Below are 57,249 nucleotides of genomic sequence, written 5' to 3'. Positions count from 1 at the left end.
CAAACCCACCGCGCGGGTCTGGTCGCCCGGCGGGAAGGACGGACGCTCCTTCACCGCCGGCATGACCATCGACGGCGAGGGACGGCTCTACGTCAACGGGGGCGGCACGGGCACGCTGCGCGTCTACGACACGTCGAACGGCTCCCTGCTGACCACACTGCACGGAACGAAGGGCGGTTTCGTCAACGATGTCACGGTGGCCGCGGACGGCACCGCCTACGTCACCGACTCCTTCAAGCCGGTCGTCTACCGACTGACCGAGGACGAGCGCGGCCGGTGGGAGCTGGAGCACTGGCTCGACGTCGACGCCTCGGGCATCGACTGGATCGACGGACAGCACAACCTCAACGGCATCGTCGCGGTCGGCACCGACCACTTGCTCGCCGTCCAGAGCAACACCGGAAAGCTGTGGCGCGTCGACCGCTCCACCGGCCGTACCGCCGAGGTCGACCTCGGCGGCCACACACTTGTCAACGGCGACGCCCTGGCATGGAGGGACGGCCGCCTCTACGTGACGCAGGGCAACCTGTACGCCGATCCCGGCACCCAGCCGCAGGTCACCGTCGTCGAGATGAACGACGACCTCACCCACGGCCGCCTCGTCGACCGTCTGGTGCCGCCGGAAGGACTCCTGCACCCCTCCGCCGCGGCCCTCACCGACCACGACCGCCTTCTCGTCGTGAACAGCCAGTACAACCGCTGGGTCGCCGGACTCCCGCCGGAGAGCCTCCCCTTCACGGTCTCCAGCCTGCCGCTCGGGTAGCGGACGACCGACCGGCACGGCACCGCACGGACGTGCGTCCCGGGTGCCGCTCCCCAGGGGCCGGCGGCTACTGCCGGTACCCGCTGAGGAACCGCCCGATCCGCCCGATCGCCGCCTCCAGGTCCTCCGCGTGCGGCAGCGTCAGGATGCGGAAGTGGTCCGGGCTCGGCCAGTTGAAGCCGGTGCCCTGGACCACCTGGATCTTCTCCCTCAGCAGCAGGTCCAGCACGAACCGTTCGTCGTCGTGGATCTTGTGCACGGCCGGGTCGATGCGCGGGAAGGCGTACAGCGCGCCCTTGGGCTTCACGCAGGAGACGCCCGGGATCTCGTTCAGTTTCTCCCAGGCCACGTCCCGCTGTTCGCGCAGTCGTCCGCCCGGGGCCGTCAGCTCGCGGATGGACTGGCGGCCGCCGAGCGCGGCCTGGATGGCGTACTGGGCGGGCGCGTTGGCGCACAGGCGCATGGAGGCCAGCATGGTCAGGCCCTCCAGGTAGTCCTTCGCGTGCTGCTTCGGCCCCGTCACCACCAGCCAGCCGGAGCGGAAACCCGCCACCCGGTACGTCTTGGACAGGCCGCAGAAGGTCAGCACCACCAGGTCGGGGGCGAGGGACGCGGCCGAGTGGTGCACGGCGTCGTCGTAGAGGATCTGGTCGTAGATCTCGTCGGCGAGGACCATCAGGCCGTGCCGGCGGGCGAGGTCGAGGATGCCCTCGACGATCTCCTTGGGGTAGACGGCGCCGGTGGGGTTGTTGGGGTTGATGATGACGACCGCCTTGGTGCGGTCGGTGATCTTCGCTTCCATGTCGGCCAGGTCGGGGTACCACTCCGCCTGTTCATCGCAGAGGTAGTGCACCGCCTTGCCGCCCGCGAGGGTCGTCACCGCCGTCCAGAGGGGGAAGTCGGGGGCGGGGATCAGGACCTCGTCGCCGTCCTCCAGCAGGGCCTGCACGGCCATGGAGATCAGCTCGGACACGCCGTTGCCCAGGAAGACGTCGTCCACGTCCACCTCCAGGCCGAGCGCCTGGTAGCGCTGGGCGACGGCCCGGCGGGCGGAGAGGATGCCGCGGGAGTCCGTGTAGCCGTGCGCCCGCGGCAGCATGCGGATCATGTCCTGGACGATCTCCTCGGGCGCCTCGAACCCGAAGAGGGCGGGGTTGCCGGTGTTCAGGCGCAACACGCTGTGCCCCGCCTCCTCCAGCGCGTTGGCGTGCTCGATGACCGGGCCGCGGATCTCGTAACAGACCTCGCTGAGCTTGTTCGACTGCCGGAACTCCATGCGCGGCTTCCCCTCCGGAATCTGGTGTTGCTTGGTTTTACCAAGTAGCCGCTTGGAAAGTCCAACAACTTGTCTACACTGCGTCGCATGTCACCTCGCCGAAGCTACGACCAGTACTGTTCCGCCGCCCGCGCGCTCGACGCCGTCGGCGACCGCTGGACCCTGCTGATCGTCCGGGAGCTGCTCGCCGGTCCGCGGCGCTACACCGACCTGCACGCCGACCTGCCCGGCGTCAGCACGGACGTGCTCGCCTCGCGGCTGAAGGACATGGAACGCGACGGGCTGACGACCCGGCGCCGGCTGCCGCCGCCCGGAGCGGCGTACGTCTACGAACTCACCGCGCGCGGCCGCGAGTTGCTGCCGGTACTGGAGGCGCTGGGCGCGTGGGGCGCCGGCGAGCTGGGAGAGCGGCGGCCGACGGACGCCGTACGGGCGCACTGGTTCGCGCTGCCCCTGCTGCGGGCGGTGCGGGAGGCCGGGGTGGGGGAGGGCGTCGTCGAGGTCCGGCTGGACGAGGGGGACTTCCACCTGTACGCGGGCGCCGACGAGCGGGGTCCCGTGTACGGCGACGGGCCCGCGCCGGGGGAGCCCGACGCCCTGCTGGCGCTGGATGCCGGGACCTGCGTGGCGCTCAGCCGCGGGGAGACCGGTCTGCGGGACGCGGTACGGGACGGGCGCGTCGAGGTGACCGGCGACGGCACGGTCGCCAAGTCGCTCCGGGAGGAGTGAGAGGGGAGCGAAAGGGGGGTGAGAGGGAGGGACGAGAGGGAGGCGTGAGACGACGGAAGGCCCGCCGGGGGCGGGCCTTCCGAGGTCGCGTCAGACGGTCGGCGGTACTCGGGACGGCCGTCCCGAGCCGCGGGTCAGCGCGTATCCGCCGATGCCCGCCAGCGCGGCCAGCACGCCGCCGATCCCGGTCCACACCCACCGGTCGGACCACCAGCCGGAGGACCAGCCGTCCTCGGGCTCGATGGCGGACAGTACGGCCCCGCCGTCCGAGTCCTCCTCGTCGGCCGGGGACTTCACCGCCACGCCCGGCACCAGCGGCTCGGCCAGCGAACCGTCCACCGCCGCCGCCCCGCCGATGTCCTTGGAGTCCACCCGGACCTCGGTGGAGACCGGGACACCCAGGTCGGACGTCGGCACGTTCACCGCCGTCAGCCGGATGTAGTACGTGCCCGGCAGCGGGTCGTTGGCCCACGGCTCGGACCAGGCGCGGACCGTGCGCAGCACGCAGGCCAGCTCCACGGTGGGGGCGTTCGCCGCCGCGGTGCGGGTCTGCGCGCCGTACTGGCAGGCCTGGCGGCGGCGCAGACCGTCGTACACGTCGATCCGCCAGGTCTCCGCGGCGTGTGTCTCCGGCAGCTTCACCGTGGCCTTCACGGTGGGACGCTGACCGGCGTCCGCCGGGAACGACCAGTACAGGTAGTCGCCCGCGGAACCGCTCGCCGTGGCCTGCTGCTCCTGCTCGATCTCGGTCGCCGTGCGGAAGGAGGTGCCCGCCGTCGTCGGCGCACCGCCATCCTCCGAGGGGCTCGCCGAGGGCGAGGAGTCGGCCGCCGCGGGGGTCGCGGCGAGGCCGAGCAGCAACGCCGCGGTGCCCCATGCCCGGGTGATACGCATCAGTTGGTCCTCCAGACCGCGAGCCGCCAGCGTGACAGCCAGCCCCACAGCAGACCGGCGGCGAAGCCGATGAGCACCAGCACACCGAGCAGCCACCAGCCGCGCCCGAGGCCGAAGGAGGCCACGTCGTCGGCGTCGCTCGGACCGTCCACGACGTCGACGGTCAGCTCCAGCGGCAGCCCGGGAGTGGTCTTCACTCCGGAGGCTACGGAGAAGGAGTTGGTGACCTGGAGGCACACGGTCTCGGCCGGGGCGTCCTCCTCGTCGCTCTCCGCCTTGGGGTAGCGCAGCCCCGTGGAGATCACATCCGTACGGCCGTTGCCCGCCGCCTCACCGCGCACGATCTCCCGGCCGTGCACCGTCACGGCGCGCAGCAGCACCCCGTAGGACGGGTTCACGGCCCGGTCCGCGCCCACGCTCACCGAGGCGCGCAGCTCCTGGCCGGGCAGCACGTCCACCCGGTACCAGCGCTGCTTCCCGAACTCCTCGCGGTCGGTGTACAGCCCCGACTTCAGCGTCGGCGCCTCGGCGCACGTGTCCGCGCCCTCGGTGGCGACCGGCGTCACCACGGGGTCGGCCGCGCGGTCCACCAACTGGTTGACCTTGTCGGTGAGTTCGTCGGTGTGCTCGACCGAGGTGTACGTCCCGCCGGTGGCCTCGGCGATGCAGCTGAGCTGCTGCCGCATCTTGGTGTTGGGGACCAGGCCCAGTGTGTCGATGGTCAGCCCGATGCCCTTGGCGGCGATCTCGCGGGCCACCTCGCACGGGTCGAGCGGGGCGCAGGTGTCCTCGCCGTCGCTGATCAGCACGATGCGCTTGGAGCCGTCGCCGCCGTCGAGGTCGTCGGCCGCCGCGAGGAGCGCGGGGCCGATCGGCGTCCAGCCGGTGGGCGCCAGCGTCGCCACCGCCGTCTTGGCCTCGGTGCGGTCCAGCGGGCCGACCGGGTAGAGCTGCGCGGTGTCCTTGCAGCCGGTCTTGCGGTCGTCGCCCGGGTAGTCGGCGCCCAGGGTCCGGATCCCGAGGCGCACCTCCTCGGGCGTCGCGTCGAGCACCTCGTTGAACGCCTGCTTCGCCGCGGCCATCCGCGTACCGCCGTCGATGTCCCGCGTCCGCATCGAACCGCTGACGTCGAGCACCAGGTTGACCTTCGGCGCGTCCTCGCCCGTGGGTTCACCGGCGGCCGCTCCGGCCGGGAAGGCGATCCCGGCCGTCAGCGCGGCGAGCAGGGCACAGGCACCCGCCGCCAGCCGTGTTCTTGTGATCATCGGCGGATCCTATTGATCAGTGGCGCCGGGCTCCAAAACGAGACCGCGACGACGCCCCGACTTCACCTCCAGTGCAGCGGATTGGGCAGCCCCGCCCACAGGTCCCCGGCGTTTCCCGGCGAAGTGCGCATCAGCGTCAGCGCCTTCACCGGCAGCGGCTCCTCGCACAGCGCCACGACGTCGGGTGTGCGCGGCAGTTCGCGTACGGCCGCCTCCAGCGCGTCCCGCAGCGCCGCGCCCGAGCCCGCCGTCGCCGCCAGCGCGCCTCCCACCAGCGAGCCGAACAGCTTGCGGCGCAGCACCACCGGGTCGTCGGTGACCATCCGGGCGGGCAGGTCCGGGGCGTCGACGCCGTGGCGGGCCAGGCGCGCCGGGCTGACCCGGATGTCGGCCAGGTCGCGGTAGACCAGGCGCAGCGGATCGCCCGCCGGGGACAGCACCACGAGGAGGTTCTGGCCGTGCGCCTCCAGGGCCACGCCCAGCTCCAGCAGGCGCAGCCCCACGGTGAGGGTGAGGCGGGCGAAGTCCGCCCGCCACGCGGGGGAGCCGGGCAGCCCGGTGCTCGCCAGCGCGGCCACCGGGACGACGTGCTCGCCGGGCGCCGCGTACACCCGGGGCGGCTCGCGCAGTACGGCCGCCAGGTCGGGGGAGCCGGCGGCCACCGCGCCCAGGGTGCGGGTGACGTGCAGCAGCCCGTCCGCGCGCGCCGCCAGCGCCTGCCCGAAGTCCGACACGTGGGCCGACGCGGCGATCGAGGCGACCGAGATGTCCCGCACCGACGACGTCAGCCGGGCGCTCAGCGCGGTCTTGACGTGCGGCCCGCCGGGCACGGCCAGTGTCCGCAGGGACATCAGCGGATGCGCGGCGAGCCCCTCCTCGCACGGCCGTTTGAGCACGTGCGCCGCCTGCCACGGATGCACCGGGACCAGCACCGTCGCCCCGTCCCGGAACTCCCCCGGCCACACCCCCGTCACCAGGCAATCGGCCGCAGGGACCGGCACCAGCCCCAGCCCCACCACGGGCCCGTGCTCCGGCCCGTACGCGAGCTGCTCCGCCACCGAGAAGCCCGGCCGGGAACGGCAGTTCGGGTGGTACGGGTGCCCGTCGACCACCCGCCGCTCCCAGCCCCAGTCACTGCCCGGCCACTCGTCCGGGTGAATCTCCTGACCCGCCCGCGAGAGCGCCAACGACGCGGCACTGTGCCCCAGTTCCGCGGCGAACCCGGCGGAGTGCGGCACGCCGAGGTCCGTCACCAGCCGCGCCGGATCGTCGTACGCGGCGTCGTCGAGCCGTACGACGGAGACGTACGCGTCCGTGCGGTACGGGTCGGCCGCCGGACCGGCCAGCCGGCGGCCGTCCCGCAGCCGCAGGACGAGCCCGTCCCGGGCGGGCTCCCGGCCCGCGATCCACGGCAGCGGTTCATGGGCGAACGCACGCCACAGCCGGGTCAGCACGGCCGCGCGGGCACCGGCCAGCGAGGCCGTGTACCGGGCGACCAGACCGGGGCGGACGGCCGCCAGCTCGTCGGCCACCTCGGTCTCTGCGCTGGGGGGACGATGCACGGGCGGGCTCCTCGGGTACGAGTAGGACGTCACGGCGGAGGGACGGCGACGGACATACTGATCGTCTCCGGCAACTCCGCCACCTCCGCCATGGACAGCATGGACAGACCGTAGGGAACGAGTGGAACGCGTGGATCTCCTGCCCCCGCCCACCGGCGCCGACTCCGCCTCCCAGGGTGACGTCGTGGAACGCGCCGACGCCTACGCGGCGGTGCCACTGCTGAACTGCCTGCTGCGCGAGGTGGCCGAACCCCTGCCGGGGCCCGGCACCCGGCCGGTGTACCGGCTGCCCGGCGGCAGACTGCTGCGGGTGCGCGAGGGCCGGAGGCCCGCCGAGCCCGAGGTGCGCGCGGCGGGCGGCTGGCACCGAGTCGGCCACACCGAGCTGGTGAAACTCGTCGCGGAGGAGCTGCGCCGGCACACCGGCCTGCCCAACCACGAACTGCCCACCGAGATCACCGACAGCCGGGACACGGTGGCCGCGCTGCTGACGGCACGCGCGCGTGCGACCCCGCCCGACGACCCGTATCTCCGCTCCGAGCAGTCCCTCCTCACCGGCCACACCCACCACCCCGCCCCCAAGGCGCGCGGCGGCGGCCCGCACGCCGGCTGGCTGCCGTACGCGCCCGAGGCGCACGCCCGCTTCCCGCTGACGCTGCTCGCCGTGCGCGAGGACACGGTCGTCGACGAGGGCGACACCGCCGCCCTGGACGCCCTCGGCAAGGCCCCGCCCGGCTACCGGCTGCTGCCCGCCCACCCCTGGCAGCTGAACCTGACGGCGACCGCCCTCGCCCCCGCCTTCGCCGACGGCCGCCTCCTCCGGCTGGGCACGACGGACTTCCCCACCTGGCCCACGGCCGCCGTCCGCACGGTGTACGCCCCCGAGTACCTCCCCGGGCTCCCCGGGCACGACCTGTTCCTCAAATTCAGCCTCGACGTGCGCATCACCAACGACATCCGCCGCCTCTGGCGCCACGACCTGCTGAGACTGCGCCGCACCGACACGGCGGCCACCGAGGCCTTGGACGCCGTCGGACCCCCGGCGGCCTGGCTCGGCGACCGCGGCTACCGCACCGCGGACTTCGCCTTCGAGGAACTGGCCGTCGTCGTCCGCGACGGACTGCGCGACCGCGTCCTGCCCGGCGCGACCCCGCTCCTCGCCGCCGCGCTCGTGGAGGGCTTCCCGGACAACCCCCTGGAGCACGCCACGGACCCGGCGGCCTGGTGGGAGGCCTACCTCGCCACCGTCGTCCCGCCGGTCCTGACCGCCTTCGCCGACGACGGCGTCGTCCTGGAGGCGCACCTGCAGAACACCCTGGTCGCCGTGGACGCCTCCAACACACCGGTGCAGGCCCTCTTCCGGGACGCCGAGGGCGTCAAACTCCTGCCGGACACCTCCCGGCAGGACGGCTGGGAGCGCCTCGTCTACTGCCTCGTCGTCAACCACCTGTGCGAGATCGCCGCCGCCCTGGCCGAACACCACCCCGGCCTCGACCCCTGGCCCGCCGCCCGCCGCGCCCTGGCCCGCCACGACCTCCCCGAGATCCCCGCCCTCCTCTCCTCTCCGACGCTCCCCGGCAAGACCAACCTCCTGCTCCGCTGGACGGGCGCGGACGGCGCCGCCGCCCGCTACCGCCCGCTGGCCAACCCGCTGCTGGACGCCTGAGCGGAGCCGGTCGAGGAGAGCGGCCGGTCGGCCGGTCACGGTCCGGTGGCCGGCCTGCCCGGGGGCCGATGACCCGTCAAGTCCGGCCGGACGGCACAATGGTCAGTCGCTCGGCGGGGGAGAGGACGGCGGACCACGACATGCGACGGCGACAGAGGCGCACGGCCCTGGCGTGCCTCGTCACAGCGGCACTGCTGACGGCGACGGCCTGCGCGCCCCCGGACCTCGGCCCCCTGCCCCCGCGCTACTCGGGCCCGCCCCTGTCCGCGGACACGGCGGTGTCGGAGATGCGGTCGGCACTGGCGGCGGAGGGCGTCGTGGTGGAGAGGGAGCCCTCGGGCGGCCTGGGGAGATGCCTGGAACGGCTCTCGGGACGGCATGCTCCGGAGACGGTGGACGCCGCACTGAAGTCGGCCTTCGGGCGGGCCCGTTCCGAGTACGGCTGGCAGACCGGTCCCGACATGGGCAGCCGGACGCTCACCCTCACGAAGGGCAACTGGACGGTCACGGCCGGCCTTCCCGTCAAGCCGGCGCAAGGCATCCAGGCACCCGTGATCATGTCGCTGATATGCCTGGACGGCAGCAGTACGCCCGCTGCCGCCGACCCCGCACCGCCGAACGCCGCGTGAACGCCGCAAGCGGAGTGCCCCGCCCCGGGGACGACTCCGGGCCGGGGCACTCGGCTGTGCGGCGGCGTCAGCCGTTGGCCGCGTACGTGAGGAAGCGGGTCCACGCGGCCGGAGTGACGGCGAGCTGGGAACCCTGCCGCACCTTCGAGTCCCGGACGTGGATCGTCTCAGGGCACGACGCCACCTCGACGCAGTCCCCTTCACTACCGCTGCTGTAGCTGGACTTGTGCCACGACAGGGCCACTTCGACGCAGTCGTCGCCCTCGGAGCCGCTGTAACTGCTCTTGAACCAGGCCAGGTCGGACGTGTTCATAGCGCTCCTCGCATTCGCTTCAACAGGCCCAGGGAGTCCTCGGGGGTCAGGGCCTGTGAACGCATCTTGGCATAGCGCTGGTGAAGCACGCTGATCTCTTTCGAGTCAGTGATGAGCCGCCCGTTCTTCTGCCCCTCCGAGTACCCGAACCACCGGTTGTCCGGTGTCTCGGCCAACTGCATCGGTCCGTCCAGCCCCGCGTGCACCGGCTGCCGCAGGGGCATCAGCTGGAACTCGACGTTCCAGTGCCGCTCGATGACGTCCAGCAGATGGTCGTACAGCTCGCGCGTCACCTCCTCGCCGCCCGTGCACCGTTCCAGCACCGCCTGCTCCACGATGAAGCTGAACGCCGTCGGGGGCTTCCGGCTCGTCGCCAGCAGCTCGTGTCGGGCCATGCGCGCCGTGATCCGGTCGTTCATCTCCTCCTCGGCGGGCAGCGGCGGCACGCTGAACGACACCGCCCGCGCATACCCCTCCGTCTGCAACAACCCCGGAATCACCCGGCATTCGTACGTGTACAGGCTCACCGCCTCCGCCTCGAAGCGCGCCCACTGCCGGAACCAACTCGCCAGCCCCGGTTGCCGCGACAGGTGCCGTGCCGCGCCGCGCAGCGCCCCGAAGGCGTCCAGGATCTCCTCCGCGCGCTCCACGAAGTCCGACGGCGGAAACCGCCGCCCCTGCTCGATGGACGCCACCGTCGGCACCGAGTACCGCACCTGTGGCGCGAACTCCTCCTGCGTCAGCCCCGCCCGTTTCCGGAACGCCTTGACGACCTCGCCGAACGTCTTGAGGCTGTCCGACCTCTCCGGTTCACCGCCTCCGCAGAGCACACCGACGCCGCCCGTACCGTCCGTCATCCAGGACACCTCCCGCACGTACACCCACTCGGGCAAACCCGCCCAACGGGGCCATGGTCACGGACGGTTACCCACACTGTCCACTGTGCGTACCCGTACGCTGACCCTGCGTACCGGCCGCCGATCTGGTGAAGGGCCATAGCCGCAGGTGGGATGTGCGGCATGAGGCCAGCTTCCACACCCCGATCCCCGGTCACCGCGCGTGTGTTCGTGCAGCGGTTCAGTTCCACCCCGCGCGGGGCACGCCTGGCGCGGCACCTGGCCGTGCAGCGCCTGCACGCCTGGGGCGTCCCGTACGGCTCGGCCGTCTCCGACACGGCCGCGCTGCTCGTCGCGGAGCTGACGGCGAACGCCGTGACGCACGGGCGGGTGCCCGGACGGGACATCGAGGTGCTGCTGCGGCTCGACGCGTACACGCTGCGGATCGACGTGTCCGACAGCCGGGGTGAGTGCCGCCCGGCCGGTCCGGAGGGGACGGCCGTGGCCGCGCCGGACGCCGAGGGCGGCCGGGGCCTGCTGCTCGTGGACGCGCTGGCCGACCGGTGGGGCGTACTGGACCGCGTACCCGTCGGCAAGACGGTCCGCGCCGAACTGGACCTGCGGGGCCGGTGAACAGAACCGGCACTCGATACAGCGCGCGTTGGAGAAGTCGGGGTTCACCCGCGAGGGCGTGCTGCGCAGGACCGTGTTCAGAAACGGGCAGTGGCGGGATGTCGTGCGCCTGGGCTCGCCGGACGGTCGGCGGGTGAGTCTGAGATCCTTCTCCTCATGAGCACACCACCAGACGGACTGCCTGTCTACCGAGTTCTGACCGGCCCGGACGACGCCGCGTTCTGCCGACGTGTGAGCGAAGCGATCGCTCTTGGCTACGAACTGCACGAAGGCCCCGCCGTCACTTTCAACGGTGAGAACGTCATCATCGCTCAGGCCCTGGTCTGGCCGACGCTGTCGTAGGGAGTACGTGGTGCCCATGACGGGCGGCTCAGGAACACCTCGTCGGCGAATCACCCTCGGTTAATATGCTCGCTCCATGCCAGAGGCCGGTAGCTTTCCTGGGTTGAGGATTCGGGAGGTTGGTCATGGATTGCAAGGCTGAAGGCGTGGACGGGCTGGGGAAATGCTGAGAAAAGTCACCGCGACCCGCTACGTCGAGCCCTTGCGCACCGGCGGTTCCGTCCCCGGCGTCGTCGAGGCCGACGACCTGGGCACGTACGTCGTGAAGTTCACCGGCTCCGCGCAGGGCCGCAAGGCGCTGGTCGCCGAGGTGATCGTCGGGGAGCTCGCGCGTGAGCTGGGGCTTCGGGTGCCTGAGTTGGTCCTGGCCCACTTCGACCCGGCGATCGCCGCCGGTGAACCGCACCAGGAGGTGCGGGACCTGCTGGACGCCAGCGCGGGACTCAACCTCGGTATGGACTACCTGTCTCGCGGCGCCGACTTCACGCCCGACGTCGCGGACATGTTCCCCGTCGGCTCCGAGGAGGCCGGGCGCGTCGTCTGGCTGGACGCCCTCACCGTGAACGTCGACCGGACGGTGCACAGCTCCAACCTGATGGTCTGGCCCACCTCCGGCGTCGCGGTGCCGCGCCTGTGGCTGATCGACCACGGGGCGGCCCTCGTCTTCCACCACCGCTGGGGTGCCTCCCCGCCCGAGAAGGCGTACGACTTCCGCCACCACGCCCTCGGCCACTCCGCGCCCGACGTCCGGGCCGCCGACGCCGAGCTGGCGCCGAAGGTGACCCGGGAGCTGCTGTGCGACGTGGTGGCGCGGGTGCCGGAGGCCTGGCTGACCTGCGAGGCCGGCTTCGACACGCCGGACGCGGTCCGGGCCGCCTACGTCGGCTATCTGCACGCGCGCGTGCGGGCCTCGCGGGAGTGGCTGCCCACCGACTTCCCGACCCGTGAGGAACTCGCCGCCGAGAACGCCGCCCGGGCGGCACGTACCGAGCGCGGCCGTCCCGACTGGCTCAAGCGGGTCCCCGACCTGCACGGCAAGCCGCCCGCCGAGCAGGACTGGTCCGTGCACCTGGGCTGACGCGCGTCCGCGCCCCCGGTGCCGTGCGGTACCGGGGGCGCGGACGTACGCGGGGCCGAGCCGGGCGTCAGCCCTTCAGCTGCTCGTACGCCGGCAGGGTCAGGAAGTCGGCGTAGTCCGCGTCGAGGGAGACGGTCAGGAGCAGGTCGTGGGCCTGCTGCCAGTTGCCGGCCGCGAAGGCCTCGTCGCCGATCTCGGCGCGGATGTTCGCCAGCTCCTCGGCGGCGACCTTGCGGGCCAGCTCGGCGGTGACCTGCTCGCCGTTGTCGAGGACGACCTCGGCGTTGATCCACTGCCAGATCTGCGAGCGGGAGATCTCGGCGGTGGCCGCGTCCTCCATCAGGTTGAAGATGGCGACCGCGCCGAGGCCGCGCAGCCAGGCCTCGATGTAGCGGATGCCGACCTGGACGGCGTTGACCAGACCCGCGTACGTCGGCTTGGCGTCCAGGGAGTCGATCGCGATCAGGTCGGCCGCCTTGACGTCGACGTCCTCGCGGAGGCGGTCCTTCTGGTTCGGCTTGTCGCCGAGGACCTTGTCGAAGGACTCCATGGCGATCGGGACCAGGTCGGGGTGGGCGACCCAGGAGCCGTCGAAGCCGTCGCCGGCCTCGCGGTCCTTGTCGGCGCGGACCTTCTCGAAGGCGACCTTGTTGACCTCGGCGTCCCGGCGGGACGGGATGAACGCCGCCATGCCGCCGATCGCGTGCGCGCCGCGCTTGTGGCAGGTGCGGACGAGGAGTTCGGTGTACGCCCGCATGAACGGGGCGGTCATCGTCACCGCGTTGCGGTCCGGCAGGACGAACTTGGCGCCGCCGTCACGGAAGTTCTTGACGATGGAGAACAGGTAGTCCCAGCGGCCCGCGTTCAGCCCGGAGGCGTGGTCGCGCAGTTCGTAGAGGATCTCCTCCATCTCGTACGCGGCCGTGATCGTCTCGATCAGGACGGTGGCGCGGACGGTGCCCTGCGGGATGCCGAGGTGGTCCTGCGCGAAGACGAAGACCTCGTTCCAGAGGCGGGCCTCCAGGTGCGACTCCGTCTTCGGGAGGTAGAAGTACGGGCCCTTGCCGAGGTCCAGCAGGCGCTGGGCGTTGTGGAAGAAGTACAGGCCGAAGTCGACCAGGGCGCCGGGGACCGGCCGGCCGTCGACCTGGAGGTGGCGCTCGTCGAGGTGCCAGCCGCGCGGGCGCATGACGACCGTCGCCAGTTCGGCGTCCGGGCGCAGGGCGTAGGACTTGCCGGTGCGCTCGTCCGTGAAGTCGATGGTGCGGGTGTAGGCGGAAGCCAGGTTGAGCTGGCCGAGGACGACGTTCTCCCAGGTCGGGGCGGAGGCGTCCTCGAAGTCCGCGAGCCAGACCTTCGCGCCCGAGTTGAGGGCGTTGATGGTCATCTTGCGGTCGGTGGGGCCGGTGATCTCGACCCGGCGGTCCTGGAGCGCGTCCGGAGCGGGGGCCACCTTCCAGGAGTCGTCCGCGCGGATCGCGGCCGTCTCCGGGAGGAAGTCGAGCGTGGAGGTGCGGGCGATCTCGGCGCGGCGCTCCGCACGGCGGGCGAGGAGTTCGTCACGCCGGGGCGTGAACCGCCGGTGCAGCTCGGCCACGAAGGCGAGCGCCGCATCGGTGAGGACCTCCTCCTGCCGGGGCAGGGGCTCGGCGTCGACGATGGCCAGCGGGGACGGCGCTGGTGCGGACATGAGCTGTCACTTCCTTCAGCGGTGGCACCGGGTGCCAACGGGCGCGTATGGGGCGAAGCGCACCCGTTGTGCGGCCGGGTGCTTCTGGTCAGTGGATAGTAGTTTCCTCATCGTGGAACTTCAATGGTTTGTTGATATCGAGATTCTCCGGGTCGAGGGACAGTGGCGCTCGGTGCCATCTCCCTCACTCAAGGTGGACCAGGTCGGCCTCGGTGTCGATGTCGTAGGGCCGCGCCACGTCCCCGCACTCCACGAGCGCGATCTCCGCCTCGTGCGCCCTCAGGTAGGCGCGTGCCCCCCGGTCCCCGCTCGCGGTCGCGGCGACACCCGCCCAGTGGGCGGCGCCGAGGAGGACGGGATGCCCGCGCACGCCCGCGTACGCCGCCGAGACGAGTGACGTCCCGTCCCGGTACCCGGCACGCACCCTCGCCATCGCCTCCGCGCCGATGCCGGGCTGGTCCACCAGTGAGACCAGCGCCGCCCCCGCCCCCGTACCCGCCAGCGAGGCGAGCCCGGCGCGCAGCGACGACCCCATGCCGTCCTCCCAGCCCGGGTTGTCCACGAGAACGCACCCTTCGAGCGTCGCCCGCGCCCGTACGTCCTCCGCCCGTGCCCCCAGGACGACGTGCACATGGGCGCAACCGGCCGCGCGCAACGCGGCGACCGCGTGTTCGACGAGCGGATGTCCCCGGTGTTCGAGCAGCGCCTTGGGGCGTCCGCCGAGCCGCCGCCCGCCCCCGGCGGCCAGCAGCAGCCCCGCTACCTGGTCTTCGGTGTCCGTCATGCGTCCTGCATACCCGACCGCCCGCCGGACGCTCAGGCGTGCGCGGGGTTTCCGGAGGCTGAATTTCGGCCCGCGCGGTGGCGCGTGCGGTGCGGGGTGGCGTTTACTGGCCCGCGTCCCCGGCGTCGGCCGGCGCCACGGGGGCGTTCCGCATGTTCATCGCGGAGGGGCGCACAACGGGGTGCGAGGGGGAGGGGCTGTGTTGCGGAGCTTGGGGCAGAGACACGTGACCGTCGGCGACGAGGACGTGAGGGTGACCGCACTGCGGACCGCTGTGTCCCGGTTGCGCCGCCAACTCGCCCTGCTGCCCACCGACTTCCCGGACCGGGCCGTCGCCGAGGACGAACTGGCCGGCCTCGCCGCGATGACGGACCACGGTGTCCCCGAGGTGCCGCGGCTGCACCGCTCCCTGCTGCTGATAGCGGGCGCGATCGGCTCCGTCAGCGCCCTGTCGCCGGGGCTGACGGACGTCCGTCACGCGGTGGAACTCTTCGGCACCCCGCCGCGCCGGTGAGGCGTTGTCGCGCTGTCGCGCCGGTGAGGCGTTGTCGCGTTGTCGCGCTGAGGCACTGACAGGCTGACGGCGCGGGTCGGCGCGGGTCGGCGCGTGACGCCCGCAGCCCCCGGCCCCAGGGGGGCCGGGGGCGGTCCGTTCGCGGTGCGTGTCAGGAGGCCGGGGTGCCGTTCGAGGCGAGCAGGGTCTCCGACAGTTCCGCCGCCACCTGCTGGAGCAGCGGCACCATCCGGTCGGTCGCGGCCTCCGTGACCCGGCCGGCCGGACCGGAGATCGAGATGGCGGCCGCGGTGGGGGAGTCCGGCACGGAGACGGCCAGGCAGCGGACGCCGATCTCCTGCTCGTTGTCGTCGATCGCGTACCCCTGGCGCCGCACCTCCTCCAGCGCCGCGATGAAGCCGTCCGGCGTGGTGATCGTCTTCTCGGTCGCGGCCGGCATGCCGGTCCGCCCCAGCAGGGCCCGTACCTCCTCCGCCGGGAAGTTCGCGAGCAGTGCCTTGCCGACGCCCGTGGAGTGCGGCAGGACGCGCCGGCCCACCTCGGTGAACATGCGCATCGAGTGCTTGGACGGCACCTGCGCGACGTACACGATCTCGTCCCCGTCGAGCAGCGCCATGTTCGCCGTCTCGCCGGTCTCCTCGACCAGGCGGGCCAGGTGCGGGCGGGCCCAGGTGCCGAGCAGCCGGGAGGCGGACTCCCCGAGCCGGATCAGACGGGGGCCGAGAGCGTAGCGCCGGTTGGGCTGCTGGCGTACGTATCCGCAGGCCACGAGGGTGCGCATCAGGCGGTGGATGGTCGGCAGCGGCAGTCCGCTGCTCGCGGAGAGCTCGCTCAGGCCGACCTCGCCGCCCGCGTCCGCCATCCGTTCGAGCAGGTCGAAGGCGCGCTCCAGGGACTGGACGCCACCTGTGGCGGACCTGGCGGAGTCGGTGGTGCTGGCGCTGGACGTCGGCACGGCACGTTCCTTTCGGGGCTGGCGGGAGGAAAGAAGCGTACCCGGCGGCCGGTTGACTACCGGCTTGTACATAGCTACGTTCTGCTTGCTGGAATCCTAATTCCGCTTTGTGGAAACGTCTAGAGGGTGCCGTCGGGCATGTCCGCGCAAAGGGCGCCTCTTGACGTCGTGGAACGGGGAATGAAGACTCCTTCAACAGAACGTTGAAATCGGCGGCAGAGAGAGGGGTTCGGGTGTCCGAGGCTGAACTGGTACTGCGCTCGACGCGCGTCATCACTCCCGAGGGGACACGCGCCGCGTCGATCGCGGTGACCGGGGGGAAGATCGCGGCCGTTCTGCCGTACGACGCCCCCGTACCGGCCGGCGCCCGCCTGGAGGACGTCGGCGACCACGTCGTCCTGCCCGGCCTGGTCGACACCCACGTGCACGTGAACGACCCCGGCCGCACCGAGTGGGAGGGCTTCTGGACCGCCACCCGCGCCGCGGCGGCCGGCGGCATCACCACCCTCGTCGACATGCCGCTCAACTCCATCCCGCCGACCACCACGGTCGACAACCTGCGCACCAAGCGCGAGGTCGCCGCCGACAAGGCGCACATCGACGTCGGCTTCTGGGGCGGCGCGCTGCCCGACAACGTCAAGGACCTGCGCCCGCTGCACGAGGCCGGGGTCTTCGGCTTCAAGGCATTCCTGTCGCCGTCGGGCGTGGACGAGTTCCCGCACCTCGATCAGGAGCAGCTCGCCCGGTCGCTCGCGGAGATCGCCGCCTTCGACGGCCTGCTGATCGTGCACGCCGAGGACCCGCACCACCTGGCCGCCGCCCCGCAGCAGGGCGGCCCGAAGTACGCGCACTTCCTCGCCAGCCGCCCGCGCGACGCCGAGGACACCGCGATCGCGGGCCTCCTCGCGCAGGCCAAGCGGTTCAACGCCCGCGTGCACGTCCTGCACCTCTCCTCCAGCGACGCCCTGCCGCTGATAGCCGAGGCCCGCGCCGACGGCGTGAAGGTGACGGTCGAGACCTGCCCGCACTACCTCACCCTCACCGCCGAGGAAGTGCCGGACGGCGCCAGCGAGTTCAAGTGCTGCCCGCCCATCCGGGAGGCCGCCAACCAGGACCTGCTGTGGCAGGCGCTCGTCGACGGCACCATCGACTGCGTGGTCACCGACCACTCGCCGTCCACCGCCGACCTGAAGACCGACGACTTCGCCACCGCCTGGGGCGGCATCGCCGGCCTCCAGCTCAGCCTGCCGGCCATGTGGACCGCGGCCCGCGAGCGCGGCCTCGGCCTGGAGGACATCGTGCGCTGGATGTCCGCGAACACGGCCCGCCAGGTCGGCCTCGACGGGCACAAGGGCGCCATCGCGGCCGGCCACGACGCCGACTTCGCGGTCCTCGCCCCCGACGAGACGTTCACCGTCGACCCGGCCGCCCTCCAGCACCGCAACCGCGTCACCGCGTATGCGGGCAAGACCCTGTACGGCGTCGTGAAGTCCACCTGGCTGCGCGGACAGCGCGTCGTGGCGGACGGCGCGTTCACCGAGCCGAAGGGACAGCTCCTCACCCGGACCTGACGCGTCCGGACCTCCTGAATCCAGATCACCTCGAACGACCCCGAAAGGAACACCTGATCACCGTGACGGCCCAGCAGAACACCTCGTTGGCCAGCTTCACCGGAGACGCGAACCCCTACGGAGGCGGCGACCCGTACGCGGACTACCGCACCGCCGACCTCCCCTTCACCCAGTACGCCAACCTTGCCGACCGGCAGCTCGGCGCGGGTGTCGTCGCCGCCAACGACGAGTTCTTCGCCCAGCGCGAGAACCTGCTGGTGCCCGGTCCCGCCGAGTTCGACCCCGAGCACTTCGGGCACAAGGGCAAGGTCATGGACGGCTGGGAGACCCGCCGGCGCCGCGGCGTCTCGGCCGACCAGCCCTGGCCCACCGAGGACGACCACGACTGGGCGCTGATCCGCCTCGGCGCCCCCGGCGTGATCCGCGGCATCGTCGTCGACACCGCCCACTTCCGCGGCAACTACCCGCAGGCGGTCTCCGTCGAGGGCACCTCGGTCGCGGGTTCCCCGTCGCCCGAGGAACTGCTCGCCGACGACGTGAAGTGGACGACCCTCGTCCCGCGCACGGCGGTCGGCGGCCACGCGGCCAACGGCTTCGCCGTCCCGGCCGAGCAGCGCTTCACCCACCTCCGCCTCAAGCAGCACCCCGACGGGGGCATCGCCCGCCTGCGCGTGTACGGCGAGGTCGTCCCGGACCCGGCGTGGCTCGCGGCCCTCGGCACCTTCGACGTCGTCGCCCTGGAGAACGGCGGCCAGGTCGAGGACGCCTCCAACCTCTTCTACTCGCCGGCGACCAACACCATCCAGCCGGGCCGCTCCCGCAAGATGGACGACGGCTGGGAGACCCGCCGCCGCCGCGACCAGGGCCACGACTGGATCAGCTACCGCCTGGTGGACCGCGTACAGATCCGCGCGATCGAGATCGACACGGCGTACCTGAAGGGCAACTCGGCGGGCTGGGCGTCGGTGTCCGTACGGGACGGCGAGGACGGCGAGTGGCGCGAGGTCCTCCCGCGCACCCGGATGCAGCCCGACACCAACCACCGCTTCGTCCTGCCCGAGGCGGCCGTCGGTACCCACGCGCGCGTGGACATCTTCCCCGACGGCGGCATCTCCCGCCTGCGCCTGTTCGGCTCCCTGACGGAGGACGGCACCAGCCACCTGGCCGCCCGTCACCAGGAGCTCGGCGGCTGACCCGCCGCTCACCGACCCGCGGGGCGCACCGGCCGGACAGCACCGGTGCGCCCCGCGCGCATGCCGCCCGTCGACGCGGGACCGCTGCCTGACGAGGCCTACCCGGTCCCTTGGGCGTACCCGGGCCCCTCGGGCGTACCCCGGCCCCTCGGGCGTACCGCTCATTCGGGCGTACTCCGCCCGCTCGGGCGTACCCCGTCCGCTCGGGCGTACCGCTTACCCAGGCGTACCGCCTATGCCGCGTGTCCGCCGTCCACCGCGAACTCCGCGCCCGTGACGTACGAGGCGCCCGCCAGGTACGCCACCGTCGACGCGACCTCGTCCGCGGTGCCGAAGCGGCCCAGCGCGGTCATGGCCGCCTGCGCGTCCGCGTAGGGACCGCCCGCCGGGTTCATGTCGGTGTCGATCGGCCCCGGGTGGACGATGTTCGCCGTGATCCCCCGCGGACCGAGCTCCCTGGCCAGGGCCTTGGTCAGCCCGATCAGCGCCGACTTGCTCATCGCGTACAGCGTCCCGCCCGGGCCCGGCACCCGCTGCGTCATGCAGGTGCCGACGGTGATGATCCGGCCGCCCTCGGTCATGCGGGACGCCGCCGCCTGCGAGGTGAGGAAGACCCCGCGGACGTTCACGGCCAGCAGCCGGTCGACATCGGCGAGCGACAGACCGTCGAGGGGGCCGAGCAGGCCCAGGCCGACGTTGTTGACCAGCACGTCGAGGCCGCCGCCGAGCGCCCGTGCCGCACGCTCCACCGCCCCCGCCGCCTCCTCCGCGTCGGCGGAGTCCGCCCGCAGGGCCACCGCCCGGCGCCCCAGGGCCTCGACGGCCCGTACGACATCCTCGGCCGCGTCCTTGCCGTTGACGTAGGTGAGGGCCACGTCAGCGCCCTCCCGCGCCAGTCGCAACGCGGTCGCCGCACCGATACCGCGGCTGCCGCCCGTCACCAGGGCCGTCCGGCCGGTCAGGAGGGCGGCCGAAGAGTGAGTGAGTGAGTTCGTGTTCATGGGTCCATCCCAGCGGGCCCACCCCGCACACGCTGGCGGCGAACGGACGTCGACCTGACCGATGAGTCGCCGGCGCCGGCGGAGTCTGAACCCATGACGACACGACTCACGGCACCGGAAAGCAGGCACCCGTCATGGGCAAGCTCGTACTCACCACCTTCCTCACCCTCGACGGCGTCTACCAGGCCCCCGGCGGACCACAGGAGGACACCCGCGACGGCTTCGGCCAGGGCGGCTGGAGCGTCCCGTACGGCGACGAGGACTTCGGCCGGTTCGTCAACGAGGTGTTCGGCCGCGTCGGCGCGTTCCTCCTCGGCCGTCGCACGTACGAGATCTTCGCCTCCTACTGGCCGAAGATCACCGACCCGGCCGACCCCGTCGCGGCCAAGCTGAACGGTCTGCCGAAGTACGTCGCCTCCACCACCCTCACCGACCCGGGCTGGGCGGGCACGACCGTGCTCGGCGGCGACCTCGCCAAGGAGGTCACCGCGGTGAAGGAGCGCACCGACGGGGAGCTCCAGGTGCACGGCAGCGGAGCCCTCGCGGGATCACTGCTGGCGCTCGACCTCGTCGACACCGTCCACCTGCTGGCCTTCCCCGTGGTGCTCGGCGCCGGGCGCCGCCTCTTCGCGGAGGGCGCCCGGCCGACGGCCTTCCGGCACACCGGCGGGCGCGTGACGGCGGCGGGCGTCTCCATCCAGTCGTACGACCTGGCAGGACGCCCCGAGTACGGGACGTACGAGCTGCCGGAGAGCGCGTGACCGCACCCGGGCCGCACCCGCCGCCGCCCGGGCGGACGGACCCCGGGCGGCGGCGGGTGAACTCGCCGAAAACACATACGACTTCCCGGGAAACTCCACGACCTTGTCATTGACATGCCACTATCTACGCGCGTCATCATGAGGTCATGCGATTCCCCCCACGCGCCGCTCGGCTCGGCGCAGCAGCCGCAGTCCTGTCCGCCCTTTTCGTGGGCGGCACCGTCTCCGCCCCCACGGCGGGTGCCGCCCCCACGGCGGGTGCCGCCACCATGGCGGTCGGCGACATCTGCTACAGCGACCTGCCCTCCCAGGCGCACGACACGCTCGACCTGATCGAGCAGGGCGGCCCCTACCCGTTCGAACAGGACGGGACCGTCTTCCAGAACCGGGAGGGCATCCTGCCCAGCCGGTCCACCGGCTACTACCACGAGTACACGGTGATCACGCCCGGCTCCGACACGCGTGGCGCCCGCCGCATCGTCACCGGTGAGGAGTACCAGGAGGACTACTACACGGCCGACCACTACTCCTCGTTCGACCTCGTCGACCACGGCTGCTGAGGGCCGCGGCACCGGAGGCGGTACCCCGGCTCCTCACCCGGGTTTCCGGCTCTCGGCGGCGGCGAACAGCGCGAGGGCCAGCACCACGAGGGCCACACTCGCGTAGATCTCGTAGCCGTCCAGGAAGCCGACCCGGTGCACGAGCCCCCAGTCCCAGTCGGTGAACTCGTGCACCAGGCCCGCGACGCCCTGCACCAGGGTGAAGAAGCCGATGATTCCCAGTAGTTCCTTCATGCCCCCGACTCTCGCCCCGCGGACCCCCCACGCGCATCGGCCGCGGGGCGAGCCCACGTCCGACCGAAGTCCCCGTTCCCCGTCGTTCCGCGCGCCGAAGGTATGCGGTTCCGCGACTTCGGTCGGCGATCCCGTACGCACGGCGGTCACGGCGGCCGGCGCTGCGTAGATTCGTCGACTGTGAACAATGAAGGGCCGGCGCGGATCACCCCGGCGTTCCCCGAGCGTCGCTGGCTGCTGCCCTCGGCGCTGATCGCACAGCTCGACCCGGGTCCGGACGACGAAGACCACGAACCGTCCGGACCGCGATCCCGGCGATTCCGGCGATCGCAGCGGTCCAGGCGGTCCCGGCGGACCGCGCGCGACTGGGCCGTCGACTTCAGCTGCTTCCTGATCGCCGTCGTGATCGGCATCCTCAGCGCGGACGCGCTGGAGAACGAGCCGCACCTCCCGCACTCCATGGAGGTCGCCGACCAGGTGATCGGCGCCCTCTCCTGCGCCGCCGTCTGGCTCAGGCGCCGGTGGCCGGTCGCACTCGCCGTGGCCATGGTGCCCATCGGTTTCCTGTCGGTCACGTCGAGCGGCACCGCTCTCGTCTCCCTCTTCACCGTGGCCGTGCACCGGCCCTTCCGGTACGTGGCCTGGGTGGCGGGCGCGCACATCGTGCTCCAGCCCGTCTTCTACTGGGTGCGCCCCGACCCCGAGCTGCCCTACCTCGGGGTCGTCTTCTTCGGCATCCTGCTCGCCGTCGCGGTGGCGGGCTGGGGCATGCTCGCCCGCTCCAAGCGGCAGCTCATGCTCAGCCTGCGCGACCGGGCCCGGCGCGCCGAGACGGAGGCCCGGCTCCGTGCCGAGCAGGCGCAGCGGCTGGCCCGGGAGGCCATCGCCCGCGAGATGCACGACGTCCTCGCGCACCGGCTGACGCTGCTGAGCGTGCACGCGGGCGCTCTGGAGTTCCGGCCGGACGCGTCCCGCGAGGACGTGGCGCGGGCGGCCGGTGTCATCCGCGAGAGCGCGCACGACGCCCTCCAGGACCTGCGGGAGATCATCGGCGTCCTGCGCGCCGCCGAGCCCGACGACGCGGGCCGTCCCCAGCCGACGCTCGCGGCGCTCGACGCCCTGGTCGCCGAGTCCCGCGAGGCCGGCATGGAGGTCGCCCTCGCGGGACGCGTCACCGACCCCGCCGCCGTGCCCGCGTCCGTCGGCCGCACCGCCTACCGCATCGCCCAGGAGGCCTTGACCAACGCGCGCAAGCACGCCCCCGGCACCGCGGTCACCGTCTCCGTCACCGGGGCCCCGGGCGACGGTCTCGCCCTGTCCGTGCGCAACTCCCCGCCCGCGGGCGAGGTGCCCGACGTGCCCGGCTCGGGTCAGGGCCTGATCGGGCTGACCGAGCGCGCCACGCTCGCGGGCGGCACCCTGGACCACGGCCCCACACCCGACGGCGGCTTCGAAGTGCGGGCCCGGCTGCCGTGGGCGTGAGCCGGGTGACCCGCGCCGGCGTCGGACGGCCCGCGCCGGGGCCCCGCGTCGGGTGACCCGCGCCGGCATCGGACGCACCGCGTCGGGCGTCCCGCGCCGGGGCCCCGTGCCGGGTGACCGTCCGGCGCCGGGCCGCAGTCGCCGCAGGGACCAAGTCGGCCCCGCCGGGCCGCAGTCGCCGCAGGGACCAAGTCGGCCACCGGCAGCCGTGATTACGTAGGGGCCATGACTGCCATCAGACTGCTCCTCGTCGATGACGACCCGCTGGTACGGGCCGGGCTGTCGTTCATGCTGGGCGGCGCCGACGACGTCGAGATCGTCGGCGAGGCCGCCGACGGCGACGAGGTCGAGGCGCTCGTCGACCGCACCCGCCCGGACGTCGTCCTCATGGACATCCGGATGCCGGTGGTGGACGGCCTGACGGCCACCGAGCGGCTGCGGGGCCGCCCGGACGCCCCGCAGGTCGTCGTGCTCACCACCTTCCACGCGGACGAGCAGGTGCTGCGGGCCCTGCGCGCCGGTGCCGCGGGGTTCGTCCTCAAGGACACCCCGCCCCCCGAGATCCTCGACGCGGTGCGCAGGGTCGCGGCCGGCGACCCCGTCCTGTCGCCCGCCGTGACCCGGCGGCTGATGGAACACGCGGCAGGCTCCGCCGCCGACACCAGACGCACGCGCGCGCGTACGCGCATCGCCGCCCTCAACGACCGCGAGCGTGAAGTCGCCGTCGCCGTCGGCCGGGGCATGGCCAACGCAGCCATCGCGGCGGAACTCTTCATGAGCGTCGCCACCGTCAAGACGCACGTCTCCCGCATCCTGGCCAAGCTCGACCTCAACAACCGGGTGCAGATCGCACTGTTGGCGTACGACGCGGGACTCCTGGAGGAGTACGAGGAACAGGAGGAGGACGGGCACTAGCCGGCGGTCACCGATACGCCGCCAGCCCCTGGAGATCGGCGGCACCCCCATCGCCCGGGGCGACGCGGTGATGGCGGCCTCACCCGGGCCCGTCCACCAGTCGGTGGACCCCAAGTTCAACCGGTCGCCGCTGTCGGGGCCACACCCCCGGCGAAGAGCATGGGCGCCATGAGGAATCTTCCTGCACGCATGGCTCGTTGGAGCGCTGCCCACCCCTGGCGGGGCATCGTCGGCTGGTTCGTGTTCGTCGTCCTGTGCCTCGGTGCCGGCCTCTCCGTCGGCACCAACGAGGCGACCACCGAGGACTTCCGCATCGGCGAGGCGGGACGCGGCGAGGCGATCGCCGCGGAGGGCGGACTGCAGCAGCGCCCTGTCGAGCACGTCCTGATCACCGCCAAGCCGGGCACCGGCAAGCTCGACGTCGCCGCCGCCGACTCGGCCGCCGCCGACGTCGCCGCCCGGATGGCCGAACTGCCCGAGGTGCTCTCCGTCGAGGACCCGGTACGCAGCGCGGGCGACACGGCGGTGCGGGTCACCGTCACCATGAAGGCCCCGGAGCGGGAGGGCAAGGAGCACGTCGACGCGCTGATCGAGCAGACCGAGGCCGTACAGGAGGCCAACCCCTCGCTGCGCGTCGAGGAGACCGGGTCGCCGTCCATCAGCAAGGGCGTCGACAAACTACGCGGTGACGACCTCGCGCGCACCGAGATGATCGCCCTGCCGGTCACCCTCGTCACCCTGCTGCTGATCTTCAACTCGGTGGCCATGGCCCTCGTGCCGCTGCTGCTCGCCCTGACCTCGATCGCCGCGGCCGTCGGCCTGTCGATGGTGGCCTCGCACGTCTTCCCCGACAACGGCATCGGCATCAACATCATCCTGCTCATCGGCCTCGCCGTCGGTGTCGACTACACGCTCTTCTACCTCAAGCGGGAACGTGAGGAACGGGCCCGCTCGGGCGGCACACTGAACCCGCGGGCCGCCGTCGAACTCGCCGCCGCCACGTCCGGACGGGCCGTCGTCGTCTCCGGACTCGCCGTCGCCGTCTCCAGCGCCACCCTCTACCTCGCCGATGACGTCATCTTCTCGTCCATCGCCACCGGCGCGATCGTCGTCACCCTCGTCGCCGTCGTCAGCTCCCTGACCGCGCTGCCCGCCCTGCTCGCCGCCCTGGGCATGCGCGCCGAGCGCCGTGCCGAGCGCCGAGCGGCCCGGGGTCTCGCGCCGAAGAAGCAGAAGACGCACCAGACCGGCCCCGGCCGCCTGACCGCCGCCGTCCTGCGCCCCGTCACCAAGCACCCCGTCGCCACGCTCACCGTCACCGTTCTCGCGCTGATCGCCCTCGCCGCCCCGGTCCTCGGCCTCAAACTCACCGACATGGGCCGCGAGACACACTCCCGCTCCATCGCCGCCATGCAGGTCTACGACCGGCTGAACGCGGCCTACCCGGAGCTGAAGTCCATGCACCAGGTCGTCGTCCGCGCCGACGCCGGCCGTTCGCCCGAAGTGACCGCCGCCCTGCGCGCACTCGCCGCCGACGTCGAGGACGACCCGCGCCTGAGCGGCACCTCCCGGCTGACCACGTCGCCCGACAAGCGGATCAGCATGCTCCAACTGCAGGTCCCGTACTACGTCAGCAGCGACGAGGCCCGGTCCTCGCTCGAGGACATCCGCGACAAGCACCTCCCGGAGACCGTCGGCCGGGTGAACGGTGCCGAGACCGCGGTGACCGGAGACGTCGCCCGCTACGCCGACTATCCGACCCACCAGGAACAGAAGCTGCCGCTCATCATCGGGGCGTTGCTCCTGGTGACCTTCGTCATGACCGTCTGGGCGTTCCGCTCCGTGGTCCTCGGCCTGGTCGGCATCGTCCTCAACCTCCTGTCCGCCGCCGCCTCGCTCGGCGTTCTCGTCATGGTCTTCCAGCACACCTGGGCCGAAGGCCTGGTCGACTTCACCTCCACCGGTTCGATCGGCGCCCGGGTCCCGCTGTTCCTCTTCGTGATCCTGTTCGGCCTGTCGATGGACTACCAGGTCTTCGTGATCAGCCGGATCCGGGAGGCCGCCCTGCGCGGAGTCCCGGCCCGCAAGGCCGTGATCGAGGGCATCGGCAGCTCGGCGGGTGTGGTGACCAGCGCCGCCGTGGTCATGGTCACGGTCTTCGCCAGCTTCGCGGCCCTGCACCTGATCGAGATGAAGCAGATCGGCTTCAGCCTCGCGGTCGCCGTCCTCCTGGACGCCTTCGTCATCCGCATGCTGGTCCTGCCGTCCATGATGCTCCTGCTCGGCGAGGTCAACTGGTGGCCCTCGCGCGGAGTCCGCCGTGCTCACCGCAGCACCGAACAGGCCCCCCGCACCCTGGAATCGGTAAGCTGACCGAATCGACCGTCGGCCCCTCAACTCGCCCAGAAGCGAAGTGAATCACCGTGACCAAGTGGCAGCGGCAGCCGGGCGACCGACTCACCGTGGACCGTGTCCGCCGCTGGAACTCAGCAGGCTGGGTCCTGTTCGGCCTGCTGCCCCCGGCCGTCGCCGTACTCGACGCGTCGCCGGCCCGGAGGTACTGGCTGCTCGGTCTGCTCGCCGTGATCGCGCTGTGTCACACCGTCGTTCTCACCCGGCCGGACAACCCCGTCCTGCGTCCCCGTGCCTACCTCGCCGTCCTCGGTCTCGTCCTGGGCGCGGCGTCCTGCCTCCTGGACGGCGGGGCTGCCTTCTACGTGGTGTCCCTGCCGCAGTTCTGGCTCTTCACCCGCGCCCCGCGGGACGCGATCACACTCAGCGGGACCGCCGCGGCCCTCACCGTGCTCGGCGGCACGCTCGGCCAGGGCTGGAGCCCTCAATTCCTCACGGGGAACACGGTCTTCACCGTCGTCGCCTACGCCGCAGGGGTGGGCCTGGGGCTGTGGGTGCACCGCTTCGTCGGCCAGAGCAACGAGCGCCAGGAGCGACTGACCGCCGAACTGACCGCCACCCAGGAGAAGCTGGCGGCCGCGTATCAGCAGCAGGGCGCGGCCGAAGAGCGCGAACGGCTCGCCCGGGAGATCCACGACACCCTGGCCCAGGGCTTCGCCTCCATCGTGGTGCTCGCGGAGGCCGCCCGCGCCGCCACCGTCACCGACCCCGCGCGCTGCGCCGAGCAGCTCACCTCCATCGAACAGACCGCGCGCGAGAACCTGGCCGAGGCCCGGGTGCTCGTCGGCTCCGCCCCCGAAAGCGGCGTCGCACCCGGCTCGCCGGCCACCACCCTGCGCAGAACCCTGGATCGTTTCGTCCAGGACACCGGCCTCACCGTCACCGCCGAACTGCCCGACATCGACCTGGACCAGCGCACCCGCGTCGCCCTGCTGCGCTGCACCCAGGAGTCCCTCGCCAACGTGCGCAAACACTCGGGCGCTTCCACCGTCGGCGTCGTCCTCACCGAATTCCCGGGCGGTGTCGAACTGGAGATCACCGACGACGGCTGCGGCTTCGTCGTCGAGGAGTCCCGTGGTTTCGGCCTCGACGGCATGCGCCGACGACTGGCCGAACTCGACGGCGAACTCGCCGTCACCAGCTCCCTCGGGGACGGCACCCGTGTCCTCGCCAGCCTCCCCACGCACAGTCAGGACCACCCATGACCGACACCGCGTACGGCCGGACCCGGGTGGTCGTGGTCGACGACCATGCCGTGATGCGCGCCGGAGTCATCGCCCTGCTGGCCAACGAGCCGACGATAGAGATCGTCGGCGAGGCGAGCGACGGCCGCGAGGGCGTCGACCTCGTCGAGCGGCTCGCCCCCGACGTGGCCCTCCTCGATCTGCGCATGCCGGTGCTCGACGGAGTGGCCGCCACCACCGAAATCGTCACCCTGCCGGTGGTCACCCGGGTGCTGATCCTCACCACGTACGACACCGACGCCGAGATCGAACGAGCCGTGGAGGCCGGCGCCGTCGGCTACCTCCTCAAGGACACCACCCGCGAGCAGCTCGCCGACGCCATCCGCTCGGCGGCGCGCGGTGAGACGGTCCTCGCGCCCAAGGTCGCGGAGCGTCTCGTGGCCCGGATGCGCCGCCCCGAGCCGGTCGCGCTCACCGCCCGCGAGCGGGAGGTGCTGCACGCGGTCGCCGACGGCCTGTCCAACGCCGAGATCGGCCGTCGCCTGGTCATCGGCGAGGCCACGGTGAAGACGCATCTTCTGCGGGTCTTCGCGAAACTCGACGTCAGCGACCGTACGCGCGCCGTCGTCGTCGCCCTGGAACGCGGACTCCTCGCGCGCTCCTGAAGTCCGGCCCTGGCTGGACGCACTGATCTCCTGGAACCGGCCGTCCCTGTGCTTGCGCTCCGACGTGTGCGGGGACGGCCCTCCGTCCCCGCCTCTCGCAAGAGGACGTGCCCGACGTCCCTCGCCCCCGCCCGCTCACCCCGCCACGGACGCCGCGGCCCCCGGGACCTCCGCCGGTCGCACCGGTCTGCGCTCGCGCCGGGAGATCTCGCAGGCCTCGGCGATCCGCAGGGCCTGCAACGCCTCGCGCCCGTCGCACGGGTTGGCCCGCTCGCCGCGCACGACCTCGACGAACGCGGCCAGCTCCGCCTCGTAGGCGGGCCCGAACCGCTCCACGAAGCCGGTCCACGGCTTGTCCGCGGCCGGAGGCCCGGTCGGCTCCGTCGAGGCGATCGGCGTACGGTCGTCCAGGCCGACGACGATCTGGTCCAGCTCCCCGGCCAGCTCCATGCGCACGTCGTACCCCGCGCCGTTCAGCCGCGTCGCCGTCACCGTGGCCAGCGTGCCGTCGTCCAGCGTGAGGAGCGCCGCGCCGGTGTCCACGTCGTCCGCCGCGCGGAACACCGGCGGACCGGCGTCGGAGCCGGCGGCGTACACGTCGGTGATCTCCCGGCCGGTCACCCAGCGCAGGATGTCGAAGTCGTGGATGAGCGTGTCCCGGTAGAGCCCGCCGGACTGCGGCAGATACGCGGCCGGCGGCGGCGCCTGGTCGCTGGTCACGGCCCGGACGGTGTGCAGCCGGCCGAGCCGCCCGGACCGTACCGCCTCACGGGCCCCCGTGTAGCCGGCGTCGAAGCGGCGCTGGAACCCCATCTGCAGAATCGTCCCGGCGGCCTCCACCTCGGCGATCGCCTGCAGCGTGCCCGGCACGTCCAGCGCGATGGGCTTCTCGCAGAACACCGGCAGCCCCGAGCGTGCCGCCCGGCTGATCAGTTCGGCGTGGGCCGGCGTCGCCGTGGTGATGACCACGGCGTCCACGCCCCACTGGAAGATCTCGTCCACTCCTGGTGCCGCCGTCTCGCCCAGCCGGTGGGCCAGGTCCTGCGCCCGCGCGAGGTCGGCGTCCGTGAGGATCAGGGACCCGACATCGCGATGGCGGCTGAGCGTGTTGGCGTGAACGGTGCCGATGCGGCCCGTCCCGATGACCCCGATGCGCATGGAATCAAAGTGGGCTCACAGCCCACGCACTGTCAATGCGTATGTCCGGACAATCGAACTACACAACTTCCCGTCAACAGCGCACGGAGCTACGCTCGGCCCGTGCCGAAACCAGAAGTGGATCCGACCGTGTCGCTGGACCTCAGCGTGGATCGCAGCAGCCCCGTGCCGCTGTACTTCCAGCTGTCGCAGCAGCTGGAGGCGGCGATCGAGCACGGCGCGCTGACCCCGGGCAGCCTGCTGGGCAACGAGATCGAGCTCGCCGCGCGGCTCGGTCTGTCCCGGCCCACCGTCCGCCAGGCCATCCAGTCGCTCGTCGACAAGGGCCTGCTCGTGCGCCGCAGGGGCGTCGGCACCCAGGTCGTGCACAGCAAGGTCAGGCGCCCGCTCGAGCTCAGCAGTCTCTACGACGACCTGGAGGCGGCGGGGCAGCGTCCGGCCACGAAGGTCCTGGTCAACACCGTCGTCCCCGCGACCGCCGAGGTCGCCGCCGCGCTCGGCGTCGCGGAGGGGAGCGACGTGCACCGGGTGGAGCGGCTGCGGCTGACGCACGGGGAGCCGATGGCGTACCTGTGCAACTACCTGCCGCCCGGTCTCTTCGACCTGGACACCGGGCAGCTGGAGGTCACCGGCCTGTACCGGCTGATGCGCGCCGCCGGGATCACCCTGCACAGCGCCCGCCAGTCCATCGGCGCCCGGGCCGCCACCGCCGGCGAGGCCGAGCGGCTCGGCGAGGACGAGGGCGCCCCCCTGCTCACCATGGAACGCACGACGTTCGACGACACGGGACGCGCGGTCGAGTTCGGCACGCACACCTACCGGCCGTCCCGCTACTCCTTCGAGTTCCAGCTCCTCGTACGGTCCTGACCCGGGCCGGCCGGCGGCGTGGAGCAGCCGCGCGGTGCGCCGCCCGGCACGTCGCGCCGTCCGGTACGTAGCGCCGTTCGTCTGCTGTATGCCGCGCCGTCCGCACGCCGCGCTGTTTCTCGTACGCCACACTGTCCGTCCGTCCGTCCGCACGCCGCGCCGTCCGTCTGCCGCTCGTCGTGCGAGTTCGTCGCCATGTCCGGACAATGTGACCGACGCCTGCTCCCCGGCTCCGAGTGATCGTTTCCCATGTCGGACAATGGGGCGTTTGGGGTTTCGAGAACCCGGCCGGGTTCCGCGGACTCCGGCACGCACAGCACGGCACAGCAAGAAGGGCACGGCCTCGTGGCACGGTTTCGGACCTGGGTAGGCATAGCGCTGGCAGGGGCACTGTCGGTGTCCCTGGCCGGCTGCAGCAGTACGGGCGGCAAGCGCGCCGAGGACGCTCGCAAGGCCGCGTCGGCCCAGGGGAAGGCGGCGGTGAACACGCCCCGCTGGACCTTCGCGATGATCACTCACTCGGGTGACGGCGACTCGTTCTGGGACATCGTCCAGAGCGGCGCCGAGCAGGCCGCGGTGAAGGACAACATCAACTTCCTGTACTCCCAGGACGACGAGGCCCAGCAGCAGGCGGAGCTGGTGAACACGGCCATCGACAAGAAGGTCGACGGGATCATCGTCACCCTCGCCAAGCCCGCCGCCATGAAGTCCGCCCTGGCCCGTGCGCGGAAGGCGGGCATCCCCGTGATCACCGTGAACTCCGGCTCGCAGGAGTCCAAGGAGTTCGGCGCCCTCACCCACGTCGGCCAGGACGAGACCATCGCCGGTGAGGCGGTCGGCGAGGAGCTCAACGAGCGCGGACGCGAGCAGGCGGTCTGCGTGCTGCACGAGCAGGGCAACGTCGGTCACGAGCAGCGCTGCGACGGCGTGGAGAAGACCTTCGACGGCACGGTCGAGCGGCTCTACGTCAACGGCACCAGCATGCCGGACGTGCAGTCCGCCATCGAGGCCAAGCTCCAGACCGACAAGGCCGTCGACGCCGTGGTCACCCTCGGCGCCCCCTACGCCGACACCGCCGTGAAGGCCAAGCAGGGCGCGGGCAGCAAGGCCGAGATCGACACCTTCGACCTCAACGCCAAGGTGGCCGCCGGCCTGGAGGACGGCACCCTCGGCTTCGCCGTCGACCAGCAGCCCTACCTCCAGGGCTACGAGGCGGTCGACCTGCTGTGGCTGTACAAGTACAACGCCGACGTCCTCGGCGGCGGCCGGCCGGTGCTCACCGGACCGCAGATCGTCACCAAGGACGACGCCGCCGAGCTGGCCGACTACACGAAGCGGGGCACCCGATGAGCGCCGCCGCGGAAGCCCGGTCTGACGAAAGGATTCTGCAGTCTTCCCCGCTGCGGAAACTGCTGGGCCGCCCGGAACTCGGCTCCGTCGTCGGCGCGATCGCCGTCTTCGCCTTCTTCGCGTTCTTCGCCGACAGCTTCCTGCGCGCCTCCAGCCTCAGCACGGTCCTCTACGCCGCCTCCACGATCGGCATCATGGCCGTCCCGGTGGCGCTGCTGATGATCGGCGGCGAGTTCGACCTGTCCGCGGGCGTCATGGTCACGTCGTCGGCCCTGGTGTCGTCGATGTTCAGCTACCAGATGACCGCCAACGTCTGGGTCGGCGTCGGCGTGTCCCTGCTGGTCACCCTGGCGATCGGCGTCTTCAACGGCTTCATGCTCACCCGCACCAAGCTGCCCAGCTTCATCATCACGCTGGGCACCTTCCTCATGCTGACCGGCCTGAACCTGGGCTTCACCAAGCTGATCGACGGCACCGTCTCCACCAAGACGATCGCCGACATGGAGGGCTTCGACTCCGCCCGCGAGGTCTTCGCCTCCACGATCACCGTCGGCGGCGTCGGCTTCAAGGTCACCATCCTGTGGTGGCTCGCCCTCGTCGCCGTCGCCAGCTGGATCCTGCTGCGCACCCGCGCCGGCAACTGGGTCTTCGCGGTCGGCGGCAACAAGGACGCCGCCCGCGCGGTGGGCGTCCCGGTCACCAGGACCCGGATCGGCCTCTACATGGGCGTGGCGTTCGGCGCCTGGGTCTCGGGCCAGCACCTGCTCTTCTCCTACGACGTCGTCCAGTCCGGCGAGGGCGTCGGCAACGAGCTGATCTACATCATCGCGGCCGTCATCGGCGGCTGTCTGATCACCGGCGGCTACGGCAGCGCCGTCGGCTCGGCGGTCGGCGCCCTCATCTTCGGCATGACCAGCAAGGGCATCGTCTTCGCCGAGTGGAACCCCGACTGGTTCAAGTTCTTCCTCGGAGCGATGCTGCTCCTGGCGACCCTGCTCAACGCCTGGGTCCGCAAGCGCGCGGAGGCCGCCAAGTGACCGGGACCCGAGCACGTACGGCGCTCGTCGAGCTGTCCGGCGTCAGCAAGAACTACGGCAACGTCCGCGCCCTCGAAGGCGTGTCCCTGGAGGTCCACGCGGGCGAGATCACCTGCGTGCTGGGCGACAACGGCGCCGGCAAGTCGACCCTCATCAAGATCATCTCCGGCCTGCACCAGCACGACGGCGGCACCCTGAGCCTCGACGGCGAGGAGACCCGCCTCTCCTCCCCGCGCGAGGCCCTGGACCGCGGCATCGCCACCGTCTACCAGGACCTGGCCGTCGTCCCCCTCATGCCGGTCTGGCGCAACTTCTTCCTCGGCTCCGAGCCGCGCAAGGGCGTCGCCCCGTTCAAGCGCATGGACGTCGACCACATGCGCCGCACCACCCGGGAGGAACTCCTCCGCATGGGCATCGACCTGCGCGACGTCGACCAGCCCATCGGCACCCTCTCCGGCGGTGAGCGCCAGTGCGTGGCGATCGCCCGCGCGGTGCACTTCGGAGCGAAGGTCCTGGTACTGGACGAGCCGACCGCGGCACTGGGCGTGAAGCAGTCCGGCGTGGTCCTGAAGTACGTGGCGGCGGCACGGGACCAGGGCCTGGGCGTCGTTCTGATCACCCACAACCCGCACCACGCGTATCTGGTGGGCGACCGCTTCGTACTCCTGAAGCGCGGCACCATGGTGGGCAACGACGAACGGCACGACATCACACTGGACGAGCTGACGAGGCAGATGGCCGGCGGGAACGAGCTGGAAGACCTCCGCCACGAGCTGCGGCGCCCCTCTTGAGACGACGTCTCATGTGGCTGTTCGACTGAACGTGCGCCGGTAGGTCTGCGGGCTGACGCCGGTGGTGCGTTTGAAGCGGTCACGGAAGGTGGTGGGTGAGCCGAAGCCGACCTGGCCGCCGATGCGCTCCACGGAGTGCTCCGTGGTTTCCAGCAAGTGCTGTGCCTGGCGGATGCGGGCCCGGTGGAGCCACTGGAGCGGCGTGGTGCCGGTCTGGTCGCGGAAGCGCCGGATCAGGGTTCGGGTGCTGGTTCCGGCCCGCTCGGCGATGTCGGCGAGGGTGAGGTCGCGGGCCAGGTTCTCCTGTAGCCAGGTGAGCAGCGTCTCGAGTTCGGAGCCCTGCGGTGTGGGTGCGTGGTCGTAGACGATGAACTGCGCCTGTCCGCCCTCTCGTTCGAGAGGCATCACTGACAGGCGGGCGGCGTCGGCGGCGACGGCCGAGCCGTAGTCACGACGGATCATGTGCAGACACAGGTCCATGCCCGCAGCGGCGCCGGCCGAGGTGAGCAACTGGCCGTTGTCGACGTAGAGGACGTCCGGGTCGACGTCGAGGTCCGGGTGGGCGGCAGCCAGCAGACCGGCCGCGCGCCAGTGGGTCGTGACGCGCAGTCCGTCGAGGAGCCCGGTGTCAGCCAGGGGGAAGGTGCCCACGCAGATGGAAGCGATCCGGGTGCCGTCGGCAGCGGCCGACCGCAGCGCGTCGTGCACGGCGGGAGGGAGTGGGGCGGCGAGATCGGCGACGCCCGGCACGATGATCGTGTCCGCGCCCTGAAGGCCCTCCAGGCCCCAGGGGGCACGCAGGGTGAAGGCTCCGGCGTCGACCTCGTCGCGCTCGGCGCACACCCGTACCTGGTAGCCGGGACGCCCGTCGGGCAGGCGGGTCCGGGAGAAGACCTCGATGGGGGTGGACAGGTCGAACGGGATCACCTGATCCAACGCGAGCACGGCAACCGTATGCATGGCCAGAACTTACCTCCCCACCAGCCTTGCAGACCTGGGCCGCCCTTCCGGAAGGCCCACGTCATCGCAGTGCACACCCTTCAGGACAGGGTTGGCACTATCCCGTTGCAACATGTCATCAGTGCCACTGGGCCAGCTCCCGGGAAGCCGGTTGACTTCGGAGCGTCCCGATGGAAATCGACGCCGAAGGAACCCCACACCCATGCACACCCAGGTCGTCCTGTTCGATGGCTTCGACCCGCTCGACGCCATGGCCCCCTACGAGGTCCTGTACGCCGGTGGCTCGGCGGCGAACGGCGCGGTGACCGTCGAGCTGGTCACCGCAGAGGGTCCTCGTGAGGTCGTCAGCGGCATCGGAGGACTGACGCTGCGCGCCGTCGGCGCCCTCGACCTGGAGCGCGCCGACATGCTTCTGGTACCCGGCGCCTCCGGCCGCGTGGGCGGACCCGGCGAGTCCCCGGAAGAAGAGGCGGGCGTCGGCGAGCGGAAGCAGGACGAGTTCATCCCGGTGCTGCTGGGCCGCACGCTGACCACCGAACTCCCTGCGCTCCTCAAGCAGGCAATGGACGACCCGGACATCACCGTCGCCACCGTCTGCGGCGGCTCGCTCGTCCTGGCCATGGCCGGCCTGCTGGAGGGACGCCACGCCACCACGCACCACATGGGCCTGGCCATGCTGGACGCCACCGGCGCCCACGCGGTCCGCGCCCGCATCGTCGACGACGGCGACCTGATCACCGGCGCCGGCGTCACCTCCGGTATCGATCTAGGTCTGTACCTACTGGAGCGCGAGGTGGGCCCCCGCGTCGCGCACGCCGTCGAAGAACTCTTCTCCCACGAGCGGCGCGGCACCGTCTGGCGCGCGCAGGGTCCAACGCCCACCACTCTCTGAACGCCCGGCCCTTCGCAGACCAGTCGGCCATCGTCCCCCTGCACAGCAGGGAGAACATCAGCATGTCCGTCGAAGGCACGGTCGCCGTCGGCCCGATCACCGTCCCGGCGAGCATGTTTCCCCCGACGCCGCGCCGCGCCTTCGCCGGCGCCCGACTGATCGCCTCGATCCCGTTGACCGCGACGGCCGCCGGCGTACTGACACTCCTGATCCCGCCCTCTCGGAACTCTGCTCCAGCCGAGACGTCGGTGCTCGCGCTACGACAGCTCGACGCGGCGATTCGGCCCGCCCCAGGAAGAAGAAGTCATCCCCTCATGAACCTTGTGTCACCAGTGATCGTCGGCATCGTCTACTGCCTGCTGATGTCCCTGATCAAAGAACCGCACCGACGCCACTTCAACGCGATCATGGTGGGCGGAGCCGGCGCCGCCTATCTGAGCGGGGGCGGATTCGGCCCGTGGGAGCTCCCATTCGTCGCGCTCACGGCCTACGTCGCCTACCGCGGCCTGGACTCCTGGGCCTTCATCGGCGTCGGCTGGCTGCTCCACACGGCCTGGGACATGGCCCACCACCTCAAGGGCAATCCGATCCTGCCCTTCCACCACGACGCATCTCTGGCATGTGCCATCTGTGATCCGGTCATCGCCCTGTGGTGCTTCCGCGGAGGACCTTCCCTGATCGCGCTCGTCCGCCGCCGGTTCCAGCCCGGCCGGACAGCAGACCACGCGCACGATCACGTCTCCGCCCCCTCCTGACCGGACCGCACCGGCACCCAACGGTCAGTCTGGGAGCCGGAAGACCGCCCCCGCCTCGCAAAGCCGGCCGGCTCGAACCGGGACATCGTTCGGGGCCGGCTCGAGGACAGGCTCAGCGTGCCGCCGCTGGTCCGGGGTGGGAGCGGCGCTTCCCCGGAGGCACCTTCCCGCCCGAGGCGGACGTTCAATCCGCGAACGCGGCCACGTACGACGCCACGCACGGCTTCGGGGTGGCCAGTGAGGTGACGACGTTGCCGTCGACGGTCACCGGCGGGTCGAGCGGCAGCCGGAGCAGCCGCTCGGAGCGGGACGCGTCGAACTGCTCGGCCGTCACCAGCGTCCAGCCCTCGGTGTCCCGGCCCACCTCGAACAGCACGTTGAGCATGTCCCCGGCAGGCGGCCGCAGCGGGGCCACGGGCAGGGCGGCGAGGATCGCGTCGTGCATCGGCGGGTCACTGTCGCGGCTGGGAAGCCGCAGACCGTGCGGATCGAGGTCGTGCAGGCTGACCGCCGGCTCGCGGGCGGCGGGGTGTTCACGCGCGAGCACCGCGTGCAGCGGCTCGGACCAGGCGCGCACCACCGTCACCGCCGTGGAGGTGAGCGCGCCCCGCACCAGCGCCAGGTCCAGCTCGCCGTCGCGGACGGCGTCGAGTCGCGCGGCCACCGGCAGGTCGACCAGTTTCGGCTCGGCGGGGCGTTCGCCGCCGCTCAGGCGGCCCACCGCCCGGTCGAGCCGTCGGGTGACGCAGGACGCGACCCCGATCCGCAGGACGGCCGCCGGCTCCCCGGCGACCACCCGCACCCGGGCCGCCGCAACGAGGGTCCTACGGGCCGCGGCGAGCACTCGTTCGCCGGCCGGGGTGAGCCGTACCCGGCGTGAGGTGCGGTCGAGCAGGCGCACGCCGAGTTCGCGTTCGAGCCGGGCGATCTGCTGGCTCACCGCCGGCTGCACGATGCCCAGCCGTTGCGCCGCGCGCCCGAAGTGCAACTCTTCGGCGACCGTCACGAAGTACTGCAACGCTCTCAGTTCCATCCGTCTGATCTATCACGCGATGTGATCGCTGCCGAGCGTTTCTGGTCATTGTTCGCGCAGGTCACTCCGGCTGTGATGGGTACGAGCCCGCCAGAGCGGTCCTACCCGCTGGATGCCGCGACGCGGGGAACGCGAACGGAGAACAAAGTGAGCACGACAACCCTCGGCGTCATCGGCACCGGCATGGTCGGCCTCGGGGCCGCCCGCCGCGCCGTCGACGCCGGCCTGCACGTCGTCCTGAGCAATTCACGCGGCCCCGAGACGCTGGCCGACCTCGTCGCGGAGCTCGGCGAGCGGGCCAGCGCGGCCACCCCGGCCGAAGCGGCGAGCGCCGGCAGTCTGGTCATCGCGGCCGTGCCGCTGGCCGCCCACGAGCAGCTGCCCCGGGCGGAGCTCGCCGGCAAGACCGTGATCGACCCGATGAACTACGCGCCGCATTCCCGCTTCACGGTGCCGGAACTCGACAGCAACGAGCTGACCTCCAGCGAACTGGTGCAGCGCCACCTCGCAGGTGCCCGGGTGGTGAAGGCGTTGCACAACATCGGCCCCAAGCAGTTGACGGAACTGTTCCGCCCGGCCGGAGCCCCCGACCGCACCGCGCTGCCGCTCTCCGGCGACGACCCGGACGCCAAGAAGGAGGTGGCCGACCTGCTGGACGTCCTCGGCTTCGACGCGGTGGACCTCGGCACGCTGGCCGAAAGCTGGCGCAGCGAACCCAACACCCCGCTGTACGCCGTCCCGTACGTGGGGCAGCCGCCGTCCGGCCTCACGCCCAGGGAGTTCGTGGCCTGGGTCCAGCAGGCGCCCGGTGTGCCCGTGCCCGTCGCCCGGGTCGGCGAACTCGCCGCCGCCGCGTTGCGAGGGCCCGCGGGTTTCCGGATGTGATCCGATGCAACAGCGGGTGATCCGCCCCGACGGTACGGCCGGGCGTCCGCTCACCCTCACCGCGACGGTCATGTGACCGAGCGGGAGTGCCGAGCCGCCGCCCGGGCGGAGAACCGCCGGGAGCACCGGGTCGGGAAGTGGGGGCGAGAACGTCCTCGGCGCAGGCCTGTGGAAGTACCGCCCCCACCCCCGCAACCGTCCGTCCTGCCCGCCGGTCTGCCCCACCGGTGTGTCGTGGCGGCGGACGGATCATGGGGGTGTGGGGCCGTGCCGCGTCCCGGACACTTCGCACCGCGTGATCGCCGATGCCAAGGAACCAGCTCAGGGGCCGCGGGGGACCCGTGCGACCGGCCACGATCGACCCGCGGACGGCGTACGCCGGCCCCGCCCCGCCCCTGTCCCGTTCGGCACCCGGTGGGGGCGTGCGGCACAATCGCACCCGATGAGCACCTACCGCGACCTCACCGCCCCCATCGGCTCCCGCCGCGCCCCGGTCCTGCGCACCGTGGGCACGAGGGAACGCCGCTCGCACCTCACGGCGCCCCGCGTGCCGACGGTCGGCATCGACATCGGCGGCACGAAAGTCATGGCGGGCGTCGTCGACGCCGACGGCAACATCCTGGAGAAGCTCCGCACGGAGACCCCGGACAAGTCCAAGAGCCCGAAGGTCGTCGAGGACACCATCGTCGAACTGGTCCTGGACCTCTCCGACCGGCACGACGTGCACGCCGTCGGCATCGGCGCGGCCGGGTGGGTCGACGCCGACCGCAACCGCGTGCTGTTCGCCCCCCACCTGTCCTGGCGCAACGAGCCGCTGCGCGACCGCATCGCCGGCCGCCTCGCCGTCCCCGTCCTGGTGGACAACGACGCCAACACCGCCGCCTGGGCCGAATGGCGCTTCGGCGCCGGGCGCGGCGAGGACCACCTCGTCATGATCACGCTCGGCACCGGCATCGGCGGCGCGATCCTGGAGGACGGCCAGGTCAAGCGCGGAAAGTACGGGGTCGCCGGTGAGTTCGGCCACATGCAGGTCGTGCCCGGCGGCCACCGCTGCCCGTGCGGCAACCGCGGCTGCTGGGAGCAGTACAGCTCCGGCAACGCCCTGGTCAGGGAGGCCCGCGAGCTGGCCGCCGCCGACTCGCCGGTGGCCTACGGGATCATCGAGCACGTCAAGGGCAGCATCGGCGACATCACCGGCCCGATGATCACCGAGCTGGCCCGCGACGGCGACGCCATGTGCGTCGAGCTGCTCCAGGACATCGGCCAGTGGCTCGGCGTCGGCATCGCCAACCTCGCCGCGGCCCTCGACCCGTCCTGCTTCGTCATCGGCGGCGGGGTCAGCGCCGCCGACGACCTGCTGATCGGCCCCGCGCGCGACGCCTTCAAACGCCAGCTCACCGGCCGCGGCTACCGCCCCGAGGCGCGCATCGTCCGCGCCCAGCTCGGCCCCGAGGCCGGCATGGTGGGCGCCGCCGACCTGTCCCGGCTGGTCGCCCGCCGGTTCCGCCGCGCCAAGCGGCGCCGGGTGGAGCGGTACGAGCGCTACGAGCGGTACGCGGAGGCCCGCCGCGCGTCCGGGGAGTCGCTGTGACGGATCCCCTGCCGCACCAGGCCGGGGCCCCGGACACGCCCCGGCCGCCGGCGGAGGGCCGCCGGCACATGATCCGCCGCCGGTCGCTCACCCTGCTCATCATCGTGCTGCTCATCGGCATCCCGGCCGGCTACCTCGTGATCTCCGCCAACCAGAGCCGCGACAGCGGCCGGGAGAAGGAGGCGAAGTACGCGGCGACCGGCATGACCGAGGGCTGGCCTTCCAAACTGCAGCGCCGCATCTACGAGGTGCCCGTCCCGGTCCCGTCCGAAGAGGTCGCGTACTACGAGACGAACAACTGGAAGACCAGCCGCCTCTACGTCCAGTTCGAGACCACCGGCGCCGGACTGGACGCCTTCCTGGCGGGACTGGGCGTCGACCGGGACTCACTGGAGCGGGACAAGATCGCCATCAGCGACCGTGCCCAGCGCGTCACCGGCTGGGAGTTCGGCGGGTCCGGCTCCTCCTGGTGGGGCCTCGTCAACGAGCAGCGGAACCCGGCGCCCACCCAGGACGTCGTCGTGAACATGGACAACCCGGACTACCCGATGGTCTACGTCGTCTCGCGCACGGTTCCCTGACCGCGTACGCGCGACGACGGCCGGGCCCGGGGGCCGCCGGGGCCGATTGTCAGACCCCGCCCGTAGAGTCGAAGACATCTGATCCGGCACACGGGCGGGAGGTGACAGGACGTATGAGCGACATGGCTGTGATGGGCACGACGGCTGCCGGACGAGCGGGGCGGAGGGGAGAGGCGAGGCAGCCGGAGAGGCCCGCCCCCTCCGTCCCCGTCCGGCTCGCGGCCGTCTTCCTGCCCGCGGCGCTGCCGCGCGACGCACGGATCGCCTTCTGGGACCCCGAGGGCGGGCCCGTGGCCGCCGTCCCGCCTCCCGACGGCACGGCCCGTCCCACCGGGATCACGGAGCTCACCGTCGTACGGCGACACGGCGCCGGGGCGCGGCGCAGGACGACGCCCGCCCTGTCGCTCCCGCTCGGCGAGGCGCTGCCCCTGCTGGTGCGCGCCCGGCACGACCCGGCCGCCCACCCGGCCACCGCGTGCTGGGGCGCCGCGGCCCTGCACGCCCTGCGGCTCACCGCGCGCGGCCGGCTGCTGCCCGGCCTGACGGCGACCGGCCACGACGCCTGGCGGGCCGGCCCGCTGGACCCCGACGACATCGCGCACCTGCGGGCGGTGGCCGCCGCGATGCCCCCGGAGGGCCACGCGGTTCCGTTGGACGGGCCCGGTCCGATCCAGCTGCCGGAACCGGAAGCGCTGATCCGCGCCTTCCTGGACGCGGTCGCCGACACCCTGCCCCGCACCCCGGCCGCGCCCCACGCCTCGGGCCGGCCCTTCGCCGCCCGCGGGGCCCAGCACCTGCCCGACGCCCACGACTGGGCCGCCGAGGTCGCCGCCGGCATGGACGCGGGCGTGCGGATCTCGCTCCGCCTGGATCTGTCGGCGTACGACCTCTTCGACGGGGACGGCGACGGCAACGGCGGCGTGCGCAGCGCGGGAGCGGCGGTCGTCCAGGTGCACAGCCTGGCCGACCCCACCCTCGTGGCCGACGCGGCGGACCTGTGGTCGGGGACGGCCGACACGGCGTTCGGTTCCCGCGCGCGCGTGGACGCCGCCCTCGCGGTGCGGCGCGCGGCGCGGGTCTGGCCGCCCCTCGACCGGCTCACCGAGCAGGACGTGCCCGACGTACTCAGCCTCTCCGAGGAGGAGGTCATCGACCTGCTGGGCGTGGCGGCCGGCCGGCTCTCCGCCGCCGGTGTCGCCGTGCACTGGCCCCGTGACCTGGCCCAGGACCTCACCGCGACCGCGGTGGTCCGGCCCGCGCCCGGCTCGGCGACCGACGGCACGGGCTTCTTCGAGAGCGAGGCTCTCCTCCAGTTCCGCTGGCAGCTGGCGATCGGCGGCGACCCGCTCACCGAGGCCGAGATGGACACCCTCGCGGAGGCCCACCGCCCGGTGGTCCGGCTGCGCGACCGGTGGGTGCTGGTCGACCCGGGTCTCGTCCGCAAGGCACGCAAGCGCGACCTGGGCCTGCTCGACCCGGTCGACGCCCTGTCCGTCGCCCTCACGGGCAGTGCGGAGGCCGACGGCGAGACGGTCGACGTGGTGCCGGTCGGCGCGCTGGCCGCCCTGCGCGACCGTCTCACCGCCGGCGTACACCCCGCCGAACCACCGCCGGGCCTGCACGCCACCCTCCGCGACTACCAGCTGCGCGGCCTGGCCTGGCTCGACCTCATGACCTCCCTCGGCCTCGGTGGCTGCCTCGCCGACGACATGGGCCTCGGCAAGACGATCACCGTCATCGCCCTGCACCTCAAGCGGGCCCGCACCGAACCGACCCTGGTGGTCTGCCCCGCCTCCCTGCTGGGCAACTGGCAGCGGGAGATCACCCGGTTCGCGCCCGGCGTCCCCGTCCGCCGCTTCCACGGCCCGGACCGCACCCTGGACGGTCTGACGGGCGGCTTCGTCCTCACCACGTACGGCACGATGAGGTCCGCCGCGGCGACCCTGGCCGAGCAGCGCTGGGGCATGGTCGTCGCGGACGAGGCGCAGCACGTCAAGAACCCGTACTCGGCGACGGCGAAGGCCCTGCGCACGATCCCGTCCCCGGCGCGCGTGGCGCTGACCGGCACGCCCGTGGAGAACAACCTCTCCGAGCTGTGGGCGCTGCTCGACTGGACCACCCCCGGCCTCCTCGGCCCCCTCAAGTCCTTCCGCGCCCGGCACGCGCGCGCGGTGGAGAACGGCGAGGACGACGAGGCTGTGGAGCGCCTCGCCGGTCTGATCCGCCCGTTCCTGCTGCGCCGCAAGAAGTCCGACCCGGGGATCGTCCCCGAGCTGCCGCCGAAGACCGAGACGGACCACCCCGTCCCGCTCACCAGGGAACAGGCCGCGCTGTACGAGGCGGTGGTGCGCGAATCGATGCTCGCCATCGAGTCGGCCGAGGGCATCGGTCGCCGGGGCCTGGTGCTCAAGCTCCTGACCTCGCTGAAGCAGATCTGCGACCACCCCGCGCTGTTCCTGAAGGAGGAGCATCCGCCGGGCGGGGCCGACCGGCTGACCGCCCGCTCCGGCAAGCTCGCCCTGCTGGACGAGCTGCTGGACACGCTGCTCGCCGAGGACGGTTCGGCACTCGTCTTCACGCAGTACGTCGGAATGGCCCGCCTCATCACCTCCCACCTGACCGCCCGCGCGGTCCCTGTCGACCTTCTCCACGGGGGTACGCCGGTCCCGGAGCGCGAACGCATGGTGGACCGCTTCCAGAGCGGGGCGACTCCCGTCCTCGTCCTGTCCCTGAAGGCGGCCGGCACCGGCCTGAACCTCACCCGCGCGGGCCACGTCGTGCACTTCGACCGCTGGTGGAACCCGGCCGTGGAGGAACAGGCGACCGACCGCGCCTACCGCATCGGCCAGACCCAGCCGGTCCAGGTCCACCGGCTCATCACCGAGGGCACGGTCGAGGACCGCATCGCCGAGATGCTCCAGTCCAAGCGCGCCCTGGCGGATGCCGTACTGGGTTCCGGCGAGGCGGCCCTCACCGAACTGACGGTCCGTGAACTGTCCGATCTGGTGTCCCTGCGGAGGCCGTCATGACCCCCGGGCCCGCCGACGAGGCCCGCCGCGCCCTGCGCGAGGCGCGCGAGCGAAGTGAGCGGGAGCCGGGCCCCGCCGGAGACGCAGACGTCGGTGCGGCGACGACGGGGCGTGAGCCGGTGCGGGGACATGGACGGGACGGGGACCAGGTCCAGGCCCGCGATCGGAACCAGGCCGAGGTCGAGGACCGGGCCCGGGACGGGAGCCAGCTCCAGGACCAGGCCTGGGACGGGGACCAGGCCCGGGACCGGGACCGGGACGACGACCGGGACCGGGACCGGGACCAAGGCTGGGGCCAGGGGCAGGGTCGGGACCAGGCGCAACGCTGGGATCGGATACAGGGCCTGGCCCAGGTCCGGGACAGGGATCGGGGCCGGGGCCGGGAACAGGATCATGACCGTGGCCAGGACCCAGACCTGGCCCTGGCCCAGGGTAAGGACCAGGCCCGGGACGGGGACCAGGCCCAGGCCCAGGGCAAGGACAAGGACAAGGACAAGGACCAGGCCCGGAGCAGGGACCAGGCCCGGAGCACGGACCAGGACCGGAAGCCGGAGGAGCGCACTGGGCCGCGTCCCGGGGACGTCGCACGCGCGGCGCTGCGCAGCGCGCGTACCGCACGGCGTGCGGAGGCGGACGGCGGCGCTGTCGCCGACGGCGCGGCGGGGGAAGGCGTCATCCCTCGGTACGCGCAGCCGGACGCGAGTACGGACGGTCCACCGTGCCCACCCGGTACGCCACGAGACGAAGCAGACCGGCCCGAAGAGGTGACCCGGCCCGCTGGGCCGGACGTCCCTGACGGCACACCAGCCTCCGCCCCGGCGGGTGGGGCCGGCCATGTCGGCCGCTCCGACGAAGCGGCGGCCCCCTCCGTCATCCCTACGTCCCTGCCCGGCGAGGCGAACCCCCCTGGCCCGGCGCACTCTCCCGTCGACGCGACCCCCGTGGCCCGCCCCGGCTCCGTCGACGAGGGCGACGGACGACCGGCGGACGTGGCGCGTGAGGCATTGCGGGCTGCTCGTCGGCAGGCGAAAGCGGACACCGCGGCCAACGGTGCGGCGTCGTCCACACGGCGACCGTCCCGGCCGGCCGGCCGCCCGCAGAGGACCGGCGGTTCGCGCACCGCCGATGCCAGGGCCCGCGCCGTGCGGGACTTCGTCGCGGGCGCGTTCCGTCTGCCTCCGGAGGCGGACCCCGCCGGGGGAGCCGCGCCCCTGGTGGAGCCCGCCGGCGGCGGATCCGCCGAGAGTTCGGTGACCCCGCACCCGGAGCCGGACCCGTCGCCCGGCTCGTACCGCCCCGCCGCCGAACCTCCCGCGTCCACCGCCGACGAGCCGAGGCCCTCACCCGCGTCGTACGAGCCACCGCCTCCACCGCCTCCACTGTCACCACCACCGGCCCGGCCGCAGGCGCCGTACCCGGTGGCGCAGGGCCATGCCCCCTCCGCACCGCCCGCGAAGCCACGTGCTCCCCGCTCGATGGCGGCACCGGGCCGCGACGGCGAGCTCCGTCGTACCTTCCCCGCCCTCCCGCCCAGGGCGGCGGACGAGGGATTCGCCGCTACATGGTGGGGGAACGCATGGGTGACCGCGCTGGAGGAGGGCGCCCTGGACGCCGCGCGGCTGGCGCGCGGGCGCGGGTACGCGGAGCGGGGGCACGTCGACGCCATCACCGTGACGCCCGGCCTGGTCCTCGCCTACGTGCAGGGCAGCCGGCCCCGGCCGTACCGTGTGCAGGTGCGGTTGCGCACGCTCGGCGACGCCGACTGGGAGCGGTTCCTGGACGCCGCCGTCGAACGCCCCGGGCACATCGCGGCCCTCCTCGACAAGGAGCTGCCGCACTCCCTGGCGGACTGTGGCACCCCACTGCTCCCCGGCCCCGGCGACCTCGCCCCGCAGTGCAGCTGCCCGGACTCCGGGCACCCCTGCAAACACGCCGCCGCCCTCTGCTACCAGACGGCACGACTGCTCGACGCGGACCCCTTCGTCCTGCTCCTGCTCCGCGGCCGCGGTGAACGCGAGCTGCTCGACGCCCTCTCCCGGCTCAACGCGGCCCGCGCGGCCCGCGCCGCCCAGGACCGCGGGCCCACGCCGCTGCCAGGTGTCCGGGCGGGCGAGGCCCTGGCCGCGCGCACCCTGCCGCCGCTCCCGGCGCCGCTGCCCCCGCCCCCGCACCCCGAGCAGCCCCCGGCCTACCCGGCGGCACCGGGCGGCCCGGACCCCTTCGCGCTGGACCAGCTCGCCACCGACGCGGCCGCCCGCGCTCACGCCCTGCTCACCACGGGCCGTGACCCGGTCGGCGGGCTGACGTTGTGGCAGGACGCGGTCCGCCTCGCCGCGGCCCGCCCCGGTTCCGGCCTCACCGTCGGCACCCGGGCGCTCTACGCGTCCCTCGCCGATGCCGCCGGCCGGGGCACGGCGGACCTGGCGCGCGCCGTGGCCGCCTGGCGCCAGGGCGGACCGGAGGGTCTCGCCGTCCTGGAGGAGCCCTGGGACCCGCCGGCCGGCCGCTTCGACCGGGCCCGGCCCCTGCTGCTCGCCGCCGACCTCCCCGCCTTCCGCCCCTGGCGCAACCGCCTCACCCACCCCCGGGACCACGTCCAGCTCAGGCTCGGCCGGGCAGGACTCTGGTACGCCTACGAGTCGGAACCCGGCCGCGACGACTGGTGGCCGCGCGGCACCCCCGACCTCGACCCGGTCGGCGCCCTGACGGGCCTGGGCACGCCGGGCGAGGTCTGACCGGCGGGACCACCGCCGTGGAGCCCGGGACCACGGTGGCCCCCTTCGCTCCTCACGCGCACCGCATGGCCCGCGAGGCGCGCACCGGCTCACCGCGTACGTCCCGCCGTCCGCGGGCGGCCGCGGTCACGAGCAGGAGCGAACGTGTGCAGCCGCCCGTTCACGATCGCGTGACCCGGCAGACCGGCACGGAACTCCTCGGCCGGTATCTCCCCGCTCGGCCGCACCCCTCCGGCCGCACAGGTGAACGCGTACTCCTCGACACCGTCTCGCGCCAACGAAAGGCGGAAAAACGGCTCCCCGTGCCGCCCACTCCCCTCACTCCATCCTGAGCCCGGGTCAGAAACAGCCCCTTGTCTGCGGCTCCCGGAGAGGTTCGCTGCCATGAACACAAGCGAAGCATTCGCGTGAGCGAATGATAAATCGTAGTACCCAACTGAAAGTATGAAAATAGGCTGAATGCCTGGACGAGAGAGGTCTCGGTCGGGGAAACTGTTCTAAACGGGCCTTTACTCAGGCCTCGTTGGACAACACCTGCACAAGTACGGGGGAGAACATGGCAGGAATTGCACACCGCTGGCTGGCGCGCACAGCAGGCGCAGCGGCCGCAGCGGTGCTGATCGTCGGCGGTACGGCCGGTACGACATTCGCAGTTGAGACCGACCGTGCGGTCGCCGGCGCGGAGCAATGGCTTCCGACGTTCGAGATGACCGCGCAGTACGCGGTGGTCGCGAGCACGCATCCGGACACCGAGCACTGCGCGGGTTTCGAGGTGATAGGGACGGGGACCGCCACCGGCAAGCCGATCACCAACGGCACCTGGACGCAGGACGAGGTGGCATGCACGGCGGTCGTCCCCGGCAAGTACGACATCACCGGGACGGCGACGATCACGGAAAGCGACGGTGACAAGCTCAACCTCAGTTACCGCCTCGCCGCTCCGCTGACGGAGGACAACCTCGTCTACCCGTCCGGCTCGTTCGTGATCACCGGCGGTACCGGTGAGTACCAGTACGCGACCGGCAACGGAAAGATGGACGCGCGGGTCAACCTGCTGGACCACTCCAACGTCAGTTGCTCACTGGTAGGAAAGATCGAGTACCTGGGCTGACCCCGGCCATCGGCCGGGCAGCAGCGGGTGACGGCATGGCGTCGTCACCCGGCATCGGGGCCGGCTCCGCCATCGGGGCCGGCTCTGCGCGTAGGCGCACCCGCTCCTCCCCGCCCCGCGCTCCCACCCTCCAGGGACCGGACGCGGAACGGGGGGAGTGAGCGCGACGCCGAGAGCACCTTCTGACTGCGCACCTCTAAGGGGCCGCACCATGAAGAGCACGATGCAGGACCGTGAACTGCTGGTCCGGGACATCCTCAGGCACGGGCAACGCGTCTACGCGGACAGCCGGGTGGTGCGATGCGCCGACGGACCGGCCGCACGGTCCTCGCAGTCCTTCGCCGACATCGCCGACCAGGCCGAGCGACTGGCCGCGGCGCTGACCCGGCTGGGCGCGCAGCCCGGTGAACGGGTCGCCACGCTGGCCTGGAACACTCCCGAGCACCTGGTGGCATACCTCGCCGTACCGAGCATGGGCGCGGTACTGCACACCCTCAACCTGCGGCTCCACCACGACCAGTTGGGCTACATCGTCGAACATGCCGAGGACGCCTTCCTCCTGGTCGACGCCACCCTGCTGCACATGCTCACTCCCCTGCGGGACCGGCTGGGCAGCGTACGGCACATGGTCGTCATCGGCGGCACGCCGGACGCGGACCTGCCCGGGCACATCACCGTGCACCGCTGGGACGAGCTGCTGGCGGCCGAGCGGCCCGGCTTCGTCTGGCCCGACCTGAACGAGCGGGAAGCGGCGGCGCTCTGCTACACGACCGGCACCACCGGCAACCCCAAGGGCGTGGCCTACAGCCACCGCTCGATCTCCCTGCACACGCTCGGTGTCTCGGCAGGCGCCGGATTCGCGATGCACGACGGCGACCGGGTCCTGCCGATCGTGCCGATGTTCCACGCCAACGCCTGGGGCTGGCCGTACGCCGCCTGGCTGGCGGGCTCCGACCTGATCATGAACGGGCGGCTGCTGCACACCCCGGACCTGGCCCGCGTCATCAACGAGGAGCGGCCCACCGCGGTGGCGGCGATCTGCACGATCTGGAACAGCCTGGTGCACCACGGCGAGCAGCACCCGCTGGACCTGAGCGGTGTACGGCTCGCGGGCTGCGGCGGCGCGACCCCGCCGCGCGCCCTGCTCCAGCAGCTCAAGGACCGCTACGGGGTCCGCCTGAAGCAGGGCTGGGGCCTGACCGAGACCAGCCCCCTGGCCACCTTCGCGGTCCCTCCGCACGGCGCTCCGGACGAGGACGAGGTCGGCTGGCTGGCCAAGAGCGGCCGGGTGATGCCCTTCGTGGAGGTGCGGCTGATCGCGGAGGACGGCAGCGAGCAGCCGTGGGACGGAACCTCCGTGGGCGAACTGGAGCTGCGCGGGCCGTGGGTCACCGGGTCGTACTTCAACACCGAGGACGCCCCGGAGAAGTTCCACGACGGCTGGCTGCGCACCGGCGACCTGGGAGTGATCGAGCCGGGTGGCTGGGTGGTGGTCAGCGACCGGCTCAAGGACGGCATCAAGAGCGGCGGCGAGTGGATCTCCACCATCGAGCTGGAGAACGCGATCATCGAGCACCCGGCGGTGCTGGAGGCGGTCGTGATCGGTGTGCCCGACCCGCGCTGGGAGGAACGCCCGCTGGCCTGCGTGTCGTTGGTGCCGGGCGCCGGGACCGGCGCGGACGAGCTGCGGGAGTTCCTGACCGGGCGGGTGGCGCGCTGGTGGATACCGGAGCGGTGGTCGTTCGTGGACGCGGTGCCCAAGACCAGCGTCGGGAAGTACGACAAGCGGTCGGTGCGGACGCTGTACGCGGAAGGGGCGCTGGACGTCCGGCTCCCGGGTGACCCCGGCGCACAGGTACCCACCGAGCCCGGGAGGCCTGGGGAGTGAACGGCGGTGCGGCGCCCCGGACCACCCGGAGCGCCGCGTCCGTACACCTCAGGCGGTCACCCGGTGCGCCGCCTCGGCCAGCAACTCGCGCTGCTGGTCGGGGCCGAGGTCCAGCTCCCGGACGATCCGGAGAGTCAGCACCAGCCGGGCCTGGATCATGGTCTCGGGGTCAAGCTGCTCACCGTCGGGCTCCGCGCCTCCGTGCAGCCCGTCGGCGACCAGGTGCTCGAGGAACGCCGGGGCGAAATCCTCCGCGCCGGCCTCCAGCGAGCCGAGGACGTCCGCGACGTACTCGCCGATCTCCCGCGATGTCGCGCCCTTCGGGAAGCGGCGACGGACCGCGAGCCCGAACGCGGCACCGACCGCCTGCCCGTAGTGCGGGTCGGCGGGATCGAGGGCGGCGGACTTCTGTGCGAACCCGATGAAGTCGAACGCCAACAGCGCGCCCAGCACCTCGAGTTCCTTGGACACGACGCCGGTCATGACGGCTCGCCTTCTGCCGTGGGAGAAACGGTGGTGGTGCCGGGTGCGGTGGTGGTGCCGTGGACCGCGGTGGTGATCGCCGCCGCGACGCGCTCGGCGTCCCGGCCGACGAAGCCGATCAGCGCCGAGCCGCGGGTACGCATCCGGTACAGACCCAGGTAGTAGCTGCCGGGCAGCGCCCCCATGCCCTCGGTGTGCCGGGGCTGCCCGGTGTCATCGAGCATCTCCGGGTCGAGCCAGCTCCAGTCGGTGCGGTAGCCGGTCGCCCAGATCACCGCGGACGGTTTGACGCGCTCGCCGTCCGCGTCCAGCAGTTCGGCGCCCTCGGCCGCGACGACCCGGCCCATCGTCCGGATCCGGCCCTCCGCGACGAGCTCGGGCACCCGGTCGCCGACGATCGGGTCGGGTGCCTGCATGTTCACCGGCAGGCTCATCACGCCGAGGACGCTCATCCACCAGAACATGTCCCGTCCGAGGACGGTCTGCGGCAGCGGCGGTGAGACGGTGCCGCCGCGACTGAGCACCACACCGTGGGTCCCGGCCAGCTCCACGGCTATCTGCCGGCCGGAGTTGCCGTCGCCGACGATCACCACGGTGCCCGGCGGCACCTGCGCGGGGCCGTGGTAGTCGCTGGTGTGCAGGGCGGTCACGTCCGGACTCAGCCCGGCGGCGAACTCCGGAACCCGGGGGACGCCGAACGCGCCGGTCGCGATCACGACCTGGCCGGCCCGGCAGTCGCCGTGCGCGGTGGTCAGCAGATAGCCGTCCCCGTCCCTGCGCAGCGACAGCACCCGGTGATCGGTCAGCACGGGGAGATCGAACCGCTCGGCGTAGTCGCGCAGATACGCCGCGACCTCGTCCTTGCCGGGGTAGCGCGCACCGTGGCCGGGGAAGGGCAGCCCCGGCAGGCCGGAGAACCGCGCGGACGTGAACAGTGTCAGCGAGTCCCAGCGCCGCTGCCAGGTCTCGCCGACCTCGCCCCCCGCGTCGAGCAGCACGCACCGTACGCCGGCCTGCCGCAGGTAGTACCCGACGGCGAGTCCGGACTGGCCCGCCCCGATGACGGCGACCGGCACGGTGGCCGGCAACGCGCTCATCGGCCCGCTCCGGCGCCGCCGCCGGCGGCCCCGGTCGGCTCCCCGGCGGGCGTGACGCCGGCCTGCCGTCGTTTCGGGTCGGCCTGGTCGGCCGGATCAATTCGCATACCGGATGTCCTCACTCCTTGGTCCTGGACTCCGCCGGTCCCGCGGGACGGGACCGGCGGGTAGCTGCCGGGCCGCCCGGAGAAGCGGCCCGGCAGGTTCGGTTCAGTTGGCGTCGAGGGCCCGGCGCAGCTCCCCGGCCAGGACGCGCAGCCGCTCGCCGCGCATCACCGTGTAGTGGTCGCCGGGCACGTCGACGAGGGCGGCGTCGCCGGGGAAGTGCTCCATCCAGCGGGACGCCGTCTCGACCGTCGCGCCGCCGTCCGCGGCCCGCAGCGACACCACCCGCCCGGCGAAGCTGCTGGGCGCGTAGCGCAGGAGGGCCCGGTAGTTGGTGCGGAACCGGTCGACGATACGGCTCAGCGTGTCGAGGTCGATGTCGTCGGACAACGCTCCCGCCGCGCGGGCCTCGGCGTGCAGCACCCGCACCGGCGGACGGCCGTCGAACGCCTCGGGCGGCAGCTCCCAGTCGACTCCGGCCAGACCCGCCAGGTCCCGGGCGAACCAGGACAGCAGCACCTCGTCGGAGACGGGCACGCCCGTGGCCGGCCCCGGCTGCTCGATCAGGTCGATCACGGCCAGCAGGTCCACCTCGGCGCCCGCCGCGGTGAGCTGGGCCGCCATCTCCAGGGCGATGACCCCGCCCATCGACCAGCCGCCGAGCCGGTAGGGCCCGTCGGGCAGCGCCTCGCGGACCGCCGCGACGTAGTGGGCGGCCATGTCCTCGACGCTGAGCAGTTCCGTGTCCGGCCGCTGGAGCGCGTAGAACGGCTGGTCGTCGCCGAGGAGTTGCGCGAGCTCGGCGTAGCAGAGCACGTCGCCGCCGACCGGGTGCACGAACACCAGCGGGGTCCGCGAGCCGGTGGTGCGTACCGGTACCAGCGCCCTGCGGCGGTCCTCGCCGCTGCCGGCCTCCCGGACCGCCTGGGCGAGCAGTTCGATGGTCGGCCGGGAGAAGAGGCTGGACAACGGCAGGCTGCGGCCCAGACCGCGGGCGATCCTGGCCATCAGCCGCACCGCGAGCAGCGAGTCCCCGCCGAGTTCGAAGAAGCTCGCCCGCACCCCGATCCCGGTCACGCCGAAGAACTCCGCCCATATCTCCGCGAGCCGGCGTTCCACGTCGTCGCGGGGCGCGACGTAGCCGGCGCCTTCGACGGCGACCTCGTCGGGCGCGGGCAGGGCCGCCCGGTCGACCTTCCCGTTGTCGCTGAGCGGCAGTTCGTCCAGGACGAGGACGCGCTGCGGCACCAGGTGCTGCGGGACCACCCGGCGCAGCGCGTCGGTGATCTGCTGCTCGGTGTCGTCGCGCCCGTCGTCGAGGACGACGTAGGCGATCAGCCGCTTCGGGCCGTGCTGTTCGCCCGCCGCGACGACCGCGGCGGCCCGTACGCCCTCGCACTGGGTGAGGGAGGCTTCCACCTCGCCCAGTTCGATGCGGTAGCCCTGGATCTTGACCTGGGAGTCCTGCCGGCCGAGGAACTCGATGGTGCCGTCCGGCAGGAAGCGTCCCAGGTCGCCGGTGCGGTACAGGCGTTCACCGGTGACCGGGTGGTGCAGGAAGGCGGCGCGGGTCTTGGCCTCGTCGTTCAGGTAGCCGCGGGCCAGCCCCGTCCCGGCGATGTAGAGGTTGCCGGGCACCCACACGGGGCAGGGCCGCAGCGCGCCGTCGAGCACGTAGAAGCGCTGGTTCCGCATCGCCTTGCCGTAGGGAATGCTCACCTGGTCGTCCCGGACCTCCCCGATGGGGTGCAGGATCGACCAGATCGACGCCTCGGTGGCGCCGCCGAGGCTCCACAGCTCGGCGTCCGGCAGCAGCAGCCGGATCCGGCCCGGCAGCGTCACCGGGATCCAGTCCCCGCTCATCATGACCAGCCGCAGCGGCAGCCCGGTGAGCCGGTTCGCGAGGGCGTGCTCGGTGAACATCTCCATCAGCGCGGGCACACTGTTCCAGATGGTCACCCCGTGCTCGGTGACGAGTTCCGCCCAGCGGGCGGGCTCGCGGTGCGCGGCCGGTTCGGGCAGGACGAGGGCGCCGCCCACCGACAGCAGTCCGAAGACGTCGTAGACCGACAGGTCGAAGTTCATCGCGGACAGTCCGAGGGCCCGGTCCGCCGCGGTGACGTGGTAGCGCTCGTTGACGTCCACCACCGTGTTCAGGGCCGCCCCGTGCTCGATCATCACGCCCTTGGGCAGCCCGGTGGAACCGGAGGTGAAGATCACGTAGGCGAGGTCGGTGGGCTTGGCGCCGGACGGGCCGAGCGGGCGCTCCTCACCCGCCGGGTCCTCTCCGTCCGCCCGCACCACGGTCCTGACCACGCCCTGCGGCCAGTCGGCCGTGTCGTCCACCCACGGCTGGGTGACGACACGGCTGATCCCGGCACTGTCCAGCAGCACGTGCAGCCGCTCGGCGGGCACCCGGGCGTCGACCGGGACGTACGCCGCCCCGGCCCGCAGGATGCCGAGGGCCGCGACGACCTGCTCCCAGCCCTTGTCCATGACGATCGCCACCAGGTCGCCGGGGCCGGCCCCTTGCGCGACCAGCCGGTGCCCCACCTGGTTGGACCTGCGGTCGAGGTCCGCGTACGTCAGGGTCAGCGCGGGCGTGATGACCGCGGGCGCGTCGGGCGTGGCCGCGGCCCGGGCGAGGACCGCGTCGTGCAGCAGCCCGTCGGGTACCGGCCCGTCGGTGGCGTTGGCCGCGGCCCGTACGGCCAGGTCGGCGGCGGGTGTGAGAGCGGGCCTGGGCCGCTGCCAGACCGCCGGGTCGCGGGACAGGTCGTGCAGCATCCGCAGATAGGCCGCGAACATGGCGTCCACGCAGCCCGCCGGGAAGAGTTCCTCGATCACGTCCCAGTTCAGGACGAGTTCACCGGCCTCCTCGACCGCCTGGTGGTCCAGCCATACCTGCGGGGTGCGGACCGAACTGCTCACCTGACGGCCGTTCTCACCTATTCCCGCCAGGTACTGCACGACTCCGCGCTGCTCGGTGTCCTGCTGACCCGCGAAGTTCACCAGGCTGGTGAAGACGACCGGCGCGGCGGCCCGCACGGACGCGCCGCGGGCCCGGTTCAGCTCCCTGAGTACCTGCACACCGCTGACCTGGCTGTGCTCCAGGTCGCTCCACAGCTGGCGCTGGACGTCGGCGGCGCGGACGGCGAACGTGTCGTCGGCCGAGTCGTGGATCTCCAGCATCAGAGTGGTGGAGAAGTTGCCGATGACGTCGCCGACCTGCGGATGCAGCGGCAGCCGGTTGAAGAACAGCAGGTTCAGCGAGAAGTCGTCGGTGGCGCTCCACTCCGCGATCACCTGCGCGTACGCGGTGCACAGGGCCGCGGAGGCGCTGACCCCGGCGGTCGCCGCGTGCTCCTTGAACCGGGCCCAGTCCTCCTTCGACAGGGTCGCGCCCCGGTGGGTGAACACCGGCCGGTCCAGACTCGACGGGCTGACGGCCAGCGGCAGTTGGGGAGCGGGCGGCAGGGTGTCGAGGCGGCCGCGCCAGTAGGCGAGCGCCCGGTCGTACTCGGGTCCGCCCTCCAGGGCGCGGGCCTGCCGGACGTAGTCCCGGTAGCGCAGCCGCAGCTCGGGCAGCGTCTCACCGCGGTAGTGCGCGGCCCACTCCCTGAACAGGATCGACGTACTGAAACCGTCGATGATCAGAGCGTCGAAGCCGGCGTGCAGCCGGATCGACCGGTCGTCGATCCGGGTCACCCGCACGTCGAACAGCGGCCAGCGGGTCGTGTCGAAGACCTGGTGCCGCATCTCCTCGTGGACGGCGGCCAGCGCGGCTTCCCGCTCGGCCGGGTCCAGATCGGAGACGTCGGTCTCACGGATCACGTAGGCGGGGACATCGCGCTGTACGCGCTGCTCGCCCTCGGCGGTGAAGACCGCCCGCAGCATGTCGTGGCGTTCGATCATCGCCCGGAAGGACGCGCCGAGCCGGTCCAGGTCCACGTTCTCCAGGTCGATCTCGGTCTGGAAGTAGGTGGAGGTGTTGCCGAGTTCGAAGGCGTCGCCTCGGCCCACGAGGTACGCCTGCTGCAGGTCGGTCAGTCCGAACGGCTCGTAGCGTTCCGCGTCGTCCCCGGGCGCCGCGGTGGCCCCGTCGTCGGCCTGAGGGGTCTCCGCCTCGGTCCCCGCGCCGAGCGCGGCCAGTACGTCCTCGGCGATGTCGTCGGTGCTGCGGCCGTTGAGGAAGGCCGTCATCGGCAGCGCGACGTCGAACTCCCGGTTCAGCGTGGTCCGGATCTTCATCGCGATCAGGGAGTCCAGGCCGAGCGCCTGCAACGGCTGCCGGGCGTCGAGCCGGGCCGGCGTGGTGCCCAGCGCCTGGGCGACGGTCCGGGTCACGACGGCCCGCGTCGCCTCGGGCGTCACGGCGGGGGCTGCCTTCGGCACGTCGGCCGGGGCGGGGGCCGCCGGAGCCGGGACGGTCGGGACAGTGGCCGGCCGGTGCTGTGCCGGGACCACCGCGGATGTGTGCGCGGCCGTGGGTGTCTGCCCGACTGCGGGCACGTGCTCGGCCGACGGCGCCTGTACGGCCGCGGGTTCCGCCGCGAGCCGGGGCAGCGCGGGGGCGAAACGCACTCCGTCGGCCTCGGCGACCAGCCGGCCGTGCGCGCCGACGAGCCGGATGCGCGCCCGGGCGCCGCCGTCGAACAGTTCGGCGTGACATCGCAGCCCGTCCCGGGGGACACCCCGGTGGTAGTGGACGAAGCGGTCGACACCGACCGGCACCAGGCCCGGGCCGTCCGCGGGGAAGCAGGCCAGCGCGGTCTGGAACATCGCGTCGACCAGCCCGGGGTGTATCAGGTAGGGCTCCGCCTCGCCGGGCACGGCGGGACGGATCTCGGCGGTGGCCTCGCCCCGGCCGAGCCTGACCCGCTCCACCCAGCGGGTGGCGGAGCCCAGATACAGCGCGCGCTGCCACAGCAGCCGGTACAGCCCGTCGCCGGTCAGCTCGCGGCCCGACCCGACCGGTGCGAGCGTCACCGTGGGGGCGGCCGACGCGCCCGACCGGGCCCGGCCCCGCGCGTGCAGCTGCCAACCACCGGCCCGGTCCTGCGCGTAGTAGCGGAACTGCCCGTCGTCCGCGACGAGCTGGGTGGCGCGTACGGCATCCGCCGACGAGCGGTCCTCGCCGGCCGGATCGAGCACCAGGTCGACGGGCAGCTCCAGCTCCTCCACGGACACCGGGCCCGGCCCGGAGAGCTCGACGACAGCCTCGATCAGCGACTCCACGAACACCCCGGCGCTGACCACCGGTCGCCCGCCCACCACGAAGTCGCCGAGGACGGGATGCGCCACGGGGTCGAGCCGCGGGGCGAACTGCGCCTGCGCGAGCGGCGACGACGGCAGCCGTACGCCCAACAGGTCCGTCGGCCCGACAGGTTGCTCCACCGGTCGCGGCGCGGCCTGCGGGGCGGCGGGCTCGGGTGTGAGCCAGAAGTGGCGCCGCTGGAAGGGGTAGGAGGGGAGTTCGACGGTGCGGGTCCGGTAGGGCTCGAGGACCGCCGGCCAGTCGACGGCGACGCCGTGGGACCACGCCTCGGCGGCGGATTCCGCGAAGCGGTCGAGCCCGCCGGTGTGGCGGTGGAGGGTCCCGACGGCGGCACCTGCGCCACCGAGCGCGTCCAGGGTCTCGGCGATGCCGGAGACGAGGACGGGGTGGGCGCTGACCTCGATGAAGACGACGCCGGGCGCGGCGAGCTGCTCGACGACCTCGGCAAGTCGGACCCGGCTGCGCAGGTTGCGGAACCAATAGGCACCGTCGAGCTCGCTGGTGTCCAGGACGCCGCCGGTGACGGTGGAGTGGAACGCGATCCGGCCCGGTCGCGGGCTGACGTCCTTGAGGTCCTCCGCGAGGGTGTCGCGGATCTCGTCGACGTGGGGGGAGTGGGAGGCGTAGTCGACCGGGATGCGGCGCGCCCACACGTCGGTGGCCTCGCACCGGGCCAGCAGCTCCTCCAGTGCCTGGGGCCGGCCGGCCACGACCGTGGACGAGGGACCGTTCACGGCCGCCACGGAGATCTGCCCGGACCATGCGGCGAGGAGTTCCTCCGCCTGTGCTTCGGGGATGCCGAGCCAGGCCATGCCGCCGCCGCCGGACAGTGCCCGCAGTGCTTTGGAGCGCAGGGCGACGACGCGGGCGCCGTCCTCGAGGGACAGGCCGCCGGCGACGACGGCGGCGGCGATCTCGCCCTGGGAGTGTCCGACCACGGCCACGGGGTTGACGCCGCCGGCCCGCCAGAGTGCGGCGAGGCCGAGCATCATGGCCCAGGACGCGGGCTGGACCACGTCCACCCGGTCCAGGCCGGGTGCACCTTCTTCGCCGCGCAGCACCGCCGTGAGCGACCAGTCGACGAACGGTGCCAGGGCCGCTTCGCACTCGCCGATCACGCGGGCGAACTCCGGCGAGGAGTCCAGCAGCCCCACCGCCATCCCCACCCACTGCGACCCCTGCCCCGGAAACACGAACACGACCGGAGCTTTTGAGGAACGGCCCGGCTTCGCACCCGAGACAGCCGCGGTCACGCCGTCGGTCTCGCGGGTGGCCAGTGCGTCCAGGCCTGCGAGGAGTCCGTCGTGTCCGTCGGTGCCGGGGACCACGGCCCTTGTTTCGAAGGCGGAGCGTGTGGTGGCGAGGGAGTACGCCACGTCGGCGGGGCTGAGTCCGGGTCGGGCGCGGACGTGGTCGGCGAGCCGTTTCGCGGCTTGTGCCAGTGCGTCCGCGGAGCGTGCCGACAGGATCCAGGGCAGGGTGGTGCCGTCCGGTCGGTCGGCGTCGTCGGGTGTGTCGTTGGTGGTGGGTGGGGTGGGGGGTTCGGCGAGGATGATGTGGGCGTTGGTGCCGCTGATGCCGAATGAGGAGATGCCGGCGCGTCGGGTGTGGTGGGGGGTGGGGGGCCAGGGGTGGGGTTGGGTGAGGAGTTGGAGGTTGCCGGTGGTCCAGTCGATGAGTTCGGTGGGTTTGTCGGCGTTGAGGGTGGCGGGTAGT

Annotated in this window: 47 protein-coding genes (1 of these 47 only partly in view); 30 read left to right on the top strand and 17 right to left on the bottom strand. The window is 72.5% G+C overall.

Annotation, left to right across the window (positions count from 1 at the left end; all coding sequences use genetic code 11):
• Positions 1-763, top strand: the 3' portion of a protein-coding gene (locus tag ACP4J0_RS31475) for a hypothetical protein (RefSeq protein ID WP_426602123.1). The gene continues 281 nt to the left of window position 1, outside the view; 763 of the gene's 1,044 nt are visible here — the last part of the coding sequence; its start codon lies beyond the left edge, outside the window; it ends in the stop codon at positions 761-763.
• A gap of 67 nt (positions 764-830) precedes the next feature.
• Here ACP4J0_RS31475 and ACP4J0_RS31470 read toward each other — a convergent pair whose 3' ends face one another.
• Positions 831-2,039: a pyridoxal phosphate-dependent aminotransferase gene (locus ACP4J0_RS31470; protein WP_426602122.1), complete on the bottom strand. Its 1,209-nt coding sequence runs from the start codon at positions 2,037-2,039 to the stop codon at positions 831-833.
• A gap of 87 nt (positions 2,040-2,126) precedes the next feature.
• On the opposite strand from ACP4J0_RS31470, the gene ACP4J0_RS31465 reads away from it, so the two are divergent.
• Complete coding sequence (locus ACP4J0_RS31465) at positions 2,127-2,768, top strand: winged helix-turn-helix transcriptional regulator (protein WP_426602121.1); 642 nt, start codon at positions 2,127-2,129, stop codon at positions 2,766-2,768.
• A 90-nt stretch (positions 2,769-2,858) separates the two neighbouring features.
• On the opposite strand, the gene ACP4J0_RS31460 is transcribed toward ACP4J0_RS31465, so the two are convergent.
• The 3 genes from ACP4J0_RS31460 to ACP4J0_RS31450 form a co-directional block, all read right to left on the bottom strand.
• Positions 2,859-3,662 (bottom strand): hypothetical protein, encoded by an 804-nt coding sequence (locus ACP4J0_RS31460; protein ID WP_426602120.1) that lies wholly within the window; start codon positions 3,660-3,662, stop codon positions 2,859-2,861.
• Positions 3,662-4,927: a VWA domain-containing protein gene (locus ACP4J0_RS31455; RefSeq protein ID WP_426602119.1), complete on the bottom strand. Its 1,266-nt coding sequence runs from the start codon at positions 4,925-4,927 to the stop codon at positions 3,662-3,664. The genes ACP4J0_RS31460 and ACP4J0_RS31455 overlap by 1 nt, the downstream gene beginning before the upstream one ends.
• A 62-nt stretch (positions 4,928-4,989) precedes the next feature.
• On the bottom strand, positions 4,990-6,489 hold the full coding sequence (locus tag ACP4J0_RS31450; protein WP_426602118.1) for an IucA/IucC family protein: 1,500 nt from the start codon (positions 6,487-6,489) through the stop codon (positions 4,990-4,992).
• A 121-nt stretch (positions 6,490-6,610) separates the two neighbouring features.
• Here ACP4J0_RS31450 and ACP4J0_RS31445 point away from each other — a divergent pair, with 121 nt between their 5' ends.
• Together ACP4J0_RS31445 and ACP4J0_RS31440 are read left to right on the top strand one after the other, a co-directional pair.
• Positions 6,611-8,155: an IucA/IucC family protein gene (locus tag ACP4J0_RS31445; RefSeq protein WP_426602117.1), complete on the top strand. Its 1,545-nt coding sequence runs from the start codon at positions 6,611-6,613 to the stop codon at positions 8,153-8,155.
• Between the two features lie 140 nt (positions 8,156-8,295).
• On the top strand, positions 8,296-8,784 hold the full coding sequence (locus tag ACP4J0_RS31440) for a hypothetical protein (RefSeq protein WP_426602116.1): 489 nt from the start codon (positions 8,296-8,298) through the stop codon (positions 8,782-8,784).
• Between the two features lie 67 nt (positions 8,785-8,851).
• Here the strand turns inward: ACP4J0_RS31440 and ACP4J0_RS31435 are convergent, their stop codons facing one another.
• The gene (locus ACP4J0_RS31435) at positions 8,852-9,097 is read right to left on the bottom strand and encodes a DUF397 domain-containing protein (protein ID WP_426602115.1); all 246 of its coding nucleotides are present in this window, start codon (positions 9,095-9,097) and stop codon (positions 8,852-8,854) included.
• On the bottom strand, positions 9,094-9,954 hold the full coding sequence (locus ACP4J0_RS31430; RefSeq protein WP_426602114.1) for a helix-turn-helix domain-containing protein: 861 nt from the start codon (positions 9,952-9,954) through the stop codon (positions 9,094-9,096). Before ACP4J0_RS31430 ends, ACP4J0_RS31435 begins: the two co-directional genes overlap by 4 nt.
• A gap of 162 nt (positions 9,955-10,116) precedes the next feature.
• On the opposite strand from ACP4J0_RS31430, the gene ACP4J0_RS31425 reads away from it, so the two are divergent.
• The 3 genes from ACP4J0_RS31425 (at position 10,117) to ACP4J0_RS31415 (ending at position 11,986) form a co-directional block, all read left to right on the top strand.
• Positions 10,117-10,566 (top strand): ATP-binding protein, encoded by a 450-nt coding sequence (locus tag ACP4J0_RS31425; protein WP_426602113.1) that lies wholly within the window; start codon positions 10,117-10,119, stop codon positions 10,564-10,566.
• A 156-nt stretch (positions 10,567-10,722) separates the two neighbouring features.
• Positions 10,723-10,908: a DUF1737 domain-containing protein gene (locus ACP4J0_RS31420; protein ID WP_426602112.1), complete on the top strand. Its 186-nt coding sequence runs from the start codon at positions 10,723-10,725 to the stop codon at positions 10,906-10,908.
• Between the two features lie 163 nt (positions 10,909-11,071).
• Positions 11,072-11,986: a HipA family kinase gene (locus tag ACP4J0_RS31415; RefSeq protein ID WP_426602111.1), complete on the top strand. Its 915-nt coding sequence runs from the start codon at positions 11,072-11,074 to the stop codon at positions 11,984-11,986.
• 67 nt (positions 11,987-12,053) lie between these two features.
• Here the strand turns inward: ACP4J0_RS31415 and aceB are convergent, their stop codons facing one another.
• On the bottom strand, positions 12,054-13,676 hold the full coding sequence (gene aceB, locus ACP4J0_RS31410; protein WP_426602110.1) for a malate synthase A: 1,623 nt from the start codon (positions 13,674-13,676) through the stop codon (positions 12,054-12,056).
• Between the two features lie 184 nt (positions 13,677-13,860).
• The gene (locus ACP4J0_RS31405; protein WP_426602109.1) at positions 13,861-14,460 is read right to left on the bottom strand and encodes a nucleotidyltransferase family protein; all 600 of its coding nucleotides are present in this window, start codon (positions 14,458-14,460) and stop codon (positions 13,861-13,863) included.
• A gap of 199 nt (positions 14,461-14,659) precedes the next feature.
• On the opposite strand from ACP4J0_RS31405, the gene ACP4J0_RS31400 reads away from it, so the two are divergent.
• A complete protein-coding gene (locus tag ACP4J0_RS31400) occupies positions 14,660-14,974 on the top strand; it encodes a DUF5955 family protein (protein ID WP_426602108.1) in 315 nt (104 codons plus the stop codon).
• A gap of 151 nt (positions 14,975-15,125) precedes the next feature.
• On the opposite strand, the gene allR is transcribed toward ACP4J0_RS31400, so the two are convergent.
• Entirely contained in the window at positions 15,126-15,929 is an 804-nt protein-coding gene (gene allR, locus ACP4J0_RS31395) for an allantoin degradation transcriptional regulator AllR (protein WP_426602107.1), read from the bottom strand.
• Positions 15,930-16,162: 233 nt separating this feature from the next.
• Here allR and allB point away from each other — a divergent pair, with 233 nt between their 5' ends.
• Positions 16,163-17,500, top strand: a complete 1,338-nt coding sequence (gene allB, locus ACP4J0_RS31390; RefSeq protein ID WP_426602106.1) for an allantoinase AllB — start codon at positions 16,163-16,165, stop codon at positions 17,498-17,500.
• 62 nt (positions 17,501-17,562) lie between these two features.
• Positions 17,563-18,693 (top strand): allantoicase, encoded by a 1,131-nt coding sequence (gene alc / locus ACP4J0_RS31385; protein WP_426602105.1) that lies wholly within the window; start codon positions 17,563-17,565, stop codon positions 18,691-18,693.
• 233 nt (positions 18,694-18,926) lie between these two features.
• On the opposite strand, the gene ACP4J0_RS31380 is transcribed toward alc, so the two are convergent.
• Positions 18,927-19,694, bottom strand: a complete 768-nt coding sequence (locus ACP4J0_RS31380; RefSeq protein WP_426602104.1) for an SDR family oxidoreductase — start codon at positions 19,692-19,694, stop codon at positions 18,927-18,929.
• Between the two features lie 134 nt (positions 19,695-19,828).
• On the opposite strand from ACP4J0_RS31380, the gene ACP4J0_RS31375 reads away from it, so the two are divergent.
• Together ACP4J0_RS31375 and ACP4J0_RS31370 are read left to right on the top strand one after the other, a co-directional pair.
• On the top strand, positions 19,829-20,455 hold the full coding sequence (locus tag ACP4J0_RS31375; RefSeq protein WP_426602103.1) for a dihydrofolate reductase family protein: 627 nt from the start codon (positions 19,829-19,831) through the stop codon (positions 20,453-20,455).
• 146 nt (positions 20,456-20,601) lie between these two features.
• Entirely contained in the window at positions 20,602-21,015 is a 414-nt protein-coding gene (locus ACP4J0_RS31370; protein WP_426602102.1) for a ribonuclease domain-containing protein, read from the top strand.
• Positions 21,016-21,048: 33 nt separating this feature from the next.
• On the opposite strand, the gene ACP4J0_RS31365 is transcribed toward ACP4J0_RS31370, so the two are convergent.
• Positions 21,049-21,249, bottom strand: coding sequence for a hypothetical protein (locus ACP4J0_RS31365; protein WP_426602101.1), 201 nt, complete (start codon positions 21,247-21,249; stop codon positions 21,049-21,051).
• Positions 21,250-21,429: 180 nt separating this feature from the next.
• Here ACP4J0_RS31365 and ACP4J0_RS31360 point away from each other — a divergent pair, with 180 nt between their 5' ends.
• From ACP4J0_RS31360 to ACP4J0_RS31340, 5 genes are all read left to right on the top strand, one after another.
• The gene (locus tag ACP4J0_RS31360) at positions 21,430-22,731 is read left to right on the top strand and encodes a sensor histidine kinase (RefSeq protein ID WP_426602100.1); all 1,302 of its coding nucleotides are present in this window, start codon (positions 21,430-21,432) and stop codon (positions 22,729-22,731) included.
• Between the two features lie 225 nt (positions 22,732-22,956).
• A complete protein-coding gene (locus ACP4J0_RS31355; protein ID WP_426602099.1) occupies positions 22,957-23,646 on the top strand; it encodes a response regulator transcription factor in 690 nt (229 codons plus the stop codon).
• 168 nt (positions 23,647-23,814) lie between these two features.
• Positions 23,815-26,019, top strand: coding sequence for an MMPL family transporter (locus ACP4J0_RS31350; RefSeq protein WP_426602098.1), 2,205 nt, complete (start codon positions 23,815-23,817; stop codon positions 26,017-26,019).
• 50 nt (positions 26,020-26,069) lie between these two features.
• The gene (locus tag ACP4J0_RS31345; protein WP_426602097.1) at positions 26,070-27,263 is read left to right on the top strand and encodes a sensor histidine kinase; all 1,194 of its coding nucleotides are present in this window, start codon (positions 26,070-26,072) and stop codon (positions 27,261-27,263) included.
• Positions 27,260-27,907, top strand: coding sequence for a response regulator (locus tag ACP4J0_RS31340; protein ID WP_426602096.1), 648 nt, complete (start codon positions 27,260-27,262; stop codon positions 27,905-27,907). Before ACP4J0_RS31345 ends, ACP4J0_RS31340 begins: the two co-directional genes overlap by 4 nt.
• A gap of 135 nt (positions 27,908-28,042) precedes the next feature.
• On the opposite strand, the gene ACP4J0_RS31335 is transcribed toward ACP4J0_RS31340, so the two are convergent.
• Entirely contained in the window at positions 28,043-29,065 is a 1,023-nt protein-coding gene (locus ACP4J0_RS31335) for a Gfo/Idh/MocA family protein (RefSeq protein ID WP_426602095.1), read from the bottom strand.
• A gap of 129 nt (positions 29,066-29,194) precedes the next feature.
• Between ACP4J0_RS31335 and ACP4J0_RS31330 the strand changes: the two genes are divergently transcribed.
• The 4 genes from ACP4J0_RS31330 to ACP4J0_RS31315 all read left to right on the top strand — a co-directional run bounded on the left by ACP4J0_RS31330 (position 29,195) and on the right by ACP4J0_RS31315 (position 33,110).
• Entirely contained in the window at positions 29,195-29,932 is a 738-nt protein-coding gene (locus ACP4J0_RS31330) for a myo-inositol degradation transcriptional regulator (RefSeq protein ID WP_426602131.1), read from the top strand.
• 345 nt (positions 29,933-30,277) lie between these two features.
• The gene (locus ACP4J0_RS31325) at positions 30,278-31,282 is read left to right on the top strand and encodes a sugar ABC transporter substrate-binding protein (protein ID WP_426602094.1); all 1,005 of its coding nucleotides are present in this window, start codon (positions 30,278-30,280) and stop codon (positions 31,280-31,282) included.
• On the top strand, positions 31,279-32,319 hold the full coding sequence (locus ACP4J0_RS31320; RefSeq protein ID WP_426602093.1) for an ABC transporter permease: 1,041 nt from the start codon (positions 31,279-31,281) through the stop codon (positions 32,317-32,319). The genes ACP4J0_RS31325 and ACP4J0_RS31320 overlap by 4 nt, the downstream gene beginning before the upstream one ends.
• Positions 32,316-33,110: an ATP-binding cassette domain-containing protein gene (locus ACP4J0_RS31315; RefSeq protein WP_426602092.1), complete on the top strand. Its 795-nt coding sequence runs from the start codon at positions 32,316-32,318 to the stop codon at positions 33,108-33,110. The genes ACP4J0_RS31320 and ACP4J0_RS31315 overlap by 4 nt, the downstream gene beginning before the upstream one ends.
• Before the next feature lie 9 nt (positions 33,111-33,119).
• On the opposite strand, the gene ACP4J0_RS31310 is transcribed toward ACP4J0_RS31315, so the two are convergent.
• A complete protein-coding gene (locus ACP4J0_RS31310; protein ID WP_426602091.1) occupies positions 33,120-34,070 on the bottom strand; it encodes a GlxA family transcriptional regulator in 951 nt (316 codons plus the stop codon).
• 202 nt (positions 34,071-34,272) lie between these two features.
• Here ACP4J0_RS31310 and ACP4J0_RS31305 point away from each other — a divergent pair, with 202 nt between their 5' ends.
• Entirely contained in the window at positions 34,273-34,962 is a 690-nt protein-coding gene (locus tag ACP4J0_RS31305; RefSeq protein WP_426602090.1) for a DJ-1/PfpI family protein, read from the top strand.
• A 314-nt stretch (positions 34,963-35,276) separates the two neighbouring features.
• Entirely contained in the window at positions 35,277-35,717 is a 441-nt protein-coding gene (locus tag ACP4J0_RS31300; RefSeq protein WP_426602130.1) for a DUF6010 family protein, read from the top strand.
• A gap of 184 nt (positions 35,718-35,901) precedes the next feature.
• Here ACP4J0_RS31300 and ACP4J0_RS31295 read toward each other — a convergent pair whose 3' ends face one another.
• Positions 35,902-36,750, bottom strand: coding sequence for a LysR family transcriptional regulator (locus ACP4J0_RS31295; protein WP_426602089.1), 849 nt, complete (start codon positions 36,748-36,750; stop codon positions 35,902-35,904).
• A 147-nt stretch (positions 36,751-36,897) separates the two neighbouring features.
• Here ACP4J0_RS31295 and ACP4J0_RS31290 point away from each other — a divergent pair, with 147 nt between their 5' ends.
• The 7 genes from ACP4J0_RS31290 to ACP4J0_RS31260 all read left to right on the top strand — a co-directional run bounded on the left by ACP4J0_RS31290 (position 36,898) and on the right by ACP4J0_RS31260 (position 48,570).
• Complete coding sequence (locus tag ACP4J0_RS31290) at positions 36,898-37,635, top strand: NADPH-dependent F420 reductase (protein ID WP_426602088.1); 738 nt, start codon at positions 36,898-36,900, stop codon at positions 37,633-37,635.
• 442 nt (positions 37,636-38,077) lie between these two features.
• On the top strand, positions 38,078-39,226 hold the full coding sequence (locus ACP4J0_RS31285) for an ROK family glucokinase (RefSeq protein WP_426602087.1): 1,149 nt from the start codon (positions 38,078-38,080) through the stop codon (positions 39,224-39,226).
• Complete coding sequence (locus ACP4J0_RS31280) at positions 39,223-39,807, top strand: sugar kinase (protein WP_426602086.1); 585 nt, start codon at positions 39,223-39,225, stop codon at positions 39,805-39,807. Before ACP4J0_RS31285 ends, ACP4J0_RS31280 begins: the two co-directional genes overlap by 4 nt.
• Positions 39,808-39,920: 113 nt before the next feature.
• Complete coding sequence (locus tag ACP4J0_RS31275; RefSeq protein ID WP_426602085.1) at positions 39,921-42,836, top strand: SNF2-related protein; 2,916 nt, start codon at positions 39,921-39,923, stop codon at positions 42,834-42,836.
• 884 nt (positions 42,837-43,720) lie between these two features.
• On the top strand, positions 43,721-45,571 hold the full coding sequence (locus tag ACP4J0_RS31270; protein ID WP_426602129.1) for an SWIM zinc finger family protein: 1,851 nt from the start codon (positions 43,721-43,723) through the stop codon (positions 45,569-45,571).
• A 556-nt stretch (positions 45,572-46,127) separates the two neighbouring features.
• A complete protein-coding gene (locus ACP4J0_RS31265; protein WP_426602084.1) occupies positions 46,128-46,682 on the top strand; it encodes a hypothetical protein in 555 nt (184 codons plus the stop codon).
• Positions 46,683-46,893: 211 nt separating this feature from the next.
• Positions 46,894-48,570, top strand: coding sequence for a long-chain fatty acid--CoA ligase (locus ACP4J0_RS31260; protein WP_426602083.1), 1,677 nt, complete (start codon positions 46,894-46,896; stop codon positions 48,568-48,570).
• Positions 48,571-48,618: 48 nt separating this feature from the next.
• Here the strand turns inward: ACP4J0_RS31260 and ACP4J0_RS31255 are convergent, their stop codons facing one another.
• The 3 genes from ACP4J0_RS31255 to ACP4J0_RS31245 all read right to left on the bottom strand — a co-directional run.
• The gene (locus tag ACP4J0_RS31255; RefSeq protein ID WP_426602082.1) at positions 48,619-49,053 is read right to left on the bottom strand and encodes a hypothetical protein; all 435 of its coding nucleotides are present in this window, start codon (positions 49,051-49,053) and stop codon (positions 48,619-48,621) included.
• Positions 49,050-50,150: a flavin-containing monooxygenase gene (locus ACP4J0_RS31250; protein ID WP_426602081.1), complete on the bottom strand. Its 1,101-nt coding sequence runs from the start codon at positions 50,148-50,150 to the stop codon at positions 49,050-49,052. The genes ACP4J0_RS31255 and ACP4J0_RS31250 overlap by 4 nt, the downstream gene beginning before the upstream one ends.
• 210 nt (positions 50,151-50,360) lie before the next feature.
• On the bottom strand, positions 50,361-57,249 hold a 6,889-nt coding region (locus ACP4J0_RS31245), incomplete at its 5' end, for an amino acid adenylation domain-containing protein (protein ID WP_426602080.1).

Origin of the sequence: Streptomyces sp. WG7 (assembly GCF_049975785.1) — a bacterium.
Classification (GTDB): Bacteria; Actinomycetota; Actinomycetes; order Streptomycetales; family Streptomycetaceae; genus Streptomyces.
The sequence above is the reverse complement of the archived record's forward strand: the minus strand, read 5'-3'. Positions and strand labels throughout refer to the sequence as shown.

Excerpts from the sequence above, each read along its gene's own strand:
- ACP4J0_RS31470 (WP_426602122.1), bottom strand. The coding sequence starts at position 2,039 with ATGGAGTTCCGGCAGTCGAACAAGCTCAGCGAGGTCTGTTACGAGATC.
- ACP4J0_RS31465 (WP_426602121.1), top strand. The coding sequence starts at position 2,127 with ATGTCACCTCGCCGAAGCTACGACCAGTACTGTTCCGCCGCCCGCGCG.
- ACP4J0_RS31460 (WP_426602120.1), bottom strand. The coding sequence starts at position 3,662 with ATGCGTATCACCCGGGCATGGGGCACCGCGGCGTTGCTGCTCGGCCTC.
- ACP4J0_RS31455 (WP_426602119.1), bottom strand. The coding sequence starts at position 4,927 with ATGATCACAAGAACACGGCTGGCGGCGGGTGCCTGTGCCCTGCTCGCC.
- ACP4J0_RS31440 (WP_426602116.1), top strand. The coding sequence starts at position 8,296 with ATGCGACGGCGACAGAGGCGCACGGCCCTGGCGTGCCTCGTCACAGCG.
- ACP4J0_RS31435 (WP_426602115.1), bottom strand. The coding sequence starts at position 9,097 with ATGAACACGTCCGACCTGGCCTGGTTCAAGAGCAGTTACAGCGGCTCC.
- ACP4J0_RS31430 (WP_426602114.1), bottom strand. The coding sequence starts at position 9,954 with ATGACGGACGGTACGGGCGGCGTCGGTGTGCTCTGCGGAGGCGGTGAA.
- ACP4J0_RS31425 (WP_426602113.1), top strand. The coding sequence starts at position 10,117 with ATGAGGCCAGCTTCCACACCCCGATCCCCGGTCACCGCGCGTGTGTTC.
- ACP4J0_RS31420 (WP_426602112.1), top strand. The coding sequence starts at position 10,723 with ATGAGCACACCACCAGACGGACTGCCTGTCTACCGAGTTCTGACCGGC.
- ACP4J0_RS31415 (WP_426602111.1), top strand. The coding sequence starts at position 11,072 with ATGCTGAGAAAAGTCACCGCGACCCGCTACGTCGAGCCCTTGCGCACC.
- aceB (WP_426602110.1), bottom strand. The coding sequence starts at position 13,676 with ATGTCCGCACCAGCGCCGTCCCCGCTGGCCATCGTCGACGCCGAGCCC.
- ACP4J0_RS31405 (WP_426602109.1), bottom strand. The coding sequence starts at position 14,460 with ATGACGGACACCGAAGACCAGGTAGCGGGGCTGCTGCTGGCCGCCGGG.
- ACP4J0_RS31380 (WP_426602104.1), bottom strand. The coding sequence starts at position 19,694 with ATGAACACGAACTCACTCACTCACTCTTCGGCCGCCCTCCTGACCGGC.
- ACP4J0_RS31375 (WP_426602103.1), top strand. The coding sequence starts at position 19,829 with ATGGGCAAGCTCGTACTCACCACCTTCCTCACCCTCGACGGCGTCTAC.
- ACP4J0_RS31370 (WP_426602102.1), top strand. The coding sequence starts at position 20,602 with ATGCGATTCCCCCCACGCGCCGCTCGGCTCGGCGCAGCAGCCGCAGTC.
- ACP4J0_RS31365 (WP_426602101.1), bottom strand. The coding sequence starts at position 21,249 with ATGAAGGAACTACTGGGAATCATCGGCTTCTTCACCCTGGTGCAGGGC.
- ACP4J0_RS31355 (WP_426602099.1), top strand. The coding sequence starts at position 22,957 with ATGACTGCCATCAGACTGCTCCTCGTCGATGACGACCCGCTGGTACGG.
- ACP4J0_RS31350 (WP_426602098.1), top strand. The coding sequence starts at position 23,815 with ATGAGGAATCTTCCTGCACGCATGGCTCGTTGGAGCGCTGCCCACCCC.
- ACP4J0_RS31340 (WP_426602096.1), top strand. The coding sequence starts at position 27,260 with ATGACCGACACCGCGTACGGCCGGACCCGGGTGGTCGTGGTCGACGAC.
- ACP4J0_RS31335 (WP_426602095.1), bottom strand. The coding sequence starts at position 29,065 with ATGCGCATCGGGGTCATCGGGACGGGCCGCATCGGCACCGTTCACGCC.
- ACP4J0_RS31320 (WP_426602093.1), top strand. The coding sequence starts at position 31,279 with ATGAGCGCCGCCGCGGAAGCCCGGTCTGACGAAAGGATTCTGCAGTCT.
- ACP4J0_RS31310 (WP_426602091.1), bottom strand. The coding sequence starts at position 34,070 with ATGCATACGGTTGCCGTGCTCGCGTTGGATCAGGTGATCCCGTTCGAC.
- ACP4J0_RS31305 (WP_426602090.1), top strand. The coding sequence starts at position 34,273 with ATGCACACCCAGGTCGTCCTGTTCGATGGCTTCGACCCGCTCGACGCC.
- ACP4J0_RS31300 (WP_426602130.1), top strand. The coding sequence starts at position 35,277 with ATGAACCTTGTGTCACCAGTGATCGTCGGCATCGTCTACTGCCTGCTG.
- ACP4J0_RS31295 (WP_426602089.1), bottom strand. The coding sequence starts at position 36,750 with ATGGAACTGAGAGCGTTGCAGTACTTCGTGACGGTCGCCGAAGAGTTG.
- ACP4J0_RS31285 (WP_426602087.1), top strand. The coding sequence starts at position 38,078 with ATGAGCACCTACCGCGACCTCACCGCCCCCATCGGCTCCCGCCGCGCC.
- ACP4J0_RS31275 (WP_426602085.1), top strand. The coding sequence starts at position 39,921 with ATGAGCGACATGGCTGTGATGGGCACGACGGCTGCCGGACGAGCGGGG.
- ACP4J0_RS31265 (WP_426602084.1), top strand. The coding sequence starts at position 46,128 with ATGGCAGGAATTGCACACCGCTGGCTGGCGCGCACAGCAGGCGCAGCG.
- ACP4J0_RS31260 (WP_426602083.1), top strand. The coding sequence starts at position 46,894 with ATGAAGAGCACGATGCAGGACCGTGAACTGCTGGTCCGGGACATCCTC.
- ACP4J0_RS31255 (WP_426602082.1), bottom strand. The coding sequence starts at position 49,053 with ATGACCGGCGTCGTGTCCAAGGAACTCGAGGTGCTGGGCGCGCTGTTG.
- ACP4J0_RS31250 (WP_426602081.1), bottom strand. The coding sequence starts at position 50,150 with ATGAGCGCGTTGCCGGCCACCGTGCCGGTCGCCGTCATCGGGGCGGGC.